Source organism: Brenneria roseae subsp. roseae (assembly GCF_003115845.1).
Lineage (GTDB): Bacteria > Pseudomonadota > Gammaproteobacteria > Enterobacterales > Enterobacteriaceae > Brenneria > Brenneria roseae.
Genome location: NZ_KZ819029.1, coordinates 173,014 through 230,684 on the forward strand (window position 1 = coordinate 173,014; position 57,671 = coordinate 230,684).

53 protein-coding genes, 8 tRNA genes and 2 pseudogenes (2 of these 63 only partly in view) are annotated in these 57,671 nt (G+C 50.8%); 22 read left to right on the forward strand and 41 right to left on the reverse strand.

What is annotated here, in order from left to right; all coding sequences use genetic code 11:
- Positions 1–1,061: the 5' portion of a quinolinate synthase NadA gene (gene nadA / locus DDT52_RS12685; protein WP_136156688.1), read on the reverse strand. 1 nt of this gene lie to the left of the window's left edge; only the first 1,061 of its 1,062 coding nucleotides appear in the window; the start codon lies at positions 1,059–1,061; the stop codon is cut by the window's left edge — 2 of its three bases fall inside, at positions 1–2.
- A 198-nt stretch (positions 1,062–1,259) separates the two neighbouring features.
- Between nadA and DDT52_RS12690 the strand changes: the two genes are divergently transcribed.
- The gene (locus DDT52_RS12690) at positions 1,260–1,658 is read left to right on the forward strand and encodes a YjaA family stress response protein (protein WP_136156689.1); all 399 of its coding nucleotides are present in this window, start codon (positions 1,260–1,262) and stop codon (positions 1,656–1,658) included.
- Between the two features lie 44 nt (positions 1,659–1,702).
- Here the strand turns inward: DDT52_RS12690 and DDT52_RS12695 are convergent, their stop codons facing one another.
- From DDT52_RS12695 to DDT52_RS12705, 3 genes are all read right to left on the reverse strand, one after another.
- Positions 1,703–2,419 carry a DUF554 domain-containing protein gene (locus DDT52_RS12695; protein ID WP_136156690.1) on the reverse strand — a complete coding sequence of 239 codons (717 nt, stop codon included), beginning with the start codon at positions 2,417–2,419 and terminating at the stop codon, positions 1,703–1,705.
- A gap of 270 nt (positions 2,420–2,689) precedes the next feature.
- Entirely contained in the window at positions 2,690–3,010 is a 321-nt protein-coding gene (locus tag DDT52_RS12700) for a CcdB family protein (protein ID WP_136156691.1), read from the reverse strand.
- A complete protein-coding gene (locus DDT52_RS12705; protein ID WP_136156739.1) occupies positions 3,010–3,258 on the reverse strand; it encodes a type II toxin-antitoxin system CcdA family antitoxin in 249 nt (82 codons plus the stop codon). Before DDT52_RS12705 ends, DDT52_RS12700 begins: the two co-directional genes overlap by 1 nt.
- Before the next feature lie 299 nt (positions 3,259–3,557).
- Here DDT52_RS12705 and DDT52_RS12710 point away from each other — a divergent pair.
- A pseudogene (locus DDT52_RS12710) lies at positions 3,558–3,741 on the forward strand (transposase); the annotation flags it as partial.
- 62 nt (positions 3,742–3,803) lie between these two features.
- Here DDT52_RS12710 and DDT52_RS12715 read toward each other — a convergent pair.
- The 23 genes and pseudogenes from DDT52_RS12715 to sdhC form a co-directional block, all read right to left on the reverse strand.
- The gene (locus tag DDT52_RS12715) at positions 3,804–4,340 is read right to left on the reverse strand and encodes a hypothetical protein (protein ID WP_136156692.1); all 537 of its coding nucleotides are present in this window, start codon (positions 4,338–4,340) and stop codon (positions 3,804–3,806) included.
- A gap of 328 nt (positions 4,341–4,668) precedes the next feature.
- Positions 4,669–5,150: pseudogene (locus DDT52_RS21185) on the reverse strand (tyrosine-type recombinase/integrase); the annotation flags it as partial.
- 79 nt (positions 5,151–5,229) lie between these two features.
- Positions 5,230–5,305, reverse strand: a tRNA-Lys gene (locus tag DDT52_RS12730).
- A gap of 36 nt (positions 5,306–5,341) precedes the next feature.
- Positions 5,342–5,417: transfer RNA gene (locus DDT52_RS12735), tRNA-Lys, on the reverse strand.
- Positions 5,418–5,680: 263 nt separating this feature from the next.
- Complete coding sequence (gene cpoB / locus DDT52_RS12740; protein WP_136156694.1) at positions 5,681–6,457, reverse strand: cell division protein CpoB; 777 nt, start codon at positions 6,455–6,457, stop codon at positions 5,681–5,683.
- Positions 6,458–6,466: 9 nt separating this feature from the next.
- Positions 6,467–6,973 carry a peptidoglycan-associated lipoprotein Pal gene (gene pal, locus DDT52_RS12745; RefSeq protein ID WP_136156695.1) on the reverse strand — a complete coding sequence of 169 codons (507 nt, stop codon included), beginning with the start codon at positions 6,971–6,973 and terminating at the stop codon, positions 6,467–6,469.
- Positions 6,974–7,014: 41 nt separating this feature from the next.
- Entirely contained in the window at positions 7,015–8,307 is a 1,293-nt protein-coding gene (tolB, locus tag DDT52_RS12750) for a Tol-Pal system beta propeller repeat protein TolB (protein WP_136156696.1), read from the reverse strand.
- A gap of 140 nt (positions 8,308–8,447) precedes the next feature.
- Positions 8,448–9,593 (reverse strand): cell envelope integrity protein TolA, encoded by a 1,146-nt coding sequence (tolA, locus tag DDT52_RS12755; RefSeq protein ID WP_136156697.1) that lies wholly within the window; start codon positions 9,591–9,593, stop codon positions 8,448–8,450.
- Between the two features lie 64 nt (positions 9,594–9,657).
- Positions 9,658–10,083, reverse strand: a complete 426-nt coding sequence (tolR, locus tag DDT52_RS12760; RefSeq protein WP_109053667.1) for a colicin uptake protein TolR — start codon at positions 10,081–10,083, stop codon at positions 9,658–9,660.
- Between the two features lie 12 nt (positions 10,084–10,095).
- Positions 10,096–10,782, reverse strand: a complete 687-nt coding sequence (tolQ, locus tag DDT52_RS12765) for a Tol-Pal system protein TolQ (RefSeq protein WP_109053668.1) — start codon at positions 10,780–10,782, stop codon at positions 10,096–10,098.
- Positions 10,779–11,183 carry a tol-pal system-associated acyl-CoA thioesterase gene (gene ybgC / locus DDT52_RS12770; protein WP_136156698.1) on the reverse strand — a complete coding sequence of 135 codons (405 nt, stop codon included), beginning with the start codon at positions 11,181–11,183 and terminating at the stop codon, positions 10,779–10,781. The genes tolQ and ybgC overlap by 4 nt, the downstream gene beginning before the upstream one ends.
- 133 nt (positions 11,184–11,316) lie before the next feature.
- Positions 11,317–11,610 (reverse strand): cyd operon protein YbgE, encoded by a 294-nt coding sequence (ybgE, locus tag DDT52_RS12775; RefSeq protein WP_136156699.1) that lies wholly within the window; start codon positions 11,608–11,610, stop codon positions 11,317–11,319.
- Entirely contained in the window at positions 11,607–11,723 is a 117-nt protein-coding gene (gene cydX, locus DDT52_RS12780; RefSeq protein WP_109053671.1) for a cytochrome bd-I oxidase subunit CydX, read from the reverse strand. Before cydX ends, ybgE begins: the two co-directional genes overlap by 4 nt.
- 16 nt (positions 11,724–11,739) lie before the next feature.
- Complete coding sequence (gene cydB / locus DDT52_RS12785) at positions 11,740–12,879, reverse strand: cytochrome d ubiquinol oxidase subunit II (RefSeq protein WP_109053672.1); 1,140 nt, start codon at positions 12,877–12,879, stop codon at positions 11,740–11,742.
- Between the two features lie 13 nt (positions 12,880–12,892).
- The gene (gene cydA, locus DDT52_RS12790) at positions 12,893–14,461 is read right to left on the reverse strand and encodes a cytochrome ubiquinol oxidase subunit I (protein WP_136156700.1); all 1,569 of its coding nucleotides are present in this window, start codon (positions 14,459–14,461) and stop codon (positions 12,893–12,895) included.
- A 736-nt stretch (positions 14,462–15,197) separates the two neighbouring features.
- Complete coding sequence (gene sucD / locus DDT52_RS12795) at positions 15,198–16,070, reverse strand: succinate--CoA ligase subunit alpha (RefSeq protein ID WP_109053674.1); 873 nt, start codon at positions 16,068–16,070, stop codon at positions 15,198–15,200.
- On the reverse strand, positions 16,070–17,236 hold the full coding sequence (gene sucC, locus DDT52_RS12800) for an ADP-forming succinate--CoA ligase subunit beta (RefSeq protein ID WP_136156701.1): 1,167 nt from the start codon (positions 17,234–17,236) through the stop codon (positions 16,070–16,072). Before sucC ends, sucD begins: the two co-directional genes overlap by 1 nt.
- A gap of 202 nt (positions 17,237–17,438) precedes the next feature.
- Complete coding sequence (gene odhB, locus DDT52_RS12805; RefSeq protein WP_136156702.1) at positions 17,439–18,662, reverse strand: 2-oxoglutarate dehydrogenase complex dihydrolipoyllysine-residue succinyltransferase; 1,224 nt, start codon at positions 18,660–18,662, stop codon at positions 17,439–17,441.
- A gap of 15 nt (positions 18,663–18,677) precedes the next feature.
- Complete coding sequence (gene sucA / locus DDT52_RS12810; RefSeq protein WP_136156740.1) at positions 18,678–21,485, reverse strand: 2-oxoglutarate dehydrogenase E1 component; 2,808 nt, start codon at positions 21,483–21,485, stop codon at positions 18,678–18,680.
- Positions 21,486–21,762: 277 nt separating this feature from the next.
- A complete protein-coding gene (locus tag DDT52_RS12815; RefSeq protein WP_109053678.1) occupies positions 21,763–22,479 on the reverse strand; it encodes a succinate dehydrogenase iron-sulfur subunit in 717 nt (238 codons plus the stop codon).
- Positions 22,480–22,495: 16 nt separating this feature from the next.
- Complete coding sequence (gene sdhA, locus DDT52_RS12820; protein ID WP_109053679.1) at positions 22,496–24,262, reverse strand: succinate dehydrogenase flavoprotein subunit; 1,767 nt, start codon at positions 24,260–24,262, stop codon at positions 22,496–22,498.
- Positions 24,262–24,609: a succinate dehydrogenase membrane anchor subunit gene (gene sdhD / locus DDT52_RS12825; protein ID WP_136156703.1), complete on the reverse strand. Its 348-nt coding sequence runs from the start codon at positions 24,607–24,609 to the stop codon at positions 24,262–24,264. Before sdhD ends, sdhA begins: the two co-directional genes overlap by 1 nt.
- Positions 24,603–24,992, reverse strand: a complete 390-nt coding sequence (gene sdhC / locus DDT52_RS12830) for a succinate dehydrogenase cytochrome b556 subunit (protein ID WP_136156704.1) — start codon at positions 24,990–24,992, stop codon at positions 24,603–24,605. Before sdhC ends, sdhD begins: the two co-directional genes overlap by 7 nt.
- 660 nt (positions 24,993–25,652) lie before the next feature.
- Here sdhC and DDT52_RS12835 point away from each other — a divergent pair.
- The gene (locus tag DDT52_RS12835; protein ID WP_109053682.1) at positions 25,653–26,939 is read left to right on the forward strand and encodes a citrate synthase; all 1,287 of its coding nucleotides are present in this window, start codon (positions 25,653–25,655) and stop codon (positions 26,937–26,939) included.
- 62 nt (positions 26,940–27,001) lie between these two features.
- Here DDT52_RS12835 and nei read toward each other — a convergent pair whose 3' ends face one another.
- The 8 genes from nei to DDT52_RS12875 all read right to left on the reverse strand — a co-directional run bounded on the left by nei (position 27,002) and on the right by DDT52_RS12875 (position 33,726).
- Positions 27,002–27,793, reverse strand: coding sequence for an endonuclease VIII (gene nei, locus DDT52_RS12840; RefSeq protein WP_136156705.1), 792 nt, complete (start codon positions 27,791–27,793; stop codon positions 27,002–27,004).
- Positions 27,794–27,866: 73 nt separating this feature from the next.
- Positions 27,867–28,514: a pyroglutamyl-peptidase I gene (gene pcp, locus DDT52_RS12845; RefSeq protein ID WP_136156706.1), complete on the reverse strand. Its 648-nt coding sequence runs from the start codon at positions 28,512–28,514 to the stop codon at positions 27,867–27,869.
- Positions 28,515–28,559: 45 nt separating this feature from the next.
- On the reverse strand, positions 28,560–29,297 hold the full coding sequence (gene pxpA, locus DDT52_RS12850; RefSeq protein ID WP_136156707.1) for a 5-oxoprolinase subunit PxpA: 738 nt from the start codon (positions 29,295–29,297) through the stop codon (positions 28,560–28,562).
- A complete protein-coding gene (gene pxpC, locus DDT52_RS12855) occupies positions 29,287–30,216 on the reverse strand; it encodes a 5-oxoprolinase subunit PxpC (protein ID WP_136156708.1) in 930 nt (309 codons plus the stop codon). The genes pxpA and pxpC overlap by 11 nt, the downstream gene beginning before the upstream one ends.
- Positions 30,210–30,866: a 5-oxoprolinase subunit PxpB gene (gene pxpB / locus DDT52_RS12860; protein ID WP_136156709.1), complete on the reverse strand. Its 657-nt coding sequence runs from the start codon at positions 30,864–30,866 to the stop codon at positions 30,210–30,212. The genes pxpC and pxpB overlap by 7 nt, the downstream gene beginning before the upstream one ends.
- 136 nt (positions 30,867–31,002) lie before the next feature.
- Complete coding sequence (locus DDT52_RS12865) at positions 31,003–31,746, reverse strand: type 2 GTP cyclohydrolase I (RefSeq protein WP_136156710.1); 744 nt, start codon at positions 31,744–31,746, stop codon at positions 31,003–31,005.
- Entirely contained in the window at positions 31,739–33,205 is a 1,467-nt protein-coding gene (phrB, locus tag DDT52_RS12870) for a deoxyribodipyrimidine photo-lyase (protein WP_136156711.1), read from the reverse strand. Before phrB ends, DDT52_RS12865 begins: the two co-directional genes overlap by 8 nt.
- Before the next feature lie 314 nt (positions 33,206–33,519).
- A complete protein-coding gene (locus tag DDT52_RS12875; RefSeq protein ID WP_136156712.1) occupies positions 33,520–33,726 on the reverse strand; it encodes a YbfA family protein in 207 nt (68 codons plus the stop codon).
- Positions 33,727–34,185: 459 nt separating this feature from the next.
- On the opposite strand from DDT52_RS12875, the gene DDT52_RS12880 reads away from it, so the two are divergent.
- Entirely contained in the window at positions 34,186–34,614 is a 429-nt protein-coding gene (locus DDT52_RS12880) for an EamA family transporter (protein WP_136156713.1), read from the forward strand.
- Positions 34,615–34,707: 93 nt separating this feature from the next.
- Here DDT52_RS12880 and pgm read toward each other — a convergent pair whose 3' ends face one another.
- Positions 34,708–36,351: a phosphoglucomutase (alpha-D-glucose-1,6-bisphosphate-dependent) gene (gene pgm / locus DDT52_RS12885; RefSeq protein WP_136156714.1), complete on the reverse strand. Its 1,644-nt coding sequence runs from the start codon at positions 36,349–36,351 to the stop codon at positions 34,708–34,710.
- A gap of 36 nt (positions 36,352–36,387) precedes the next feature.
- Positions 36,388–36,918, reverse strand: coding sequence for a replication initiation negative regulator SeqA (gene seqA, locus DDT52_RS12890; protein ID WP_136156715.1), 531 nt, complete (start codon positions 36,916–36,918; stop codon positions 36,388–36,390).
- Positions 36,919–37,300: 382 nt separating this feature from the next.
- Here seqA and ybfF point away from each other — a divergent pair, with 382 nt between their 5' ends.
- Positions 37,301–38,068, forward strand: coding sequence for an esterase (gene ybfF, locus DDT52_RS12895; protein ID WP_136156716.1), 768 nt, complete (start codon positions 37,301–37,303; stop codon positions 38,066–38,068).
- 240 nt (positions 38,069–38,308) lie between these two features.
- Positions 38,309–38,590 (forward strand): LexA regulated protein, encoded by a 282-nt coding sequence (gene ybfE / locus DDT52_RS12900; RefSeq protein ID WP_109053724.1) that lies wholly within the window; start codon positions 38,309–38,311, stop codon positions 38,588–38,590.
- 56 nt (positions 38,591–38,646) lie between these two features.
- On the opposite strand, the gene DDT52_RS12905 is transcribed toward ybfE, so the two are convergent.
- Complete coding sequence (locus DDT52_RS12905; RefSeq protein WP_136156717.1) at positions 38,647–40,323, reverse strand: methyl-accepting chemotaxis protein; 1,677 nt, start codon at positions 40,321–40,323, stop codon at positions 38,647–38,649.
- A gap of 1,045 nt (positions 40,324–41,368) precedes the next feature.
- Between DDT52_RS12905 and fldA the strand changes: the two genes are divergently transcribed.
- Both fldA and fur read left to right on the forward strand, forming a co-directional pair.
- Positions 41,369–41,896, forward strand: coding sequence for a flavodoxin FldA (gene fldA, locus DDT52_RS12910; RefSeq protein WP_109053698.1), 528 nt, complete (start codon positions 41,369–41,371; stop codon positions 41,894–41,896).
- Positions 41,897–42,221: 325 nt separating this feature from the next.
- On the forward strand, positions 42,222–42,671 hold the full coding sequence (fur, locus tag DDT52_RS12915; RefSeq protein WP_109053699.1) for a ferric iron uptake transcriptional regulator: 450 nt from the start codon (positions 42,222–42,224) through the stop codon (positions 42,669–42,671).
- 139 nt (positions 42,672–42,810) lie between these two features.
- Here the strand turns inward: fur and glnS are convergent, their stop codons facing one another.
- Both glnS and nagE read right to left on the reverse strand, forming a co-directional pair.
- On the reverse strand, positions 42,811–44,469 hold the full coding sequence (gene glnS, locus DDT52_RS12920) for a glutamine--tRNA ligase (RefSeq protein WP_136156718.1): 1,659 nt from the start codon (positions 44,467–44,469) through the stop codon (positions 42,811–42,813).
- Between the two features lie 162 nt (positions 44,470–44,631).
- On the reverse strand, positions 44,632–46,128 hold the full coding sequence (nagE, locus tag DDT52_RS12925) for an N-acetylglucosamine-specific PTS transporter subunit IIBC (protein ID WP_136156719.1): 1,497 nt from the start codon (positions 46,126–46,128) through the stop codon (positions 44,632–44,634).
- Between the two features lie 446 nt (positions 46,129–46,574).
- On the opposite strand from nagE, the gene nagB reads away from it, so the two are divergent.
- From nagB to DDT52_RS12975, 10 genes are all read left to right on the forward strand, one after another.
- Positions 46,575–47,375 carry a glucosamine-6-phosphate deaminase gene (gene nagB / locus DDT52_RS12930; RefSeq protein WP_136156720.1) on the forward strand — a complete coding sequence of 267 codons (801 nt, stop codon included), beginning with the start codon at positions 46,575–46,577 and terminating at the stop codon, positions 47,373–47,375.
- Between the two features lie 180 nt (positions 47,376–47,555).
- Complete coding sequence (gene nagA / locus DDT52_RS12935) at positions 47,556–48,713, forward strand: N-acetylglucosamine-6-phosphate deacetylase (protein WP_136156741.1); 1,158 nt, start codon at positions 47,556–47,558, stop codon at positions 48,711–48,713.
- 20 nt (positions 48,714–48,733) lie between these two features.
- The gene (nagC, locus tag DDT52_RS12940) at positions 48,734–49,957 is read left to right on the forward strand and encodes a DNA-binding transcriptional regulator NagC (RefSeq protein ID WP_136156721.1); all 1,224 of its coding nucleotides are present in this window, start codon (positions 48,734–48,736) and stop codon (positions 49,955–49,957) included.
- A gap of 302 nt (positions 49,958–50,259) precedes the next feature.
- On the forward strand, positions 50,260–51,927 hold the full coding sequence (gene asnB / locus DDT52_RS12945) for an asparagine synthase B (protein ID WP_136156722.1): 1,668 nt from the start codon (positions 50,260–50,262) through the stop codon (positions 51,925–51,927).
- Between the two features lie 218 nt (positions 51,928–52,145).
- Positions 52,146–52,222 (forward strand) — tRNA-Met (locus DDT52_RS12950).
- Positions 52,223–52,228: 6 nt separating this feature from the next.
- A tRNA-Leu gene (locus DDT52_RS12955) sits at positions 52,229–52,313 on the forward strand.
- A 53-nt stretch (positions 52,314–52,366) separates the two neighbouring features.
- Positions 52,367–52,441: transfer RNA gene (locus DDT52_RS12960), tRNA-Gln, on the forward strand.
- A 53-nt stretch (positions 52,442–52,494) separates the two neighbouring features.
- A tRNA-Gln gene (locus DDT52_RS12965) sits at positions 52,495–52,569 on the forward strand.
- Between the two features lie 55 nt (positions 52,570–52,624).
- Positions 52,625–52,701 (forward strand) — tRNA-Met (locus DDT52_RS12970).
- A 6-nt stretch (positions 52,702–52,707) separates the two neighbouring features.
- Positions 52,708–52,782 (forward strand) — tRNA-Gln (locus DDT52_RS12975).
- A gap of 122 nt (positions 52,783–52,904) precedes the next feature.
- Here the strand turns inward: DDT52_RS12975 and ubiF are convergent.
- Positions 52,905–54,071 (reverse strand): 3-demethoxyubiquinol 3-hydroxylase, encoded by a 1,167-nt coding sequence (gene ubiF / locus DDT52_RS12980; RefSeq protein WP_136156723.1) that lies wholly within the window; start codon positions 54,069–54,071, stop codon positions 52,905–52,907.
- A gap of 226 nt (positions 54,072–54,297) precedes the next feature.
- On the opposite strand from ubiF, the gene miaB reads away from it, so the two are divergent.
- The 4 genes from miaB to corC form a co-directional block, all read left to right on the forward strand.
- Entirely contained in the window at positions 54,298–55,722 is a 1,425-nt protein-coding gene (gene miaB / locus DDT52_RS12985) for a tRNA (N6-isopentenyl adenosine(37)-C2)-methylthiotransferase MiaB (RefSeq protein ID WP_109053707.1), read from the forward strand.
- A 182-nt stretch (positions 55,723–55,904) separates the two neighbouring features.
- Positions 55,905–57,020, forward strand: coding sequence for a PhoH family protein (locus DDT52_RS12990; RefSeq protein WP_210732710.1), 1,116 nt, complete (start codon positions 55,905–55,907; stop codon positions 57,018–57,020).
- Positions 57,017–57,496 (forward strand): rRNA maturation RNase YbeY, encoded by a 480-nt coding sequence (gene ybeY, locus DDT52_RS12995; RefSeq protein WP_109053045.1) that lies wholly within the window; start codon positions 57,017–57,019, stop codon positions 57,494–57,496. The genes DDT52_RS12990 and ybeY overlap by 4 nt, the downstream gene beginning before the upstream one ends.
- A 105-nt stretch (positions 57,497–57,601) precedes the next feature.
- Positions 57,602–57,671, forward strand: the 5' portion of a protein-coding gene (gene corC / locus DDT52_RS13000) for a CNNM family magnesium/cobalt transport protein CorC (RefSeq protein ID WP_136156725.1). 809 nt of this gene lie beyond the right edge of the window; only the first 70 of its 879 coding nucleotides appear in the window; its start codon is at positions 57,602–57,604; its stop codon lies off the right edge, out of view.

Consider the following 57,671-nt stretch of genomic DNA (forward strand, 5'->3'; position numbering starts at 1 on the left):
CAGGCATTCCCGCGGACGCGTAATTTCAATTCCGCCGCAAAATCAAGCATCCGATTCAGCGGGATCAGCGCCCCTTCACGTAGCGCCGCATCGACATGAATTTCATGCAGGCTGCCCCCCTGCTCCAGACCTTTGGCAATCGCTTCAAGACCATTCATCGCCATCCAGGGACAATGCGCACAACTGCGGCAGGTTGCCCCCTCTCCCGCGGTCGGCGCTTCTAATAATGTCTTATCCGGACACGCCTGCTGCATTTTGTAGAAAATACCGCGATCGGTTGCCACAATCAGCTCACGCTGGGGTAACGTTTTTGCCGCCTGAATCAATTGGCTGGTTGAACCTACCGCATCGGCCATCTCGACGACGCTTTGGGGTGATTCCGGGTGCACCAGAATCGCGGCGTCCGGATAAAGCACCTTCATACGCTTCAGCGCCTGAATTTTAAATTCATCATGTACGATACAGGCACCTTGCCAGCACAGCACATCGGCCCCGGTCTGCTTTTGTACGTAGCTCCCCAGATGACGATCGGGAGCCCAGATAATTTTTTCTCCCAGACTATCCAGATGCTCAATCAATTCGACAGCAATACTGGATGTCACGACCCAATCAGCGCGCGCCTTGACGGCAGCAGAGGTATTGGCATACACCACCACGGTACGATCGGGATGACTATCGCAAAACTGGCTGAACGTGTCGATCGGGCAGCCGAGATCAAGCGAGCATTCTGCTTCCAGCGTCGGCATCAGCACCGTTTTTTCCGGGTTGAGAATTTTTGCCGTTTCGCCCATGAAACGAACCCCGGCGACCAACAGCGTCGAGGCCGCATGCGTGCTGCCAAAACGGGCCATTTCCAGTGAGTCGGCCACACAACCGCCGGTTTCTTCCGCCAACGCCTGGATTTCCGGATCGGTATAGTAATGGGCAACGATTACCGCATTTCTCTGCTGCAGTAATGTTTTTATCCTGCTACGGTATTGCCGCTTTTCTTCGGCGGACAAGGGCTTGGGTTTCGCCGGAAAAGGATAAATGGTTTCATTGCTATCGAAAATGATGCTCATTATGGATTTCCATGATGACAACGTAGAGAACTAAACGATCTATGACGCTCAGTTTCAGACTTTGGTGTTTTTTATCCTAAACAAAATACCGAAAAAACCGGATAAAGTCGCCTTATTTTTAGCGAAAAATCGCCAGATTGTTTAATATGCATAAAACAACGATCAGGCAGTCAGTTATTGAGGAAACAGGGAGATTCAGTGGCTCATATTTATATCAAAATTTACCGCGACACGCTGATCGTCAGAAATGCGGGCACAGGCAAAGAAGTGACAGGCAAACCGGAAACCCCGTTTACCACCACACGTCTGCTACTCGGGCAAATGATCCCAGCCATGAAATTGCTGCAGCAACTGACACGCAAAGTCGCGCCAAAACGATTAGTCGATCTGTTTATTCCCCATAAAGTCATCATCCAGGCTATGGAAATGAATGAAGGGGGGCACAGTCAGGTCGAATTTGCCAGCTATATGGAACTGGCCAAAACCATTAGCCCACAGGGTAAGCAGGTTTACTTATGCACCAAATCTGTCCCGCTGACCGATCGGGAAATCATCCAGATATTTAGCGGCCAGCCGTCAGGTATTGTCAGCCGTTGAACGATTCACACTGCGTCAAAAAAATCGGTATTCTCTACCGCAGCTCAGCCGAAGATTCGGTGCCAGTAGAGGGATATCGGAACAATCAGTATCAGCGCCGGCAGGAAATTAACAACCGCAATGAGCTTAATTTGAGCAATCCGCAATCCGACTGCCACCATAATAATGCCGCCACAGGCGGAAAAATCCCCCATGGTGATAACCGTCATGAACGGCATAATCAGTTTGGCGGAGAAAAACAGTAACGTCTGGATAATAAACTGCGGAATAGCAATCGACATTACCGAGAATCCCAGAGTAATGGAGAAGATCAGCGCGGTAAAAACATCCAGAGCCGATTTGACAATCAGCAACTGATAGTCGCCGGTTAAACCTTCGGTTAACGCGCCAACCACCCCCGTTCCACTGGCGCAGAACAGCATGATTAATGCGGTGAAATTTTGCGTATACACATCCTGCGGCAGGCGATGTTCCATCGTCGGCAACAGACGATTCAGCGTTTTTTGGATAAATATCCCCACATTCTGAACGCCATATTCCATTCGTAACAACTCACCCACGGCAACGCCAATAATAATCGCTAGCGCGACCGCGGGCAGTTGCTGAACTTTGACGATCAGGGTTATCCCCATCGCGATGGACACCATGGCAAATGCCGGGGGCAATCCATCCTGCAAGCGCTGCGGAATAAAACGCCGCAATGCGATACCAATACCGCCACCGATCAGGATAGCGGCGCCATTAATCAACGGACCGACCATAAAATCTCCCTAACCACGGTGTCATACGCTTTTCCGTGGCAGCAACTCACATTGGCTATAGGTTCGAAATAAAATGAACTGACGGGCTTTACAGCCCCATAGTGAGGTATTGAAAAACGTAATATACCGCAAACCAGAGAGTTAGTGGGAAAGCAAATAGGCAGGAGTATCGGGTGCGGTAACGCTACATGGATTGACTGTTGTGAGATAGCACAGAGAAGGGCAGACTCAAACCCGTTCATGACTGGATAATCGTGCTTATCTCTTGGTTTATGCATTCGTAAGTATGGCATCAAAAGCAGAGATAATTTCGTCTCTGGACGCAATGGCATTACAGACGAAATCCATTTTATTCATTTTTTTTGATTCGAGAAATGTCATTGCTGGAGTGAAAATATAATACTCTTCGCCGTTAACATTAATGACCGGGGTTATTCTTTTCTTGTTCAGCGTGAGATCCTGCGTTGAAACAAGAGGAACGATCAGACGAGTCGATAAATCATCGAAATAATCGTGCTGGATGATCAAATAATACGGCCATAGCTGATTTGATTTGGCCGATGGGTTCCGGTAAACATCAAATTGCGACATTAAATACTCCCGAAAAAGTCATCGTCCGTGATCATCCCTGCTTTTTCCATGAACTTATTCATGGCCTGCATATCCTGTTTTTCCTTCTCACGCTCACTTTTTCTGGCCTCGATCGCCTGTGCCAGCAGTTCATCCAGTGTCGCCGACAGGTTCATATTCATGTTGCGAGCCGCCTCGACCAGTGAAGCGGTCAGATATACGTTAGTGCTTCTTTTAGCACCCTGACGGGAAGCGATTGCGGTTTTCATCATGCCGTGTCCTATGCGCAAGGGTATGCGCAAAGTATGGGCCGAAGGCGGTGTAAAAACAATCGTGGCGAAGCACTATCCGAGGGCGCTGGCGGAAAGGTAATGTACGAGGTAGTTTCTGTGCGTTTATCAGGTGGTGGGATTCGATGATTTCCGATGCCCGGACGAAGAACCGAAGAGAAAACAAAGCGTTTAATAAGAGGGGATTTTTACCTGGCCCACTACCTGACCCAATTTGCGGAAGGTAGCGTTTTGCTGGATTCGCGTTGCTCAAAATCGATCTCCCGATTTTGCCGACTCGTGCATCACTGGTTCAGGACTGGGCGCTCGTGATGAATATTGAACCGCATTACCTGCCGCCTTACAGCTCGAATCTGAATCCTCTAGAGAGGTTGTGGAAGATAATGGTGGAAGATAATGAATGAACACGCGAGGAATAATCGATATTTTGCAACTGCGAAAGCCTTCAGGGAGACAGTATACGAATCAAGAGCTTATAGAGATGCGAGCCATATTAATTCAGCCGCATCTCACTTTAACAAAAATCAACTCCAGTTAATCGCATCCAAATAAGATTGAGGCTGTGTATTCATGTAACTAACAATTTTGTCAAAAATATCTGCGGGATTGGTTCCTTTAGCTGTTTCTTCATTATAAATCGCCGTTCTTCCGGCTAATGCAGATGCACTAATTTCTTTAAAAGAAGCAGATGAAGTTGAGGTGACTAGTTGTCCCGTTGAATAGTAAGTTGTATAAAAGGAACCATCTGGACGATCATGAATTGAAATAAGTTCATAATCTGAAGTAGTGGCCAATGTTTTAACGATATTGGCTACCCCATCTTTATCGCTCTTATTATGTAAGTGCTCCGACATTGTGGCGCTATAGGATGAAGACTTTTCACTGGATGATTTGGTAGAAGAAGACGAAGTGACGGTGCTTTCATCGGCACTATCATTATCTGAAACGATCTCACTTAATACTGCTGCAAAAGAAACGTCGTCTTCTGTTTTTTTCGTGCAGACAGTCGATATCTGGTCAGCAATGCTGTAACTCGAAGTGCTTACTCCATTAATACTCATTTTCAGTATCCCTATATTGAATTGGTATTTATGCCGAAAAAAATCACCAATATATTTTTTCGTATAGCCCTAAAACGCTCTAAAAACGATTTTGAGACGTTTTCCATCTAATCTGAAATACACTTACCCATGCCCCCCTCAAAAAAGCCGTTTCCATTCTATGGTAGGCAAGTTGTCAAGGCAATAATGCAGCCATAAAAGCCTCTGGGCCGCGTTATGCGCTTTTCTTGCCGAATACCCGATGCCCACATTATCGCCTTTCTCAAGGCTGTCTATGTAGGCCGCATACCATTGAAGCATTTCTCGGCGACTATCAAGATACTGCGCATTGCTCTGAGAATGGCACAAGGTGAGGACGACGCATTTTCATACGTTCCACGGGGTCTGCCATATTTCCTTGTCAAAGTCGATTTCTGTCCATTCTGCCGCTCTCAGTTCGACTGTGCGCAATCCAGTTAGCATAAGCAGGCAAGTAGCTATCTGAGTAATCAGCCGCCGCTGTAGCCGCTTAGAGCGTTCAGGAATGAATTCAGCTCACCAGCAAAGCGATGCGGGAAACGCTGTTTTTTAGGCGCTATCAGGGCACCGGCCAAATCCGTCACCGGGTTAGTTTCGGCCCGGTCTGAAATAGTGGCATAGGTGAAAATTTGTCGGCAAACCTGACGGGTTTTCTTCAGCTTATCCAACACGCCGCGTTTTTCCATTTTTCGCAACACGTCCCACATTTCTTTGTGGCCTGATGTCCGCGATCGGTTTCTTGTCGGTATGGGAGAAGATGTCTTTTTTCAGGTATTCGAGCACATTATCGGCACAGTCTTATGTTCATGCTGATATCACACTGATTTTCAAGGGTTTTTAGACGTTACAGAACGTAACTAGCTGATTTATTTGGTGGGTCGTGCAGGATTCGAACCTGCGACCAATTGATTAAAAGTCAACTGCTCTACCAACTGAGCTAACGACCCGCAATGCGGAACTGCTTAAAAACTTACTGATGTAATTGGTGGGTCGTGCAGGATTCGAACCTGCGACCAATTGATTAAAAGTCAACTGCTCTACCAACTGAGCTAACGACCCGCAACGCGGAACTGCTTAAAACTTACTGCTGTAATTGGTGAGTGGTGTCGGCAAATTGATTAAAAATCAATTGCTCTCCGCGCCCCCAATTCATGCTGCTTTGGCGTTTCGTTCTTGCCTTGGCAACGGCGGCATATATTACTAATTTAAATTTTCAGCGCAACCTATTTTCTATAAAAATAGTTCGACTGCTTATTCTTAAGACGTTCAGGCACAAAAATTGCCCATAACGCGCAACTTTTGTGCCTGACGGACGAAAGCGATCACGATGCGGATAAGCGCTTTTGAGCCTGTTTCGCACTTTCCGTATTGGGATACATTTTTACGACTTGCTGGTAAACGGCTTTGGCTTTATCCGTCTGCCCTTTTTCCTGCATGATCACCCCAACCTTAAATAACGCTTCGGAGCTTTTCGGCGATTTGGGATAATTTTTCACAACATTGGCAAAATAGTAGGCAGCATCGTCTTTTTTACCCTTATTGTAATTCAACTGCCCAAGCCAGTAGTTGGCATTGGGTTGATAAGTCGAATCCGGGTATTTTTTGACGAAAGCCTGAAATGCGCTGATTGCCTGATCGTACTGTTTTTTCTCCAGTACCAGCGCAACCGCCGTATTGTAATCACTGTTCATATCACCGGAGGACGCGGTTGGCGCCGCATTATTTGCGGCTCCGCTATCCGTACTTGCAGCTGGCGAACCGTCTGTTGGCGTCGCTGCGGCTGATGACGATGAACTCAATCCATCAATCTGCTGATAGATCTGTTTTTGTCGTTCAACAACCTGATTCAGTTGATACTGACTTTCCTGAATCTGCCCACGCAGGTTGTCAATATCGCGCTGCGTATCAGAGAGCTGTTGCTGAAGTTGAGTTAAAAGCTGGCTGTGAGCGTTGGAAATACGCTCTAGTTGAGTGACTCGATCATCTACCGAGCCAGAGCCGACATTACTGATTGGCGCTTGGGCAGTAGCGGCCCAGGGGACCGCTACGCCAACCAGTAACGACAGACCCAACAAGTGACGTCTGAAGTTACTGTTCATGCGATACTCTTAATATACCAGAACGGCACGACGGTTTTTGGCATATGCCGCTTCGTCATGACCCAGAACGGCTGGTTTTTCTTTACCGTAAGATACGATAGAGATCTGATCAGAGGAAACGCCTTTACCCTGCAAATACATTTGTACCGCGTTGGCACGGCGTTCACCCAGAGCGATGTTGTATTCAGGCGTACCGCGTTCGTCCGCGTGACCTTCGATAGTCACTTTGTAAGACGGGTTGCTACGCAGGAATGCAGCATGGGCGTCCAGCATTTGTGCGAAATCAGAGCGAATATCGTATTTATCCAGATCGAAGTATACGATGTTGTTACGCTGTAATTCCTGCATCTGCAGACGAGCCTGCTCCGAAGAGGCGCTGCTATCAAACGCACCGTTACCACCAGCGGCACCGATTGAAGACTGATCATTGTCCGCATTTTTGTTTGAGCTACATGCGGCAACTGCCAGCACCGGCAGAGCCAACATCAGGCCTTTCAGCACTTTATTGAATTGCATCTCTTTATGTCCTTTGAATAGTTTATTGTACATATCTGCACTTATAGATACGGAGACCAGGCAGGGAATTTAACCTGTCCATCAGTCGCCGGAAGACGCGCTTTGAAACGCCCGTCAGTCGAAACCAGCTGTAGCACGGAACCCAAGCCCTGTTTAGAGCTATAGATAACCATGGTGCCATTCGGTGCGATACTCGGCGTTTCGTCCAGGAACGTGTCCGTTAGTACTTGTACGGCTCCCGTTACCAGATCCTGTTTGGCAATGTGCTGGACGCCACTATTGGAGCCCACCATTACCAGAAATTTACCATCGGCGCTCACTTCAGCGTCCTGATTCTGGGCACCTTCCCAGGTCAGGCGTTGCGGTGAACCGCCGTTAACATTCACTTTATATACTTGAGGACGTCCGGCCTGATCAGAAGTATAGGACAGCGTCTGGCTATCAGGGAACCAGGTTGGCTCGGTGTTATTGCTGCGACCATCGGTTACCTGACTGATTTGGCCAGACCCCAGGTTCATCACATACAGATTCAGACTACCGCTTTTAGACAATGCAAATGCCAGCTTACTGCCATCCGGCGAGAAAGCGGGCGCCCCGTTATGACGAGGGAATGACGCAACCTGTCGAATGGCACCGTTTGCCAGAGTCTGGATAACCAGCGCGGAACGACCGCTTTCAAAGGTTACGTAGGCAAGTTTGCTGCCATCCGGAGACCAGGCTGGAGACATCAGCGGTTCAGGGGAACGGTGTACGACAAACTGGTTAAAGCCATCGTAATCCGCAACGCGCAATTCGTAAGGGAACTGACCGCCGTTAGTCTGCACAACATAAGCGATACGGGTGCGGAACGCCCCCTTGATGCCGGTCAGCTTTTCAAACACTTCATCACTGGCGGTATGCGCAGCATAACGTAACCATTGTTTGGTCACCTTGAACTGATTCTGCGCCAATACGCTGCCGGGGTTACCGGAAGTATCCACCAGTTGGTAAGAAACAACATAGCTGCCGTCTGCGCCAGGCTGAACCTGTCCGACAACGACGGCATCAATGCCCAATGCCGTCCAGGCGGCGGGTGTGACTTCAGACGCTGTCGCCGGTTGCTGAGGCATACGGTTGGCATCGATCGGATTGAACTTGCCGCTGTTACGCAAGTCAGCCCCCACAATACCACCCACCTCTTCAGGCGCGGCACCCGCTCCCACCCATTTGAAAGGAACGACGCCGATCGGACGGGCGGAGTCTACCCCCTGGGTAATCTCTATACGTACTTCCGCTTGCGCCACTGCGGCAAACAGCATTAAAAAGCTTAATGCGACTTTAAGTACCTGCTTCATTTCATCTCCCTTATCCAGACGAAGCGTCTGCGATAAATTAGCAGAATTTTAACAAAAACAAACCAATGTCAACAAAACACCATAACCTGGTTTGCTTACCATAGTAATAATCTTAAACCTATATGGGTAAACAGCCCGGGTTACTGCGGTTTAAAATCTATCGGCGCATTTTTGAAAGCCTCATAAACATCTGAACTTGGCGGCCTCGGAATTCTCGCCTGTTTCGCCGCGGCAATCGCCGCCTGACACAAGGCAGGATCGCCACCTTCAGCATTCACATCGATCAACAAACCGTCAGGAGCCAGCCTGATGCGTAATGTACAGGTTCGGCCTTTATACAACTGCCAGTCGTAAAACTTGCTCTGGATTGCTGCACGAACCTGACTACCGTAACTGTCGAGCGCCGCGCCAGACGCGCCGCTCTTCGCGTTATTACCTGTACCGGCAGGCGCACCGCCGCCCGATTTAGGGGCGTTTTGGGATGATGCCAGGCCTCCCAGCAAATCATCGACCGCACTTTCCTGCCTGGCCGCCTCAGCGGCTGCTTTTTTCTTATCTTCTGCTGCTTTCCTGGCTGCGGCAGCCGCTTCCGCTTTCTTGGCGGCGTCAGCCTCGGCTTTTTTCTTAGCGGCTTCCGCTGCTGCTTTTTGCTTTGCCAGCTCCGCTTCTTTCGCTGCTTCGGCTTTGGCCGCTTCAGCGGCTTTTGCCCTGGCTTCGTCTTCCGCCTGTTTCTTCGCTGCCGCCGCAGCGGCAGCTTGTTGCCGGGCTTCTTCTTCCGCCTTCTTCTTCGCGTCCGCCGCCGCTTTCGCCTGTTGCTCCGCTTCGGCTTTTGCTTTCGCAGCCGCGGCTTCAGCCTGTTTTTGCTGTTCTTTCGCCAGTTGAGCCGCCTCTTCAGCCTGTTTACGCTGTTGAGCCTGTTCCTGCGCCTGCTTTTTGGCCTCTTCCTGGGCCTGCAAACGTTCTTTTTCCAGTTCCTTCAGCCGTTGTTGCTCCGCGGCCTGCTTCTGCTGCAATTCTTCAGCCTGTTGCTCAGCCTGTTTTTTGCGTAATTGCTCAGAGCGTTTTGCATCCGTTTGCTGCTGTTGCTGCCGGTTGTATTGTTCGGCGACGGCGCTGGGATCAACCATGACAGCATCAATTGACGAACCACCGCCGCCACCGCCGCTGGCATCCATCGTTTGAGTTAACGAACTCCAGATCAGCAAAGCAATCAGTATGACATGCAAAACAGCCGAAATAATAACGGCGCGTTTCAGCTTATCGTTTTGTTCGGTTGCCTTTAGCACAAGCGATTCCCAAAAACAGTGTTGCCAGAAATAGACCTAACGATCATTGCGGTGATTAGCTCATTTAAATCGGTTGCGTCATCAAACCAACGGATTTAACCCCGGCCTGATGCAGCAGGTTCAGCGCTTTGATGATCTCATCATAGGGAACATCCTTTGCACCGCCAATCAAAAAGACCGTCTTGGGATTGGCCGCCAACCGGGATTGCGCTTCTGCTATCACCTGTTCAGCCGGCAACTGTTCCATCCTATTCTGCTCTACCACCAGGCTGTACTGCCCGACGCCGGAAACTTCAACGATTACCGGAGGGTTATCATTGCTGGAGACCGTTTTCGAATCCGTCGCTTCAGGCAAATCAACTTCAACGCTCTGCGTGATAATCGGAGCCGTCGCCATAAAAATCAGCAGCAACACCAACAAGACGTCAAGCAATGGGACAATGTTGATTTCGGACTTCAGTTCACGACGTCCTCTGCGTACTCGTGCCATGCTTCCCCCTGATTATTTGCTGTTATCGCTGGAGAAAGCTTGACGATGCAGGATGGCGATGAACTCTTCCATAAAGTTGTCATAGTTCTGTTCCAGCTTGTTCACTCGCTGGTTAAGGCGGTTATATGCCATAACAGCGGGGATTGCCGCGAACAGACCAATCGCCGTTGCAATCAGGGCTTCGGCGATACCAGGCGCAACCATCTGCAAGGTTGCCTGCTTAACCGCCCCCAGAGCGATAAATGCATGCATAATCCCCCACACGGTACCAAACAACCCGATATACGGACTGATGGAGCCTACCGTACCTAAGAACGGGATATGTGTTTCCAGCGTTTCCAGCTCGCGGTTCATGGAGATACGCATCGCACGGGAAGCGCCTTCCACAACCGCTTCCGGCGCATGACTGTTTGCCCGATGCAAGCGTGCAAATTCTTTGAAACCTGAATAAAAGATTTGTTCCGTACCCGTCAGGCTATCGCGGCGAGTCTGGCTTTCCTGATACAAGCGTGAGAGTTCGATACCGGACCAGAACTTATCTTCAAACGCTTCTGCGTCACGCGTCGCCGCATTCAAAATACGGGTTCGCTGAATGATAATCGCCCAGGAAGCGATGGAAAAACAGATTAAAATCAGCATGATTAGTTTGACCAGAAGGCTTGCCTTCAGGAACAAATCAAGAATGTTCATGTCAGTCACTGCTTAAACTCCGCGACAATAGACTTAGGAAGCGCAATTGGCTTCATTTGATGTGGATCGATACATGCGATCAAAACTTCAGCATGGCTCAATAAAATACCATGTGAATTGAGAATGCGCTGCGCGAAAGTCAGAGAAGCGCCACGTATCAAAACGATCTCGCTTTGCACTTCCAACATATCGTCAAGGCGCGCCGGGGCAAGATACTCCACCGTCATCCGGCGAACAGCAAAAGCAACATGCTCACGCATTAAAGCATGCTGGTGAAAATTGCGCTCCCGCAGCATCTCTGTTCTCGCCCTTTCATAAAAGGCGATATAGCGCGCGTGGTAGACAACACCTCCAGCATCAGTGTCTTCAAAGTAGACCCTAACTGGCCAGCGGAATAACGTATTACTCACTCTACATCCCGGTAATGCAATAAACATCGCTACTATACGCAAGAGATATGAGGTTTGGAATGGATTGTGACTGCGGAAAGAAAATAATTATGGGTTGCAAGCAACCCATAACCAAATGGAATAGGCGGCCATTCTAGCTAAAGAAGTAATACAAACCTGCGCTCAGGATCACAAAGGCTGGAAGCGGGGAGAAAAACGCACGCCAGCACAGTCGCTGAGGACGAAAACCGACGCCATGGACCACGCCGGCGCACACCGCCCAAATCAGCAAAAACCCCTGCCATACGGATAGTTCACTGGTCCGGGCGGCAAAACGCGCCGGGTCCCAGAAAATACAACCGGCCGCCAGAAGGGCCATGATAAGGGAAAGAGCCCTTAGCGGGCTCTTATCCATCAGGCGATAGAGTTTATCGACCAAATCACTCATTGAGTTTTATCTTCGGTCGCTTTGTTTGCCTCGCTCTGCTCAAACGCCAGGGCAGTGATAATCCCTAGTGAACAAGCAAGAAGCGTTCCGAGTATCCAGGCAAAATACCACATAAATTAAGCTCCTTACTTAGTACATAGAGTGGGTGTTTTGCTCAATATGTTCTTTGGTAATCCGTCCGAACATTTTGTAGTAACACCAGGCCGTGTAAGACAGCACTATCGGGACGAAAATGATCGCCACCACCGTCATCACTTTCAGGGTCAGCAGGCTGGACGTCGCATCCCACATCGTGAGGCTGACATTCGGCGCCGTTACCGATGGCATGATGAACGGGAACATGGCAACGCCCGCCGTCAGGATCACACAAGCAATAGTCAGTGAGGAGAACAGGAAAGCCCACGCCCCTTTTTCCATTCTGGCGGTAGCGATGGTCAGCAGAGGTAATACCGCGCCTAACAAAGGAATCGCCCACAGAACCGGATGATTGTTGAAGTTAATCAACCAGGCACCCGCCTGATGCGCCACTTCTTTGTGTAACGGATTAGATTCCGCCGCTGTGTTCATCACGGATGTCACGACATAGCCGTCAATTCCGTAAACGACCCAGATACCCGCCAGCACGAACGTAACCATCATGACCAACGCGGAAATCTGTGCTGCCGATTTTGTACGCACATGCAAGTCGCCAGTCGTCCGCATCATCAGATAGGTCGCCCCCTGCGCCACAATCATGGTCAGGCTGACAATACCTGTCAGCAGGCCAAACGGATTGAGCAGCTGGAAGAAATTGCCGGTGTAGTACAGACGCAAGTATTCATCCACATGGAACGGCACCCCCTGCAACAGGTTGCCAAAGGCCACACCGATCACGACCGGCGGTACAAAACTACCGATGAAGATGCCCCAGTCCCACATATTGCGCCAGCGCGGATCTTCGATTTTTGAACGATAGTCAAAACCAACCGGGCGGAAGAACAATGATGCCAGCACCAGAATCATCGCGATGTAGAAGCCGGAAAACGCCGCGGCATAGACCATCGGCCAGGCGGCAAACAACGCGCCGCCCGCCGTGATCAGCCACACCTGGTTTCCGTCCCAATGCGGCGCAATACTGTTAATCATCACGCGACGCTCGGTATCTCCACGCCCCATCAGACGAACCAGTACCCCAACCCCCATGTCAAAACCATCGGTGACAGCAAAACCAATCAGCAGGATGCCGATCAACAGCCACCAGATAAAACGCAAGACTTCATATTCAAACATAGTGGACTCCTGTTTACCGTGCTTCCTGCGCAACCGCTAACGGTTGTTCAAAATGGTAGCGCCCTGTTTTCAGACTGCTTGGACCAAGGCGGGCGTATTTGAACATCAGGTACATTTCTGCGATCAGGAATAGCGTATACAGACCACAAATCAGCGCCATGGAGAACAGAATATCTCCAGCGGTCAATGATGAGGTTGCAACCGCAGTCGGCAGAATCTCACCGATGGCCCAGGGTTGACGGCCATATTCGGCAACAAACCAACCTGCTTCAACCGCAATCCACGGCAATGGAATACCGTACAGTGCTGCACGATGCAGCCATTTTCTCTGACCAATTTTTCCACGCAGCACGGTCCAGAAAGACAGGCCGATGATCAGCAACATCAGGATGCCGCAGGCCACCATGATGCGGAAAGAGAAGTACAACGGCGCGACACGTGGAATAGAGTCTTTGGTTGCCTGTTGAATTTGCGCTTCTGTCGCATCAGCCACTTTTGGCGTATAGCGTTTCAGCAACATGCCGTATCCCAGATCCTGTTTGGACTGGTTAAATGCTTCTTTAACGGCAGGATCGGCGTTACCCGCACGCAGTTCTTCAAGCAGTTGATAAGCTTTCATACCATTACGGATACGAACCTGATGCATTTCCATCAGTTCTTTCAGGCCAGTCACCTGCTTATCGGTAGAACGCGTAACAATCAGACCCAGAACATAAGGGATCCTGATCGCGTAGTTGTTTTCCATACTATCCTGATTCGGTAAACCAATCAGGGTAAAGGAAGCCGGCGCCGGCTGCGTTTCCCACTCAGCTTCAATAGCGGCAAGTTTGGTTTTCTGCACGTCGCCCATCTCATAACCGGATTCATCACCCAGTACGATAACGGATAACACGGAAGCAAGACCGAAACTGGCTGCAATAGCAAAAGAGCGTTTGGCGAAGGCGATATCGCGGCCTTTCAGCAGATAGTAAGAGCTGATACCCAAAATGAACATGGCGCCGGTACAATAGCCCGCGGCGACAGTGTGAACAAATTTCACCTGCGCTACCGGGTTCAATACCAGATCGGCAAAGCTCACCATTTCCATACGCATGGTTTCAAAATTGAAATCAGAGGCGACGGGGTTCTGCATCCAGCCGTTTGCGACCAGGATCCACAGCGCAGAAAAGTTTGAGCCCAATGCAACAAGCCAGGTAACCGCCATGTGTTGTACTTTTCCCAGACGGTCCCAGCCGAAGAAGAACAAGCCAACAAATGTGGATTCAAGGAAGAATGCCATCAACCCTTCAATGGCCAGCGGCGCCCCAAAAATATCCCCGACATAATGTGAGAAATATGACCAGTTGGTACCAAACTGAAACTCCATGGTCAGCCCGGTCGCAACGCCCAGAGCAAAGTTAATTGCAAATAACTTGCCCCAGAACTTGGTCATATCTTTATAGATTTGTTTACCAGACAGCACATATACCGTTTCCATAATCGCCAGCAAGAACGCCATCCCCAGCGTCAATGGTACGAATAGAAAATGGTACATCGCAGTTAAGGCAAACTGTAAGCGTGACAGTTCGACTATATCAAACATCTTGACTCCTTGCTCCTCGCAGGATGGTTTTAGCTTGCAGAAGCTGACAAGCCGCTAAAAACCCGGCAGTAAACACCCAAAAGAGAACACAACAAAAAATTGCTTTAGCACAGGCTTAACATAAGCCGACAAATAAATCGGCAAATCCAACAGCAAGCCAAAGAAAGATCACTAATATCCTACCCGAGAGTGGGTAGCGGTATATTACGCCTGTAATCCCCTACAATAAATAGGTTTTTACGTGACGCAGATTGGGTTTTTGGTTTCAAATCAACTTCCCTATCGGAGAGTACCTTTGGCAATAATTGATTTGCCGCAATTTAATCGTATTTCTAAAAATATATCCAGAGGTGAATTTTGATCTAGCGCAATTTAGCTCCCTTTTGTTAATTATGGGCTTGCATTAATTTCATGTTTGTTTGCATTGTTAAATTCATGTGATATTACGGTTGATATAAAAATTAATTCAGCAATATATTTTTTACTTTAAAATCGATTATTTGTCCTGAAATGACGAACTTACTAATTTTTGTTTTTTTTGTCTTTTTTCCGTATTGCCGATTATATTTACGTATCCATATTGTTATCACCTTGTTGCGTTTTATTAACAAGCCAATTTTTCTGTGAAAAACGATTGAATAGACTGTTTTTTCCTATAAAAAAGGCCACACAAGGTGGCCAAACATGTCGAACATTAATAGTGTAATACATTAACGCATCTTTGCTTATTGCCGTCTCAGCGGGAAAGAACCGCTTTGACCGCCTCACCAATGTCCGCCAGACTACGTACCGTTTTCACGCCTGCGGCTTCCAAAGCGGCAAATTTATCGTCGGCGGTTCCTTTCCCCCCGGCGATAATCGCGCCGGCATGGCCCATGCGCTTGCCTTTTGGCGCCGTCACACCCGCGATATAGCCTACTACCGGCTTGGTCACGTGATCTTTAATGTATGCTGCGGCTTCTTCTTCCGCCGTTCCCCCGATTTCACCGATCATGACGATAGCTTCGGTCTGCGGATCCTGTTCAAACAGCTTCAGGATATCAATGAAGTTGGAACCTGGAATCGGATCGCCGCCGATACCCACACAGCTGGACTGCCCCAAACCGGTATCCGTGGTCTGTTTTACCGCTTCATACGTCAGCGTTCCGGAACGGGAGACGATACCCACTTTGCCCGGCAGGTGAATGTGGCCCGGCATGATACCGATCTTACATTCACCTGGCGTAATCACGCCCGGACAGTTCGGACCAATCATCCTGACGCCGCTTTGTTCCAGCTTGACCTTCACCGTCAGCATATCCAACGTCGGGATACCTTCAGTAATACAAATGATCAGCTCGATGCCCGCATCAATCGCTTCCAGAATGGAGTCTTTACAGAACGGGGCGGGTACATAAATGACAGAGACGGTTGCGCCAGTCGCTTCAACCGCTTCGCGCACGGTATTGAAAACCGGCAACCCCAGATGCTCGCTACCACCTTTACCCGGCGTTACGCCACCGACCATCTGTGTACCGTAAGCAAGTGCTTGCTCTGAGTGGAAAGTCCCCTGACTACCGGTAAAGCCCTGACAGATAACTTTGGTATTTTTATTGATCAGAATGGACATTATTTACCCCCTACTGCCGCAACAACTTGCTGAGCCGCATCCGTCAGGCTGGTCGCAGCAATGATATTCAGGCCGCTGTCTGCTAATTTTTTGGCGCCCAGATCCGCATTGTTCCCTTCCAGACGGACAACCACAGGTACGTTAACGCCCACTTCGGCTACCGCGCCGATGATACCGTCAGCGATCAAATCGCAACGCACGATACCGCCAAAGATATTCACCAGTACGGCTTTCACTTTGTCATCGGACAGAATAATTTTGAACGCTTCAGTCACGCGCTCTTTGGTTGCACCGCCGCCCACATCAAGGAAATTGGCGGGCGCGCCGCCATGCAGTTTAACGATGTCCATGGTTCCCATTGCCAGACCGGCGCCGTTCACCATGCAACCAATGTTACCGTCCAGCGCCACATAGTTCAGTTCCCACTGCGCCGCATGCGCTTCACGGGAGTCTTCCTGGCTTGGATCGCGCATTTCACGCAGTTCAGGCTGACGAAACAGCGCATTGCCATCCGCACTCAGTTTGCCATCCAGACAAACCAGATCGCCTTCACTGGTGATAACCAGCGGATTGATTTCTACCAGCGCCAGATCGCGCTCCAGGAACATCGTTGCCAGACCCATGAAGATTTTGGTGAACTGGGCGACCTGTTTGCCGCTTAACCCTAATTTAAAGGCTAACTCACGCCCCTGATAAGGCTGTGGCCCCGTCAGAGGGTCCAGCGCCGCTTTATAAATCAGTTCGGGCGTTTCTTCCGCGACTTTTTCAATCTCGACGCCGCCTTCCGTTGATGCCATAAACACCACGCGACGGCTGCCGCGATCGACGACCGCGCCCAGATAAAGTTCTTTATCAATATCGGTAGCCGCTTCAACCAGAATCTGATGAACCGGTTGTCCATTTGCGTCTGTCTGATAGGTCACCAGGTTTTTACCCAACCAGTTTTCAGCAAACGCGCGAATATCTTCTTTGTTGCTAACGACTTTGACGCCGCCCGCTTTACCGCGGCCACCCGCGTGAACCTGACATTTAACCACCCACGGGCCGGCACCAATTTTCGATGCGGCCTCTTCCGCTTCACGCGGTGTGGTGCAGGCATAGCCGGTCGGAGCCGGTAAACCATATCGAGCAAAGAGCTGTTTTGCCTGATATTCATGTAAATTCATGATGTTCTATCCATTTAGGTTTGAAGATACGTCGTTGGACTTATTTTTTATCAGTCGACACTCATGCCGGAAATAACCCGGATGAAGTGATGACCATTCGTCTCTGGACGCTCTGATATTTTGGATAAAGCCGCTGACAAAAACGGCCTGCATAGCACACATTTTTGGGCGGTAAGCCTTTACTGACTACCGCCCGATTCGATTAGACATCCAGCAACAGACGAGCAGGATCTTCCAACATTTCTTTCACTGTCACCAGGAAGCCGACAGACTCCCGACCATCGACCAGGCGATGATCGTAGGACAGCGCCAAATACATCATCGGCAGGATAACAACCTGACCATCCACAGCCATCGGACGATCTTTAATCGCATGCATGCCAAGAATCGCACTTTGCGGCGGATTGATGATCGGCGTAGACATCAGAGAGCCAAACACGCCGCCGTTGGTAATCGTGAAGTTACCGCCCGTCAGTTCTTCAACGGTCAGTTTCCCATCACGGCCCTTAACAGCCAACTCTTTGATTTTTTTCTCGATATCAGCCATACCCAATGCATCGACATCATGCAATACCGGCGTAACCAGACCGCGCGGCGTTGATACGGCGATGCTGACATCGAAATAGTTGTGGTAAACCACATCTTCGCCATCAATGGAAGCGTTAACTTCCGGATAGCGTTTCAGCGCTTCGACCACCGCCTTGATGTAGAAAGACATGAAGCCCAGGCGCACGCCATGACGCTTCTCGAAAGCCTCGCCGTACTGCTTGCGCAGATCCATGATGGGCTTCATGCTGACTTCATTAAACGTCGTCAACATCGCGGTGCTGTTCTTCGCTTCCAACAACCGCTCGGCAACGCGTTTACGCAGACGCGTCATCGGTACGCGTTTTTCGCTGCGACCGCCAAGAGCCGGTTCCGGGGAAGAAGGCGCCGCTGGCTTCTCTTCTTTCCTGGTGCTTTTCTTCTGCTCAGCCAGATGTTTATCAACATCTTCGCGGGTAATACGTCCACCGACGCCGCTACCTTTAATCGCGGCAGCATCGAGATCGTGTTCCGCAATCAGACGGCGGATAGCCGGGCTGAGTGAATCATTGTTCTCTTCTTCCAACGCAGCGGTATGGCGCTGTGCCGGAGTAGATTCCTTACTCTGTGATTTCTCGCTGGTTTCTTTACCGGAGCTGTCTCCTGCACGAAGGCGGCCCAATACCTGACGAGACGTCACCGTGGCACCTTCATCTTCCAGTACAGCATCCAGGATACCGGCTTCAGAAGCAGGAACTTCCAGAATAACTTTGTCAGTTTCAATCTCGACCAGCACTTCGTCACGCTGGACGCTATCGCCTGGTTTTTTGTGCCAGGTCGCCACAGTGGCGTCGGCTACCGATTCAGGCAAGTCAGGAACGAGAATATCTACGCTACTCATTATCTATCCTTTTATTTAATCAACGTTCAGCGCGTCATTAACCAGAGCTTGTTGTTGTTTCTGATGTACGGACAAGTAACCAACGGCGGGTGAAGCCGATGCGGGGCGTCCGGCGTAACGTAAAGCGGCCCCAAATGGAACCACTTCACGGAAATGATGCTGACTGCAATACCAAGCCCCTTGATTCAGCGGTTCTTCCTGACACCACACGAAATCAAGCACATGCGCGAATGGCTCAAGTGCCGCCAGAACGGCCTGATGCGGGAACGGATAAAGCTGTTCGATACGCACAATGGCCACATCTTTCTGCTCGTTCTTACGACGCTGCTCCACTAAATCATAGTAAACCTTACCGGAACAGAGAACGACGCGTTTGACCGCCTTGGGATCCAGGTCGTCAACTTCGCCAATCGCCGGCTGGAAATGACCGTTAGCCAACTCATCCAGAGACGAGATTGCCAGCGGATGACGCAGCAGTGATTTTGGCGACATCACAATCAATGGACGACGCATACCGCGCAACGCCTGACGGCGCAGCATGTGATAAACCTGAGCTGGCGTTGATGGAATACAAACCTGCATATTCTGTTCAGCACACAACTGCAGATAACGCTCAAGTCTGGCTGAGGAGTGTTCCGGCCCCTGCCCTTCATACCCATGCGGCAGCAACATGACCAAACCGCACATCCGCCCCCATTTCTGTTCGCCAGAACTGATGAACTGATCGATCACCACCTGGGCGCCATTGGCGAAGTCGCCGAACTGCGCCTCCCAGATCGTCAACGTGCGAGGTTCCGCCGTGGCATAACCGTATTCGAACGCCAGTACCGCTTCTTCGGACAGTACGGAGTCCCAGACATTGAACACGCCTTGCGCATTATGCACATGACTCAACGGCGTATAGCTGGAACCATTTTTCTGATTGTGAACAACCGCGTGACGATGGAAAAACGTCCCACGCCCGGTGTCCTCACCTGACAGACGAATAGGAATACCATCGTCCACCAATGTGGCGTAAGCCAGAGTTTCCGCCCCCCCCCAGTCAAACGGTTTATTACCGAGCGCCATCTCGGCACGATCGTTATAAACCTTGGCAACGCGGGGATGAATGTCGATACCTTCCGGCACCTCACTGATACGTTTGGCGAGCTCCTGCAAACGTTTCATTTCAACTTTATTCGGATACGGCTCATCCCATTCGTGGTTCAGATATGGCGCCCAGGTAAAGGACTGCATATCCATCTCACGCCACTCTTCCACCACGCACTCGCCGGCATCCAGCGCATCCCGGTACAGATTAACCATTTCGGTCGCGTCTTCCAGCGTAATGACTTTTCCCTGTTCCAGACGATCGGCATACACCTTACGCGGCGTTGGATGTTTTTTGATCCTCTGATACATCATCGGCTGCGTAGCGCTTGGTTCATCCGCTTCGTTATGACCATGACGGCGATAACAAATCAGATCGACAAACACATCACGTTTGAAAGTATTACGGAAATCGAGAGCCAGACGGGTCACGAACGCAACCGCTTCCGGATCGTCGGCATTCACGTGGAAAATCGGCGCCTGAACCATCTTGCCGATATCGGTACAGTATTCTGTCGACCGGATATCCAATGGGTTAGAGGTGGTAAAACCGATACGGTTGTTGATAACAATACGCAGCGTGCCGCCGACTTCATAACCACGCACCGTCGACATGTTCAACAGTTCCTGAACCACGCCCTGACCGCTGATGGCCGCATCGCCATGAATGGTTATCGGCAGTACGCGCGGGCCGCTCTGGTTACCCAGACGATCGAGACGAGCACGCACCGACCCCGTCACCACCGGACTGACGATCTCCAGATGCGAAGGGTTGAACGCCAGCGCCAGGTGAACCAGCCCGCCGTCGGTTGCAATATCAGAAGAGAAACCCTGATGATATTTCACATCCCCCGTGCCGAGGTGTTCTTTATGTTTGCCGGAAAATTCGTCGAACAGATCCTGAGGCTTTTTGCCAATCACGTTGACCAGCACGTTCAGACGGCCGCGGTGCGCCATCCCCAACACGGCTTCATGGGTACCGTTATTGCCGGCATGACGAATCAGTTCTTTCAGCATCGGCACCAGCGCATCCCCGCCTTCCAGCGAGAAACGTTTGGCTCCGGGATATTTGGCCCCCAGATAACGTTCCAGCCCCTCGGCCGCGGTTAATTCTTTCAGGAAGCGACGCTTTTCTTCCGCCGTAAATGACGGCTGTCCCATCACCGATTCGATACGCTGCTGAATCCAGCGTTTCTCTTCCGTGCTGGTAATGTGCATATATTCAGCGCCGATGGAGCCACAGTAGGTGCGTTTCAGCGCTTCGTACAGATCCGCCAGCTTCATGGTGTCTTTGCCAATCGCAAAGGAGCCGACGTTGAAGGTTTCCTGTAGATCATCCGGCGTCAGGTTATGATAATCCAGATCCAGTTCAGCAACCGGTATCTGAGGACGCAGATTAATCGGATCCAGATTCGCCTGTTGATGCCCACGGAAGCGGAAAGCGTTGATCAGCTGCAACACCTTGACCTGTTTGGCATCCTTATCAGGATCGGTAACCGATGAGGCAAAGCGTGATGAATCTTTCGCCAAACGACGGAAATACTCACGCGTTTTGGAGTGGAGTTGATCTGGTTTGACCCCAGTAGTAGGCAGTTGCTGGAAGATCGAGCGCCAGCTGAGATCGATAGAATCCGGATCGGTTAAAAAATCTTCATAGAGCTGTTCTATGTAGGACTGGTTTGCGCCCGCCAGATAGGAGGAATCCAGCCAGGCCTTCATTGCGCCGTTCTGCATCATGATCCCTTAAGCTAATAAGCTTCAGTTTTCGCCGTGGTTAACATGTAATTAGTGCCGTATAAAATCGGTTGCCGTAAACGGTTCACTTGTCGTATTTCAGTACGCGCTATCAGGATATCCATTATCCGTTAAGGAACCTTTAAAAACCGGTTCTGGCGCGTAAGCCGGTTTTTAAAGATTTCCTGCGGCCCCCTGGCAATCACTACCGGGGGGCATACATGTCTTGACGACTTATTTATAACTACTTTCCATTACAATACCGGCATTAACGTCATCAGGCGCTGCGCTGTAACAGCATCGACTTGATATGGCCGATGGCGCGTGTCGGGTTCAGCCCTTTCGGACAAACGCTGACGCAGTTCATGATGCTGTGACAGCGGAAAACGCTGAAAGCATCGTCAAGCCCGTCCAGTCGCGGCTTGGTTTCCGTATCACGACTGTCGATCAGGAAACGGTACGCCGCCAGCAGCCCGGCAGGTCCAACAAACTTGTCCGGGTTCCACCAGAACGACGGACAAGACGTCGAGCAACAGGCGCACATGATACATTCATACAAACCATCCAGTTTTGCACGCTGCTCCGGTGATTGAAGATGCTCGCGCGCCGGTGGATTTTTCCCATTATTCAACAGGTAAGGTTTTATTTTCTCATATTGAGCATAGAACTGTCCCATGTCCACTACCAAATCACGCACAACTGGCAATCCCGGCAGAGGACGAATGACGATTTTACCGTTTCCGCGGCGCAATACCGAAATCGGCGTGATACAGGCCAGGCCATTTTTACCGTTCATGTTGACGCCGTCAGAACCACACACGCCTTCACGGCAGGAACGGCGGAACGACAGTGTCGGATCCTGTTCCTTGAGCAGAATCAGCGCATCCAGCAACATCATGTCCCGCCCTTCTTCTGCTTCCAGCGAGTAATCCTGCATCCGCGGCGCATCATCAACATCCGGGTTATAACGATAAATAGAAAATTCGAGTTTCATCGTCTGATCTCCGCTATTAATAAGTACGTATTTTCGGCGGGAACGCCGGACGTAATTTAGGCTGCATGTTCACCTCGCGGCGCGTCATGCTATCGGTATGCGGCAGATACAACGAATGACATAACCAATTTTCATCATCACGTTCAGGATAGTCGAAACGGCTGTGCGCGCCACGGCTTTCGGTACGGAAGTTGGCAGAAACCGCTGTTGCATAAGCGGTTTCCATCAGGTTATCCAATTCCAGGCATTCAATACGCTGGGTATTGAATTCGGTAGAGGTGTCATCCAGACGCGCATTTTTCAGACGCTCGCGGATTACTTTCAGCTCGGATAGCCCTTTCGCCATCGCATCCCCTTCCCGGAAGACCGAGAAATTGTTCTGCATACAGGATTGCAGCGCTTTGCGGATTTCAACCGGATCTTCACCAGAACGGGTGTTGTTCCAGCGATTCAGGCGGTCAAGCGACGCTTCAATGTCCGACTCGCTGGCGTCACGGCTTACGCCCTGCTCTTCCAGCGACTCTTGCAGATGCATACCCGCAGAGCGGCCGAAGACCACCAGATCGAGCAGCGAGTTACCGCCCAAACGGTTTGCGCCGTGTACCGATACACAAGCGATCTCGCCAACGGCAAACAGACCCGGGATCACGACATCCTCGCCCTTTTCGTTAAGCGTCAGCGCCTGACCGCTGACTCGGGTCGGAATACCGCCCATCATATAGTGGCAGGTGGGAATAACCGGGATCGGTTCTTTGACCGGATCGACGTGAGCAAAGGTGCGAGACAATTCCAGAATGCCCGGCAGACGAGATTCCAGCACCTCTTTGCCCAGATGATCCAGCTTCAGCTTGGCGTGAGGCCCCCACGGCCCTTCACAGCCGCGCCCCTCACGAATTTCAATCATGATGGAGCGGGCAACCACGTCGCGGCCGGCCAGATCTTTGGCATTCGGCGCATAGCGCTCCATAAAGCGCTCACCGTGCTTATTCAGCAGATAGCCCCCTTCGCCACGACAGCCTTCGGTCACCAGCACGCCGGCTCCCGCGATACCGGTCGGATGGAACTGCCACATTTCCATATCCTGCACGGGCACACCGGCGCGCAATGCCATGCCAACGCCGTCGCCGGTATTAATGTGCGCATTGGTCGTGGACTGGTAAATACGGCCTGCACCGCCCGTCGCCAGTACGGTTGCGCGAGCTTTGAAATAAACCACTTCGCCGGTTTCGATACAGATAGCGGTACAGCCAACCACCGCGCCATCCTGATTTTTCACCAAATCCAGCGCATACCACTCGGAGAAAATGGTGGTATGGTTTTTCAGGTTCTGCTGGTACAAGGTATGCAACAGCGCATGGCCGGTACGGTCAGCGGCGGCAGCCGTACGAGCGGCCTGCTCGCCGCCAAAATTTTTTGACTGCCCCCCAAACGGACGCTGATAAATGCGGCCATCATCAAGGCGTGAGAACGGCAAGCCCATATGCTCCAGTTCCAGAATCGCTTCCGGTCCGGTTTTACACATATATTCAATGGCATCCTGGTCGCCGATGTAGTCAGACCCTTTCACGGTGTCATACATGTGCCATTCCCAGTTGTCTTCATGGGTATTGCCCAGCGCAACAGTGATACCGCCTTGTGCAGACACAGTATGGGAACGGGTCGGGAAGACTTTGGATAACAGGGCGCAGGAAAGGCCCATCTGGGATATTTGCAGTGCGGCACGCATACCTGCGCCACCGGCACCGACAACCACTGCATCAAACTCTCTGACTGGCAAATTCATTACGCACCCCACACCACGATAGTTCCATAAATGACGTACACCAACAGCGCAACCACGATCGCCAACTGTAAAGTCAGGCGCAGGGCCAGCGGTTTAATGTAGTCGGTCAGCACTTGCCACATCCCTATCCATGCATGTACCAGGATGGAAAATAACGTTAACAGTGTGAATACTTTGGTGAGAGCCATAGCGAAAAAGCCACGCCAGGCTTCATAAGTGATTTCGTTGGCAGTGACAACAAAAGCAACGATATAAATCACATACAGCACGATGACGATGGCAGAAGCGCGAATCAGCAACCAATCGTGTACGCCATTGCGTCCTAACGCAGAAGCATTGCTTACCATACGAGGACTCCAGCCAGAAGTGAAAGCACGACAGTAATAATAAAGGAGATATTTGCAGAACGTTTACCCGCTGCCAGGTCTTCTTCGATATAGCCGAAATCCATCATCAGGTGACGTAAACCACCCACAATGTGATAGGCCAGCGCAGTGAGGATGCCCCAAACGATAAATTTAACCACGAAGCTATCCATAATCGCGGCAGTCTGTAAGAACCCCTCTTCAGAAGAAAGGGATAAACCTAACAGCCACAGTAAAATACCGACAGCGACAAAGGTAATAACGCCGGAGACGCGGTGAAGAATAGATGCTATCGCAGTAACGGGAAACTGGATCGTCTGCAAATCCAGATTGACAGGTCTTTGTTTTTTCACGAATTTGCCCACACAGCTTTTATTATTGTATCTTCCTCCGGACCTGAATGAGGTCAGACAGCATGAAAGTCGAAAACCGTGAAACCGGATTTACGGTACGCGCTCAAACATCGACATTCCGGTGTCCAAACAGCGCATGATCCTTTCATACTGGGTGCTCCTACTGCAGGGTATTCCGGAGACCTGGCGGCAGTATAGGTCCTTCACATTCCTATTACAATTCCCATACAAATTGTTTGGTAACATTTCCCTTGAACAGTGATTTAGATCACGAATTTCACAATTTATATAAAATTGATTATCTAATTTGACAAAACTTCAACATTTAAATTACAACTAGGGCACTAAATTTCTTATGATGTGTCAAAGCACTATGGTTACTCTTCCCCGCTGGCATAACTTATGTAACAGTGGATGGAGAGAACCCACGTAAAAGTCATAGGTAATGACTACAATTAATTCTGAGAATTTAATCCCGAGAATTGTTAATTACCTGGAGAACGATGTTTTCATCCTGAATGCGGCGGGCTTATTGCCATCGCCCAACTCTGTGCCCTCATCGACAAAACGTGTCGCAACAGAGTTTCACCGGCAGCGATTGATCCGGTGTACAGGCATGACGGTATTTCTTCAGTGAAAAAATTTAAAATTAAAGCGCTAAGGAGACTGTAAATGGCTGATAAAAAAGCAACGCTTACTCTAGATGGTAAAGATCCGATTGAACTAAAAGTCCTGTCCGGTACGTTGGGATATGATGAAATAGACATCCGTCCCCTTGGCTCTAAAGGCTTGTTCACCTTCGATCCGGGCTTTACCTCTACGGCGTCCTGCGAATCCAAAATTACCTATATCGACGGTGATGAGGGCATTTTGTTACATCGCGGTTACCCGATCGCTCAGTTGGCGGAAAAATCCAACTATCTGGAAGTGTGTTACATTCTGCTGTTCGGCGAAGCGCCGACACCAGAGCAATACGACACATTTAAAACCACGGTAACCCGTCACACCATGATCCACGAGCAGATTACCCGTCTGTTCCACGGTTTCCGCCGTGACTCGCATCCCATGGCCGTATTATGTGGTGTAACCGGCGCATTGGCGGCGTTCTACCACGATTCGCTGGATATCAGCATTGAGCGTCATCGCGAAATTGCCGCCTATCGTCTGCTGTCAAAAATGCCGACCGTCGCAGCCATGTGTTACAAGTATTCCCTTGGCCAACCCTTTGTTTATCCAAGGAATAACCTGTCCTATGCCGGTAACTTCCTGCACATGATGTTCTCCACGCCTTGTGAAGAATACGTGGTGAACCCGGTGCTGGAACGCGCCATGGATCGCATTCTGATCCTGCACGCCGACCACGAACAGAATGCGTCAACCTCTACCGTACGTACCGCCGGCTCTTCCGGCGCCAACCCATTCGCCTGTATCGCCGCGGGGATCGCCTCGCTGTGGGGACCGGCGCACGGTGGCGCGAACGAAGCCTGTCTGCGCATGCTGGAAGAAATCAGCTCCGTTGAACACATTCCTGCGTTCATTGAGCGCGCGAAGGACAAGAATGACTCCTTCCGTTTGATGGGCTTCGGCCACCGTGTTTATAAAAACCACGATCCGCGTGCAACCGTCATGCGTGAAACCTGCCATGAAGTGCTGAAAGAGCTGGGCCGTAAAGACGACCTGCTGGAAGTGGCGATGGAGCTGGAAAATATCGCGCTGAACGACCCGTACTTCATTGAGAAGAAACTGTATCCAAACGTCGATTTCTATTCAGGCATCATCCTGAAAGCGATGGGGATCCCGTCCTCCATGTTCACCGTTATCTTCGCCATGGCGCGGACGGTTGGCTGGATTGCTCACTGGAACGAAATGCACGACGACGGCATCAAGATTGCTCGTCCGCGCCAGTTGTATACGGGCTACGACAAGCGAGATTTCCAATCCAAGCTGAAAAACGATTAATCCGTTCAGTCAAACGAAATAAAGGCCGGCGAAAATGCCGGCCTTTATTATTCCCGAATGCGTTATCTCTGGCAGTGGGGACACCAGTAGAACGGACGTGAAGCCAGAACGGTCCTCTCAATCATACCGCCGCAGCGTACACACGCCTCGCCTTCCCGATGAAAAACCTTAAAAGTGAAAATCGCACCATGGTGGCGGTTGTCATCCACCTCGCCACGCGTGTTGTAGGACAGGCGAGGAATATCGATCAATGCCTGGCTCAACCTCAGCAGTTGATCCGCACTTAACTGCTGCGCGGTATGTTGTGGCGCCAGCTGAGCATGCCAGAGAATTTCAACCCTAAGGTAATTCCCCAATCCGGCCAGAAATGCCTGATCGAGCAATAAACCGCTGAACTGCCGCCGTCGGAAACGCGGAGACAGTAATCGCTCACGCACCGCTTCCATCGTCAGCGATAAATCGAGCACATCGGGGCCGATACGTTGCAGGAAAGGGTGTGCCGAGAGAGTCTCAGTGGTCAACATTTCAATATCGGAAGCGCTATAAAGCAGAATAGCGGCATCCCGCGTTTCCAGCCGGATGCGCAGATCGCGCTTGGTTTGCGGCGTCTCTCCGGCCCTGACCACGCGCCATATGCCGTAGAGCTGGTTGTGACTGTAAAGAACCAGTCCATTACTGAAGCAGGTTAACAGCGCTTTGCCGCGCGTTACGATCTGTTCAATGCGCTGCCCTGTCAGCACCGGCTCATACGGTTTCAATTCAGGGAAAGCGAACCAAACGTGGCTCAGCGTTTTACCGACCACCGCAGCGGCCAGGCTGTCGGCCGCACGGCGGATTTCTGGTCCTTCCGGCATGTCTTCTCCATAATAAACAGCGCGACGATGAGGCCGCCCATCGCTTTATCATTCAGATGTGAAAAACGACCCGCTAATGTAATGCGCCGCCGGTCTGTGCAACATCATCCCGTACCAGCAGGGATTGCCTGATAATAATTTCCAGCGCATTTGTTACCATGCCGGTTGGCATACTTGGCGCGCCCGGATGGCGCGTAGCCTGTTCTGGCGAATACGGGACATGGATAAACCCGCCCCGCATCACATCGCCCTGCTGATGCAGAAAATGCAACAAACCATACATCACATGATTACAGACGAATGTCCCCGCCGTGTGCGACACGGAGGCAGGCACGCCGGCCTCATGCAGTGCCTGTACCAGCGATTTTACCGACAACGTTGAGAAATAGGCCGCCGGGCCTTTTTCAATAACCGACGTATCGATGGGTTGATTGCCGCGATTATCTGCAATACGCGCATCGTTAATATTCACCGCCACACGCTCAACGGAGATATCGGCCCGCCCTCCAGCCTGACCGACGGCAATCACAACGTCAGGCTGCCACTGCGCAATCTCCCGATAGAGTTGCTCCAGAGACAATCCAAATACACAAGGCAACTGGCTGGTTACCACTCTGGCCCCGGCGATTTCACGCTGATGAAACACTTTTACCGCTTCCCATGATGGGTTAACCGCCTCACCATCGAAAGATTCAAACGCCGTTATCAGTACGGTTTTCATCAGTCCTCACTTAGACCATCATTAAAATACGCAGAGGGCGGATGATTACGCGGCCACCACTTGTATCTGATGTTGAGTGAAACAGTTGCGCAATTTGCGTGCAAACGTCAGCGCGTGCAGGCCATCACCATGCACACACACGGTATCCGCCTGTACATGCACCCAGGAACCGTCGCTGGCCCGCACCCGTTGCCGCTGAATCATTTCCAGCGTTTGCGCCAACGCCAGTTCATCGCTGTTGATCAACGCGCCCGACTGCTTGCGGGGAACCAGTGAGCCATCAGGCTGATAACACCGATCGGCAAACACTTCCTGACGCGTCGTCAACCCAAGGCGCTGCCCTGCACGAATCAGTTCACCGCCCGCCAGTCCAACCAGACGCAGCGCCGGATTAATCATCTTGACCGCCCGTGCGATAGCATCCGCCAGTGCAGGTTCACGCGCCGCCTGGTTGTAAAGCATGCCATGCGGCTTTACGTGCGCCAGTTTACCGCCTTCCGCCGCCACGATCGCATTCAGCGCGCCAATCTGATAAAGCACCTGCGCAAAGACCGTCTCCGCAGGCAAATTCATCTCTCTGCGCCCAAAGTTTTCACGATCGGGAAACCCCGGATGTGCGCCCAATGCTACGCCATAGTCAATTCCCCAACGCACCGACTGTCGCATGGTTTGCGCATCCCCTGCATGAAACCCACAGGCTATGTTTGCCGAACTGACCAACTTCAGCAACGCTTCATCGTTTTCGCCACCTTCACCCAGATCGGCATTCAGATCAATAATCATGCAGCCTCCACGCCAGTTGTTCCAGATAACGCTGCTGTTCTTGTGCCGCCTGCTGAGCGTCGGTCAGCGTACAACGGATAAAATGGATCGGTTCGCCAAGACGAATTTGAGCCAAATGATAAAGATCGGCTTCAATCACACAGGCGATGCGCGGATAGCCTCCCGTCGTTTGGGCATCGGCCAACAACACGATCGGATGACCGTTATGCGGCACCTGCACCACGCCCGGCAGTAACCCATGCGACGACATTTCACGCTGCGTCGTTCGTCTCAGTTCGGGTCCTTGCAGCCGATATCCCATCCGATTGCTCTGCGGACTCAGGTGCCAGGGGGTTCGCCAGAATGTTTCTTGCGCCTCCTCACTGAATTCCTGATATTCCGGTCCAGGCAGCGCCCGCACGCGGTTTCCAAACAGCAACTGTTTAACCCCTGTTTCCCTGGTCGGCAATCGGGTGGAGGTTCCCAGCAAAAGCTCGTCGCCATCCGCCAGCAAACGCCCGGCAAAACCACCAAACCCCGCTTTCAAATCGGTACTGCGCGATCCCAACGCTTCCGGCACGTCGATGCCGCCGGAGAGCGCCAGATAACTACGCATACCATGTCGCGGTAAATGCATTTTCAATGTTTGTCCGGCTTTTACGGCAAAACGCCAGCCGGTCCATAACGGTTTGCCATCCAGATCGGCATGGCAGTCAGCCCCGGTCAGCGCGACCCAACAGGGCGACGTAAACGTGGCGACAAATTTTCCCAGCGTAATTTCCAGTGCCGCGGCATCTTCCGCGTTCCCCACCAGCAAATTAGCCAGTTTCAATGCGGGAACATCCAGCGCGCCGGATTGACTGATTCCCAGACGGCGGAACCCCTGTCGGCCGGTATCCTGTACCGAGGCATACAGTCCGGCATGAATAATTTTCAGCATACGCCCCCCTTCTGAGGCACAAAGCGAACATTATCGCCGGGCCGCAGCAGAGTAGGAGGCATGGTTTGTGGGTTGAATAACGTTAACGATGTATGGCCGATCAACTGCCACCCGCCCGGTGTCGCCAACGGATAAATACCCGTTTGCGCGCCACCGATACCTACCGAGCCCGCAGCGACCCGCAAACGCGGTTCCGCTCGTCGCGGCATATGCAGCCGTTCGTCCAGCCCGCCCAGATAGGCAAAGCCCGGTTGAAACCCCAGGAAATACACGACATAGCTGGCGGCGGCATGGGCTTCCACCACCTGACGTTCGGTCAGACTGCAATGGTGAGCGACAACGTCCAGATCCGGCCCGGCGTCGCCGCCATAAACGACCGGGATCTCAATATCACGAGGATCAAACACCAACGATTCGCTGTCTTCCCACCAGCGTTGCAGGCGTTCGATGGCATCAAGCGCAACCTGCTGCGGATGCTCCAGCAGCACGGTCAGGTTATTCATGCCGGGAATCGCTTCCTGTACTTCGGCATGATGATTCAAGCGCTCGGCGAGGCCCCAGATACGTTGCTGACTTTGCAACGTCATCGGCGGTTCCAGTTCCAGAACGACCGTTTTCTCACCCAGCAGGTAACAACGTGCTCTTTGCAATCTTTTCTCCTGAATGACGCTATCATTGCCTCTTCCTGTTATTTGATAGGAAGCAATAAAGATACCAACATGACTTTCCATGCCGTTTTTTGTTTTATCGCCTTCCTATCTCCTTAAATAGCATGGTATTTAATGCTTAAGCCGGATTAGGAATATCAATAAATGTCACGTCAAAATTATGTTGTTCAGCCAGCCATTCCCCCAAAGCTCTGATACCGCCCCGCTCGGTGGCGTGATGTCCGGCCGCAAAAAAATGCAGCCCCATTTCGCGGGCGATATGAATCGTCTGCTCGGATACTTCACCGGTAATAAACGCATCGACACCGAATCTGGCCGCCGGTTCAATAAAGCCCTGACCACCACCGGTACACCACGCAACACGTTGTATCTGTTGCGGTGCATTATCCCCACAATGCAGCACTGAACGCCCCAAACGGTTTTCCAGACGGCGGCAAAACGCATCACTATTCATTGGCTGCGCGAGTTCACCATGAGGCACCAGCGGTTCAATCATACCCAGCACCTTGAGCTCCAGCAGTTCCGCCAGTTGGGCGTTATTACCCAACTGCGGATGTGCATCCAACGGTAAATGGTAGCCGTACAGGTTGATATCGTTGACCAGCAGCGTCTTCAGACGGTGACGTTTCATACCGCTGACAACCGGGGATTCGTTTTTCCAGAAATAACCATGGTGAACCAGAATGGCATCCGCCTCATGTTCAACCGCCGCATCCAGTAACGCCTGCGACGCCGTCACGCCGGTAACAATACGCTGAACGTTATCGCGCCCTTCCACCTGCAAACCATTCGGCGCATAGTCCTGAAACGTCTCGACGTTCAGTAACTGGTTCATCAGTTTTTCCAAATCACGATTATGCATACTTGTTCTTCTCTTTCTGTTCATTATTTACCGCACTCGCGCTTTTGGCGGCGTCAAAAGCTGCCAGCGTCTGCTGTCTGGCATATTTATGGTCGACGATCGGTCGCGGGTAATTCAAGGTACAATGCTGTTTCTCGGCCCACTGATGAGGTTGATGAATCGCCTTATCCGGCACGATCGCCAACTCTGGCAGAAACCGGCGGATAAATCTGCCCTGTGGGTCAAAACGCTCGCCCTGCGTGGTCGGGTTGAAAATACGGAAATACGGTGCGGCATCGGTTCCCGTCGACGCAGCCCATTGCCAGCCACCGTTGTTAGCCGCCAAATCACCGTCCAGCAGTTGCTGCATAAAATAGCGCTCACCCTCACGCCAATCGATAAGTAAATCTTTTACTAAAAAACTGGCACAAATCATACGTAAACGATTATGCATCCACCCGGTTTGATTCAGTTGCCGCATGGCGGCATCAACGATCGGATAGCCGGTTTGTCCCTGTTGCCATGCCGACAAATCTTCCGGCGAGTGACGCCACTGGACACCCTGCGTCCAGGCACTAAACGGTCTGTGTTTACATAATAACGGCCATGCAACCAGTAAGTGGCGGTAAAACTCACGCCAAATCAGCTCATTAAGCCAGATAAACGCCCCGCCTTCCCGCCGTTCCAGTAGCTCAGGACATTCGGCACGCAGGCGATTAAAACACTGGCGTGGCGAAACGACACCCAGCGCCAAATAAGGAGAGAGTTTGCTGGTGCCAGCTAACGCCGGTAAATCGCGCTGTTGGTGGTAATCCTGCACCTGCTCGCGGCAAAAGCGCCTGAGCCGTCGCAGGGCAGCCGGTTCACCTACCGGAAAATCACTGTCAATATCCTGCTGCGGGTAGCTGAATGGGGTTAAAGTCTGGGCGATATCGATTGCACCACCGTTTCGTACCGCAGGAGCGGGAACAGAGCGGGGGTCCGCTTCCAGCAGGCGTTTAATAAACGCGCGGCGAAAAGGGGTAAAAACCTTAAACATGTCGCCGTTTCCAGTCAATACACTCCCCGGAGGTAGCAGCAAACTGTCATCAAACCCGTAACACACCACCCGTTCCGCTAACAACCGCTCTACCCGTTGGTCACGCTGGCGCTCGTTAATTTCATATTGCCGGTTATAGAACAGATGCGATACCTGCTGCTGTTGGCAGAATGCCGCCAGCCAGTTCACCGACTCCGCAAAATCGGAACATTCGTGGTAATAAAGCGTAATCCCTTTTTCGGCCAGCGCCTGTTGCACCGCCTTGAGATTTTCCAGCAAAAATGCCGCCTGACGTGAAGACATATCATGTTGCCGCCATTGCTGCGGGGTCGCAATGAATACCGCCAGCACCCGCGCCTGCGGATCGTTACATGCAGCCGAAAACGCCAGATTATCGGTAATGCGTAGATCGTTTCGCAGCCAGACCAGGTGGGTGTTCATGAATCGTCCTCAATCTGTCCGTTAACGACCATAACGCAGCCTCAGCGCTCTCGGATAGGGCGCGAAAAGCAGGCAGGCACTGACGCCCGCCGGGATATGTTCAAACATCATGATTTGCCCTTACAAAAAGTCTATCTCTCTGTTCAGCATAGCGGATTTTCTCCCTTTTCTATGCAGACGATGGCGAGAATAAGGTCATAAATCATGATATTGATGGAGGCAATAGATAGGAAAAACCCCCGCCGAAGCGAGGGTCAAACAAGAATGGGCTATAGAGAGAACCAATATCGCAACAATATTAAAAATGCGCGCTATTAGTAAAAATCGCATGCCGCCGCTTCGGACTGTTCCATCCATACTGGTTTATCGCTGGTTTTCAGCCACACACGGTGTAGATAGCTGTAAAAACGTGCGCGATCGTGGCGGAATAACATGACAGGCAAAGTCACTATGCCGACGAAGACAACAGCAATACGACGCAGGAGAATGCGGTGTAAAGAATAAGCAGTATAGAGTGACATAACGATCCTCCCTTGGGGATGCGTGAGCGGCTTCACTCACATAAACGATAAAATTAAAGCTGAGATATTGATTAAAATTTTATCGTCTTTAGTGAAAATTTACTACTCATCCGACCAGAAAAAGATGAAATAATCGCCAGTTTTTCCCAATTACGTCATTAAGTTACAAAATGGTTAAAAACAAACATATCACCAGTTAAATTATGGTTTTAAATCATAAGATCCACGTAACAATAAATTGGGCGTTCAGTGAACGGCTTGGTATGTGATGAAGATTGACGGCGAAAATTATCGCCCATCTCATCCGGCTGCACGTCAGGACATCGCCACCAGTTAGCGTTTTTGCCATAAACGCTTCACGATTTTACGCCGCTACTCTGGCGATTGGCCGCCACTGGGCGTAACATTTCCGTTTTGTGCTTCACAACGTTTTTTGTCTATTTTCAGGGATATGAGCTCATGAGCAGTTGGTTAATCTATGCGTTGCTTTCTGCGCTGTGCGCCGCACTGGTCGCGCTGTTTGGGAAAATCGGTCTGCAAAACCTTGACGCCAATACCGCCACGGCAATCCGTTCCGTCGTCATGGCGCTCTTCCTGGTTGGCGTCGTGGTTGCACAGGGAAAGATCGCGATAGTCAGCGACATTCTTGCCAATAAAAAAGCGCTGTTGTTTATCCTGCTGAGCGGCGTGGCGGGCGCGATGTCGTGGTTATTCTATTTTGTTGCCTTGAAAAACGGGAATGTCGCTCAGGTTGCCCCTATCGATAAACTTAGCGTGGTGTTTGCCGTGGTACTGGCGGTACTGCTACTCGGGGAAAAGATTTCGCTGGTGGCCGGAGTCGGTGTGGCACTGATCTCGGTAGGTGCATTAATGGTAGCGCTGGGATAAAAACGCCGGGAGCATTTTTCAATGTTGCCTGGAAAGGGCGGCAGGCGTCCTGCCTGCCATAAAAAAGGCGCTGCAAGCAGCGCCTGAGGTGACTTATTTGGCATTCGCCAGCACAGCGCTGACGATTTCTACCGCTTCTTTCTCGATACGCGCCCGATGCTCTGCACCGAGGAAACTTTCACAGTAGATTTTGTAGGCTTCTTCCGTACCGGAAGGACGCGCGGCAAACCAGCCGTTATCGGTTATCACTTTCAAACCACCGATAGACGCGCCATTGCCCGGCGCTGCCGTCAGGCGAGCGGTAATCGCATCTCCCGCCAGCGTATTCGCCGAAACCTGTTCAGGCGATAACCGGGACAACGCCGCTTTCTGGGCATGAGTCGCCGGCGCCTGAATACGGTTATAGCTCGGCGCCCCAAAGCGCTGCGCCAGATCGTCGTAATGCTGCTGCGGATTTTTCCCCGTCACGGCGGTAATTTCCGCCGCTAACAGACACATGATGATCCCGTCTTTATCGGTTGACCACGGCGTACCATCAAAACGCAGGAATGACGCTCCCGCACTTTCTTCACCACCGAAGCCAAAGCTGCCGTCAAACAGACCATCAACAAACCATTTGAAACCGACCGGCACTTCCACCAGCTTACGGCCCAGATCGGCGACCACCCGGTCGATCATGGCGCTGGAAACCAGCGTCTTACCGACAGCAACGGATTCGCCCCACTGCGGACGATGCTGGAACAGATAGTTGATAGATACTGCCAGGTAGTGATTCGGGTTCATCAGCCCGGCAGGCGTTACGATGCCATGACGGTCATAGTCAGGATCGTTGGCAAACGCCAGGTCAAACTTATCGCGCAGCGCCAGCAGTCCGGCCATCGCCGATACCGACGAGCAATCCATGCGGATGACTCCGTCGTGATCCAGCGTCATAAAACGGAACGTCTGATCAATCGCATCGTTTACCAGCGTCAAATCCAGCTTATATTGCTCGGCAATACGCTGCCAGTAAGCGATACCGGAACCGCCCAGCGGATCAACGCCCAGTTTCAGTCCGGCACGTTGAATGGCGGCCATGTCCACTACGCTGGTTAACCCTTCCACATACGGTTGAACCAAATCCTGTTCATGCAGGTAGCCACTTTTCCACGCTTGATCCAGCGTAATGCGTTTCACATCCCGCAGCTCATCAGCCAGCAGGGCATTGGCACGTGTTTCAATCACGCTGGTAAGATTGGTATCCGCGGGTCCGCCGTTCGGCGGGTTGTATTTAATGCCGCCATCTTCCGGCGGGTTGTGAGACGGGGTAATCACGATACCATCAGCCAGCGCGCCGCCTTGACGGTTGTGCACCAGAATAGCGTTGGAAACCGCAGGCGTTGGCGTAAAACCGTTGTCCTGCTGAACAATCACATCCACACCGTTGGCAGCCAGCACTTCCAGTACCGAAATGAAAGCGGGTTCAGACAAAGCATGCGTATCTTTACCAACATAGCACGGGCCGCTAATACCCTGCTTTTTACGCTCTTCCGCAATCGCCTGCGCAATTGCCAGAATATGCATTTCATTAAAACTGTGACGCCCTGCACTACCACGGTGGCCGGAAGTACCAAACTTCACCGCATGCGCTGCATTCCCAACTTCCGGACGCAAAACATAATATTGCGACGTCAGTTGCGCCACATTAATTAAATCGCTCTGCTGGGTGGGTTTCCCTGCTCTTGGGTGATTAGCCATCGGCATTTCTCCCTGACGCTGTTGTCAAATAAAGAGTTAAATAGTTCCGCAAACTTTCTCTGTCAGTTCAGCAGGGAACTGCATCGTCAGCATGATATGTTCAACCATGCTGCGTTTACGACCGGTATTCGTGTTGGTAATGACCCAGTATGGCGTGCCCGGTATATGCTTGGGTTTCGTGTGTGTACCATTCTGAAGTAAAGTTTGCTGATCGCCAGCAAAATACACGCGCGTGCGGCCATGAAGTGATTCCGTCGCCACGGCAAACTCCGGCGGGGACAAGGTATACAGCGTGGACAGTACCAGCATAAAGCGATTGATTGCTTTATTCTGTTCAGCGTATTCGTCCGATAACAGCAGCTCACGCAGCGTGCGGATCCGATCGCGTGGCCCCGGCATCGACGCCGCTTGAGCCGGGGCCGCCGATTCCTGTACTTGCGGTACGGCAACCTGACCAGCGGTAAATTTCAACATACGCCGTAAAATATCCGATGCGCTCTCACCAATATGCTGTGTGTGGCTGGCGATATAACGATAAAGCTCTTCGTCGACCTCAATAGTTTTCATCTTTATCCAGTACTGTTTTATTACCCAATAGATTTCAACATACAGAAGTCGGCAACTGAACAACGCCCCCGGAACTTAGCTAAAATCTGCCTGGAGCAGATTTGAACGCTGCTTGCTGCGCCACCGGGAAGCCCAGGTAATTCAGGAAGCCGACACGCCTGCATTTGAAAGATGACGGGTATATTACTTAAATCAATCGTCAAGGAGTATACAAGCGATCAAACATTCTCGAACAGCGCCATAGCACAGACAATGCAAAAAGTCGGATTATGCCCCAATGTCTCTGCTTCTGCTCAAGCGGCCGTCCCTGTTCCTTCAACGACAGCATAATGTCGTAAAGTCATGATACCCTAAGCGCCTGTCTCTCTGAATGAACTTCACCATGAAATTGAATTATCGTTGGCAAAATGCTCATCAGCCGCAGGACAAACGACCCGTTATCCTTATTCATGGCCTGTTCGGCAATCTGGATAATCTTGGGGTATTAGCTCGGGAGCTGCAAAATCAACACGATATCCTACAAGTTGATTTACGCAATCACGGCTTGTCACCACGCTCATCACAGATGACCTATCCGGCCATGGCGCAGGATATTCTGGCGTTAATGGATGACTTAAACATTGAACGAGCCATCGTCATCGGCCATTCAATGGGCGGGAAAGTTGCGATGTCGCTTACTGCGCTGATTCCGGATCGGCTGGAAAAACTGGTAGTGATTGATATTGCGCCGGTGGATTATCAGCTACGCCGACACGATGTTATTTTTACCGCGCTCAGGGCCGTCACCGAAGCAGGCATTACATCGCGTTCGGACGCTGCCGGATTGATGCGTCAGTTCATTAAAGAAGAAGGCGTGATTCAGTTTCTGCTGAAATCATTCCAGCAAGGAGAATGGCGCTTTAACGTGCCGGTATTGTGGGAGCAGTACGAGAATATCGTCGGTTGGCAGGTTGTTCCCCCGTGGCAGGGGCCGATTTTGTTTATTCGCGGTGAAAACTCACCCTACCTGGATGATATCTATCGTGATGCCTTGTTAAGCCAATTCCCGGCAGCCCGCGCATATGTGATCAGCGGCGCCGGTCACTGGGTGCATTCTGAAAAACCGGAAGCGGTTTTACGCGCCATTCATCGTTTCCTGGATGCCGGTTAACCAGACAGGCCGTCAACGACAGTTAACCGTTGTCGCCGCCAGTGCGGCTAAGGTATGATGGCGCTCGCAGTAGAGGGACGGCTGATTCAGCCACAGGCATTGTAACCACATCATCAAAATGCACGCGTTATATACCTCATAGATTTCATCATGCCGGCAAACCAGATCGCCGGTTTCATGAAAGATAAAGGACGTAGAATGTGCGCGTTTTGGTCCGAATACCTTGCAGTATCATTACCTATGGCAAAAGAACAAACGGATCGCACCACGTTGGATCTGTTCGCAGATGAACGTCGCCCGGGCCGCCCGAAGACCAATCCGCTTTCACGTGATGAACAGCTAAGAATCAATAAGCGTAACCAGCTGCGACGCGATAAAGTTCGCGGATTGCGGCGTATTGAATTAAAAATCAATAGTGAGGCAGTGGATATACTGAATAGTCTGGCGGAACAACGGAATATCAGCCGTAGCGAACTTATTGAGCAAATACTGTTGGCGCAGTTGGCCGACCAATCATCCTGAAATATCAAGTTATGAGATTGGTACAGTGTCATCCCTGACACTGAGGAAAACCAGACTCAGAATTTTTCCCAATTATCCTGGCTGGGCGGCAGCGCTTTTCTGACAGCCGTAGCGGCTACCGCTTTTGGCGCCGGCGCTGAATTTGCCACTGCCTGCGATTGTTGATGTTGATGTTGATCGGACAGCTGGAATAAAGAAACCGTCTGGTTCAGCAGCGCCGCCTGTTCTTCAAGGGATTGCGCCGCGGTCGAGGCCTGTTCCACCAGCGCCGCATTCTGCTGAGTCACGCTATCCATCTCCGCGATCGCCTGACCGACCTGCGCAATGCCTTTGCTTTGCTCTTCCGAAGCGGACGCAATTTCTCCCATGATGTCTGTTACATTCGTCACCGCCCGCACAATTTCATGCATGGTGCTACCGGCATCTTCAACCAGATTCGATCCGGTATCCACACAGCGTACCGATTCGGAAATCAGCCCTTCAATTTCCTTCGCGGCTTGTGCACTGCGCTGCGCCAGACTGCGGACTTCCCCTGCCACCACGGCAAAACCACGGCCCTGCTCACCGGCTCGTGCGGCTTCTACCGCGGCGTTAAGCGCAAGAATGTTCGTCTGGAAGGCAATGCCGTTAATCACGGTGGTAATCTCGGCAATCTTCCTCGAACTGCCGGAGATTTCCGACATGGTTTTCACCACATTTTCAACGATGTCGCCACCTTTTTTCGCGGTTGTTGACGCTTGCAACGCCAATTGGCTGGCATGGTTGGCATTTTCCGCATTCTGCTTCACCGTTGCCGTCAATTGCTCCATGCTGGCAGCGGTTTCTTCCAGCGCGGAAGCCTGCTGTTCCGTACGTGATGACAAATCGTTATTGCCGGCCGCAATCTCTGATGCGCCCTGATAAATAGAGTCTGTACTGTTGCGGATTGTGCTGACGGTATTCGCCAGACTGGTTTGCATTTCCCGCAGCAGCGGAAACAGTTTACCAACGCAGTTGTGGCCAAAATCGATAATCGGCTTGCCTAGCTGGCCGGAAGCAATGACGCTGAAATGGTCGCGCAGCTCGTTCAATGGACGAGTCAGACAGATCACCAGATAGCGGTCGGTCAGGAACAGCATCATCAAACCGACCACCAAACCGGTCAACAAGATATTCTGGCCGATCGAAGTAATCTGTTCGAATCGAACCCCCGCCGCATCAAACTTGTCAGCGCTGGCTTTACTGAAAGCGGTCAGCGATGCGCCGAACTGCCGGCTCAGCGGCGGCACCACGTTTTTAGCCTGATCCTGATAATCATCCAACGCATTGGCGGCCGCCTTTTGGTATAGCGGATCAACGCCCTGTGAAATCAGATTACCCCAGTCACGGCTGACCGCTTGTACCAGCGCATCATCCAGACCGGCATGATCGATGGCATTAAACGCGATCAAATCAGATTTTAAAGTATTCAGCGCGTTCAAAGCGGATGCCTGCTCTTTATCCGCTGAATCATTATCGCCATTGCGGCGATAATCAACCGCTCGCGCCAAACGCGTGACCATACGAAAATACTGATCGTTGCCTTGATTGACAAAGTTCATGTTCTGCACCAGCAAACTGCTGGTCTTGGATGTCGCAGTCATCTCTTTAAAAGAGAACATGGTATAGATAGAGACACCGCCCCATAATACGCAAAAGGTGCCTAACACCCACAGCATCGCCGTTCTAATGGCAATATCTTTTAATAGTCTCATAGCTTGCTCCAGACCTAAGCATTAAAATAACAAGAATGGCTTTTTATCGTTAATCAACAGACAGTTTTCAGAAAAACCATGTCATGAAATATGTTACATCTCCCCCAATGTTCAATTTCACTGTGTTGAAAACAAAAGGGACCACGCTGACTAATCGACAAAATTCAGAGAATATTTAGCGTTGGAGATATCTTTCTTCAATTTATTGTTCTATTTCGCGAACAATTTCATAAATTTTCAGATATATAAGAATATTAAGTACCTTAAATGCCGCTGAAGAAGGTTAGCGGCACTAACCGCAGCATATGGAAAAATCCGGTCACAGGCAGTATGACGATACAATGAGCGACAACCATGGCGAACTACAGCACAGATCACCGATGTCAGGTTGATTTTAAGGTGTCTGCCATATCCCGGAAGATAATATTACGATTGCCGATAAAATTTAAACTTTTCAATTTCATACGGTCCTACTACCTATAGCTTATCATCTTCGCCATGATGATATTTGTTTAAAAATCCAACATACATCTCATGATTTGCCGAAAATTGTCCGGCTAGTAACCTGATAACGTGACGAAATTAGCGTAAAAGACGAAAAGATAAAATCAAAATGGCATTTCATTATTCTTTAAGCAAAAAATATAACATTTTATTTTTAAGCATCCCGATTTTAATATTTAATTCGCACGCTAACATTCTAATATGATAAAGAATAAGCGGATATGGGAAATAACGGCCTGATATTGCGCCTTCCCTCCTTCAACAATTCCGCATGCCTGTGACAACCTTATCACGCGGTGTGTTATCAACCATCAACCTCGTTTAAAGGCGATGGCAGCATGATTGACATTGCCACTCGCATACCAGATTGCCTTGAATAGGTGTGTGTTAACCAACGCCAAACCGATGCGGATAAAACCCCACCCAATTTACGTATCCTTACCGATACGAGTTTCTCATGCAGGTTGTGTCTGTTATTATGAGCCGATAAGTGGGTGAGACATGGCACCATACCATTAAGAATCAAGAGGTTATTTAATTCATGGCACTGATAGGCATTTTCTTTGGCAGTGATACTGGCAATACTGAAAACATTGCCAAGACGATCCAACAGCAGCTGGGCACCGACGTTGCTGAAGTTCATGACATCGCCAAAAGCAGTAAAGAAGATCTCGAAGCTTTCGATATTCTGCTGTTGGGTATTCCGACCTGGTATTATGGTGAAGCCCAATGCGACTGGGATGACTTTTTCCCGACGCTGGAAGAGATCGATTTCACCGGTAAACTGGTTGCCCTGTTTGGCTGTGGCGATCAGGAAGATTATGCAGAATACTTCTGCGATGCCATGGGCACCATTCGTGACATCATCGAGCCACGCGGTGCGACCATTGTCGGGCACTGGCCGACGGAAGGTTATTACTTTGAAGCATCGAAAGGTCTGGCGGATGACAACCATTTCATCGGTCTGGCCATTGACGAAGATCGTCAACCTGAACTGACCAGCGAACGCGTAACGACCTGGGTTAAACAGATCAGCGAAGAGTTGAACCTGAAAGAGCTGGTTGGTTAATATTGTTTCTGGCCCTGATAGCACGATCAGGGCCAGATCAATAGGAAAAACCTTTCATAATAATTGACACATTTTTTTAACTTCCCGCCATAAACCTGTACAATAAACCCATCGGTTTTGTACGTGCATGAATGTTTCTTCATTTATCAACAACACATTGCGTCAATACCTATAATAGGTGTGGGGACAACATTGTTAACATTCCATGGTTTCCATTTTGCATGCACGGTTCTATAATTGGGACGCTATTACATTTTTTGAGCCGACCGATGTCATAGGCTAGATAGCCTCCATTGATATAAGTAAGCAACAGGACTAAATCCGCATGACTGACAATAACACCGCATTAAAGAAGGCCGGCCTGAAAGTCACTCTTCCAAGACTGAAAATTCTGGAAGTATTACAGGACCCAGAGTGCCATCACGTCAGTGCGGAAGATTTATACAAAAAACTGATTGATATGGGCGAAGAGATTGGTCTGGCGACCGTTTATCGCGTACTTAATCAGTTTGATGATGCTGGTATTGTCACCCGCCATAATTTTGAAGGTGGTAAATCAGTTTTTGAATTGACTCAACAACATCATCATGACCATCTGATTTGCCTGGATTGTGGCAAAGTCATTGAATTCCGCGATGAATATATTGAAGCGCGTCAGCGCGAAATCGCAGAAAGACATGGTATCAAACTGACAAACCACAGTTTGTATCTGTATGGCCATTGCAGCGCAGGGGATTGCCGTGAAGACGAAACCCTGCACGATGCAAGAAGATAAATCGACCGCATAAAAAATCGCCGAAGCGATTTTTAACATCGCTTGCGACGGCCCGCAGGGTGACGGGCAGGATAGCTCGTCACAAAATAAAACCGCCGAGGCGGTTTTATTTTTATATTACCGGGTACTCTGTCCGGCGTTAGCCAACCCAGGTATCCCGCAAGCCGGCAGTACGGTTAAACACCAGATGCTCTGCACTGGAGTAAACACGGTCTGCGCAGAAATAACCTTCTCGTTCAAACTGATAGGCCTTCTCTGCTTCAGCCTGCGCCAGGCTGGCTTCGACAAATCCATAAGTAATCTTCAGTGAATCCGGGTTAATGGTGGACAGAAAATCTTCCGCCGCGGCCGGGTTCGCAACGCTGAACAAACGATCGTACAGACGGAATTCTGCCGGCAACGCATGGGCTGCTGACACCCAATGAATCACCCCTTTCACTTTGCGACCGTCTGCCGGGTCTTTACTTAACGTTTCAGGATCGTAGCTGCAATAAATAGCGGTGATCGTGCCCTGCTCGTCTTTCTCGATACGCTCGGCTCTGACCACGTAAGCATTACGCAGGCGGACTTCCTTACCCAGCACCAAACGTTTGTATTGCTTGTTGGCTTCTTCACGGAAGTCGGCGCGATCGATATAAATCTCACGGCTGAACGCCACCTGGCGAGTCCCCATCTCCGGCTTGTTCGGATGATTTGGCATGGTAACCCGCTCTTCATGGTCTGAAGGCAGACTTTCAATAATCAGCTTCACTGGATCCAGAACCGCCATGGCACGCGGCGCATTTTCGTTCAGATCGTCGCGGATACAGGATTCCAACGCCGCCATTTCGACATTATTATCCTGCTTGGTAATCCCGATGCGAACACAAAACTCACGGATAGACGCCGCACTATAACCGCGACGACGCAAACCAGAAATGGTTGGCATACGCGGATCGTCCCATCCCTCGACAACCTTTTCCTCGACCAGCAGATTCAACTTGCGCTTGGACATGATGGCATATTCAAGATTCAGGCGAGAAAACTCATACTGACGTGGATGGCAAGGAACCGTAATGTTGTCCAGTACCCAGTCATACAACCGACGGTTATCCTGGAATTCCAACGTACACAGGGAGTGCGTCACGCCTTCCAGCGCATCGGAAATACAGTGGGTAAAGTCATACATCGGATAGATGCACCACTTGTTGCCGGTCTGATGATGCTCAGCGAACTTGATACGATAGAGAACCGGGTCGCGCATAACGATAAATGACGATGCCATATCAATCTTGGCACGCAGACAAGCGCTTCCTTCAGCAAAACCGCCGTTACGCATTTTCTCAAACAGCGCGAGGTTTTCCGGTACGGTACGATCGCGATAAGGGCTGTTTTTCCCTGGCGACGTCAGCGTACCGCGGTATTCCCGGATCTGTTCCGGCGTCAGTTCATCAACGTATGCCAGTCCTTTACTAATCAACTCAACCGCATACAGGTGCAACTGATCGAAATAGTCGGAAGAATAGCGAACCTCGCCGCTCCATGAGAACCCCAGCCACTCTACGTCACGTTTGATCGACTCAACGTATTCAATATCTTCTTTTACCGGGTTGGTATCGTCAAAGCGCAGATTGCACTGCCCATTGTAATCGCGTGCAATGCCAAAATTCAGACAGATAGACTTCGCATGCCCAATATGCAGATAGCCGTTAGGCTCTGGCGGAAAACGCGTCTGGATATGATCATGCTTACCGGATGCCAAATCTTCATCAATAATCTGACGGATAAAGTTAGTTGGGCGGGCTTCAGCCTCACTCATGCTTGATTCCTCAAATGCTAAAACGACATATAACCGCTAATGATCCAACAAGCTACGTCGGGAAACAACTGTTAGTTTCATTTAATTATTAATGATGAAAAAAATGGGGTGAGACTGTGATCTCACCCCATAAATTTATAGCAAACCATCACTGTGTGACGTTTATTGCTCTTTGCTGACGCTCTTCAGCGCAGAAGCAATGGATTCCGCCTGCGTCCCCACCACTATCTGAACGCTCTGCTTATTCAGGCGGATAACACCCGCTGCACCGAGTCGTTTGGCCTGGGCTTCGTCAACCAGACCGGAATCCACAACATTCAGACGCAAGCGCGTAATACAGGAATCAATCCCAACCAGGTTATCTTTACCGCCAAGCGCCGCCAGATAGCCTCGAGCCAGTTGGTTGGCATCCTGAGCGGTGGATGTTGCAGGCGTTGTGTTGACGTTATATCCATCGGCTTCGCTGCCACTGACGGACAGTTCACGCCCGGGCGTCAGCAGGTTGAAACGAGTGATGGTAAAACGGAACACCAGATAGTAAACGCTAAAGAACACCAGTCCCTGTGGTATCAACATATACCAGTGCGTCGCCAATGGGTTACGCGACGACAGCATCATATCCACCAGACCGGCACTGAACCCGAAACCGGCTATCCAATGCATACTGGCCGCAATGAACACGGAAATCCCGGTGAGCAACGCATGCAGGAAGTACAGCACCGGCGCGACAAACATAAAGGAGAATTCGAGCGGTTCGGTGATCCCGGTGAAGAAGGAAGCAAATGCGGCCGCGATCATAATCCCGGCAACCTTGCTCTTATTCTCAGGACGCGCGCAGTGATAAATCGCCAATGCGGCACCAGGCAGACCAAACATCATAATGGGGAAGAAGCCTGCCTGATAACGTCCGGTGATCCCCACAACCGCTTTACCCGCATCGATGGACTGCTGCCCGGCAAGGAAATTCGGGATATCGTTAATCCCGGCGACATCGAACCAGAACACTGAATTCAAGGCATGATGCAAACCAACAGGGATCAACAAACGGTTAAAGAACGCATAGATCCCGGCGCCAGCCGAGCCCAATTGCTGAATGTGTTCACCAAAAGCCACCAGCGCATTGTAAATGGCTGGCCACACGTACATCAAAATGAATGCCACCAGAATCATCAGGAACGATGTCAGGATGGGAACCAGACGGCGTCCGCTGAAAAATGACAGCGCTTTCGGTAATTCAACCTGACTAAAGCGGTTATACAGTTCCGCTGAAATAATACCGACCAGAATACCAATAAACTGATTTTCAATTTTCCCGAAAGCCGCAGGCACCTGATCGACCGGGATGTTCTGAATCATGGAAACTGCCGCTGGCGAACAGAGCGTGGTCAATACCAGATAGCCGACAAAACCGGTGAGTGCGGCTGCACCGTCTTTATCTTTCGACATGCCATACGCAATACCCACAGCGAACAGCACCGCCATGTGATCAATAATGGCCGCACCTGATTTGATAAACAGCGCCGCCAGCGCATTTTCACTTCCCCAGCCCACCGGATCTATCCAGTAGCCGACACCCATCAGGATGGCGGCGGCAGGCAACGTCGCGACTGGTACCATCAACGCCCGCCCAACCTTTTGTAAATAGCCTAGAATACTCACCTTTTCCTCTCTTCCCCTAGGGGTAAACAAAACTGCCGGTTAGATTTGCTCACTGCCGGGTCAAACCATCGTGTATGGCTTTGGCATGGAGTGTAAGAAAAATATTTCGCTACGCAAATTAAACCCTAGCATTATGTGATAACAATCACTAAAAAATCGCATACAAAAAGTTTATACCTGAATAAAACGCCAACTTATTTCAAGACAAAAAAAAACAAGGTACACTGATACCCAGTTTTAATCCCGGCATTGAAACGCGCCAATGGCGCGATTTAGCCTAATACTTATTTTATTCCCTATCGTTCTCAAGGTGCGGTAAGGCGGCAATGGAACCCGTTCCCGGAAATCTGGATAGCCGGAGGAACGGGAAAACGCAAGAAGACGCTATATCGGCCACTTGAAGAAAGATGACGGGATCACCCATTGAGTAAACCAGGAGAGCACTGATGAGACTCATTCCCTTAAATACCACGGCGGGAGTCGGCAAATGGGCCGCACGTTATATCGTCCAGCGAATCAACGACTTTAACCCCAGCGCCAGCCGACCTTTTATTCTCGGGCTCCCTACTGGCAGTTCACCACTGGAAGCCTATAAGGCGCTGATTGCGATGCATCAAGCCGGTTTGGTGAGTTTCAAACACGTTGTGACTTTCAATATGGATGAGTATGTCGGCCTGCCCAGCGACCACCCTGAAAGTTACCGTACCTTCATGTACCAGAATTTTTTCAATCACATTGATATTGCGCAGGAAAATATTAACCTGTTGAATGGTAATGCAGAGAACATCGAAGAGGAGTGTCTCCGTTACGAAGAAAAAATCAAATCCTACGGCAAGATCCATCTGTTTATGGGCGGCGTGGGCAACGATGGACACATTGCCTTCAATGAGCCCGCATCGTCTTTAGCCTCCAGAACGCGCATAAAAACCTTGACCGAAGAAACGCGTATCGCCAACTCCCGTTTCTTTGGCGGTGAGGCGAGCCTGGTGCCCAAATATGCGCTGACCGTTGGTGTGGGTACGCTGCTGGATGCCGAAGAAGTGATGATTCTGGTTACCGGACGCAACAAGGCACAGGCCTTGCAGGCAGCGGTAGAAGGAAACGTAAACCACATGTGGACAATCAGCTGTCTACAGCTTCATGCTAAAGCAATCATGGTTTGCGATGAATCGTCCACTATGGAGCTGAAGGTAAAAACGGTTAAATACTTCCGTGAGTTAGAAGCGGAAAACATGAAAAATCTTTAATCTATATCCCCAATAGATTTCAGAATACAGGACAAAACGTTGTCGTTTTGTACAACGCAAAGCGTTGGCCTTTAGGGCGAGGTTCATTCATGCGCCTCGTAACGCGGTAACCGAAGGACGAATTTGTCCAGCCAACGCGCCTGTAGCCTGGAAGATAGCGGGGTAATCTGGGAGTTGATGATGTTCGCTTTAACAAATGGCCGGATTTTTACCGGTCACCAGGTGCTTGATAATCATGCAGTCGTGATTTCTAATGGTCTGATAGAGCGTGTCTGCCACGTTGACACGCTCCCCGTCGAGTTGAAAAAGCATGACCTTGGCGGCGCATTGATCGCTCCCGGATTTATCGATCTGCAACTCAACGGCTGCGGCGGCGTTCAGTTTAATGACTCGCTGGAATCCATTTCGGTCAAAACGCTGGAAATCATGCAGCAGGCCAATCAGCGATCGGGCTGCACCAACTTTTTACCCACGCTGATTACCTCCAGCGATGCGTTTATGAAACATGCGGTGGACGTCATGCGCGCCTATCTGGCACAAAACCGTCATCAGGCTCTGGGTTTACACCTCGAAGGCCCCTGGTTGAATATTATTAAAAAAGGCACGCACAATCCCGCGTTTATCCGCCAACCGGAGAAAGGACTGGTTGATTTTCTGTGTCAAAACTCAGATGTCATCACGAAAATCACGCTGGCGCCTGAAAAAGTCGAATCATCGGTCATCCGTCAACTTATCGAAGCGGGTATTGTGGTCTCAGCAGGGCATTCCAACGCGACCTGGGAGCAGGCTAAACAAGGTTTTGCCGCCGGTATCCGTTTTGCCACGCATCTGTTTAACGCCATGCCTTATTTGACCGGTCGCGAACCGGGTCTGGTCGGCGCCGTCTACGATGCGCCGGAAGTCTATTGCGGTATTATCGCCGATGGTTTACATGTTAACTGGGCAAACCTTCGTAACAGTAAACGAATCAAAGGTGACAAACTGGTGCTGGTCACCGATGCTACGGCACCGGCAGGCTCGGATATTGACCAGTTCAGTTTTGCTGGTAAAACCATATACTACCGCGACGGGCTATGTGTGGATGATAACGGCACCCTGAGCGGTTCTGCCCTCACGATGATCGAAGCCGTACGCAACAGTGTAGAACAGGCCGGCATTGCGCTGGATGAAGCCATCCGCATGGCTACGCTCTACCCTGCTCGCGCCATCGGCGTAGACAAGCAGTTAGGCAGTATCGAGAGCGGTAAAGTTGCCAACCTGACGGTCTTCAACCGCGATTACCATATTCTTAATACCTTTGTTAACGGTGACGATGTGTTGGCGGCAACAAAGCACTGATTACAGCGAGTAACTTTTTCATGACCACAGGCGGACAAGCGCAGATAGGGAACGTTGATCTGGTTAAGCAATTGAACAGCGCGGTCGTGTATCGCCTGATTGATCAGCATGGCCCCATCTCACGGATACAGATTGCAGAACAAAGCCAGCTTGCCCCCGCCAGCGTCACGAAAATTACTCGTCAGCTTCTGGAACGCGGGCTGATAAAAGAAGTGGAGCAACAGGCATCCACTGGCGGCAGACGCGCCATCTCTATTGTCACGGAGACCCGGCCTTTTCATGCTATTGCCGTTCGGCTTGGCCGCCACGACGCCACCATTGCGCTGTATGACATGCAGGGAAAGTCGCTGGAGGAAGAACATTATAAGCTGCCGGAAAAAACGCAGGAAACGCTGGAAAGCGCTTTATTCAAAGCGATCGACCACTTTATCGATAGCCGCCAGCGCCGTATCCGCGAGCTGATCGCCATTTCCGTCGTGCTGCCTGGACTGGTCGATCCGAACGTGGGCGTTATCCGCTACATGCCGCATATCAACGTCAACAGCTGGCCGCTGGTCGAAAACCTGCAACGTCATTTCCACGTCACCAGTTTTGTCGGACATGATATTCGCAGCCTGGCGCTGGCGGAACATTATTTCGGCGTCACACATGACTCATTGGACTCCATTCTGGTGCGCGTCCATCGTGGAACCGGGGCCGGCATTCTGGTCAACGGACAGATTTTTCTCGGCAATAACAGTAACGTCGGAGAGATCGGCCACATCCAGATTGACCCACTGGGAGAACGATGTCACTGCGGTAATTTTGGCTGTCTGGAAACGGTTGTCGCCAATGTCGCCATTGAGCAGCGGGTACAGCATTTATTGCAGCAGGGTTATCCAAGCAAAATCACGCCCGACAACTGCACCATTACAACCATCTGTAAAGCCGCCAACCGTGGTGACCCCCTGGCCAGAGAAGTCATCGAGCACGCCGGGCAATATCTGGGCAAAGCAGTTTCCATTGCCATTAACCTGTTTAATCCGCAAAAAGTGGTGATTGCCGGCGAAATCACGGAAGCCGAAAAAATCCTGTTGCCGGCAATACAGCGCTGCGTCAATGCTCAGGTATTGAAAGATTTCCGTATCAACCTGCCTATCGAAGTTTCCAGCCTGAACCACCTCTCAGCAATCGGCGCCTTTGCGTTGGTAAAACGAGCCATGTTGAATGGCGTTTTGCTGCAACATCTGCTTGAAAATCACTGATTATCGCGTTTGTCACCTTATGCCGGATTATGTAATCCCTAAAAATCCGGCGATTCTATTGAATTAATTTACCGATCCATCACCAATTGATGATAATAATTATTGAAACAACATCAAGATGGCTTTTTTCATTAGATAATATTGAATTATGGTAGCGTTTTGATGCTAAATCATTGGTACTGACACAGCATCTGTAATCATAATGCGGAAACACGGAATGCCCTGCTCGCCCCGTGAATCGCATCTGGTTAATCTGAAACAAGGCTTCGCTTGGCACTACAAGTGAATTGAGGGAGTGATTTATGTGTTCTATTTTCGGTGTGCTCGATATTAAAACCGATCCTGTTGAATTGCGTAAAAAAGCGCTGGAATTATCACGTTTAATGCGTCACCGCGGACCTGACTGGTCCGGCGTTTATGCCAGCGACAAAGCGATCCTGGCTCATGAACGTCTGTCTATCGTCGATGTGAATACCGGCGCTCAACCGCTGTACAACGCCGCGCGCACCCACGTTTTGGCTGTTAACGGTGAAATCTATAACCATCAGGCATTGCGTCAGCAATACGGTGACCGTTACGCGTTCCAGACGGGCTCCGACTGTGAAGTTATTCTGGCGCTGTATCAGGAAAAAGGACCTGAATTCCTGGACGATCTGCGTGGTATGTTCGCTTTCGCCCTGTATGACAGCGAAAAAGACGCTTACCTGATTGGCCGTGACCACCTGGGCATCATCCCGCTGTACATGGGCTATGACGAACACGGCAACTTCTATGTCGCCTCGGAAATGAAAGCGCTGGTTCCGGTATGCCGCACGATTAAGGAATTCCCGGCAGGCAGCTATCTGTGGAGTAAGGACGGAGAAATCCGTGAATACTATCGCCGTGACTGGTTCGATTACGAAAACGTAAAAGATAACGAAACCGACGCCGTCGCGCTGCGCGATGCGCTGGAAGAATCCGTGAAAAGCCATCTGATGTCTGATGTTCCTTACGGTGTGTTGCTGTCTGGCGGTTTGGACTCTTCCGTTATCTCCGCCATTACGAAAAAATACGCCGCGCGCCGTGTAGAAGACGATGAGCGTAGCGAAGCCTGGTGGCCGCAGTTGCACTCTTTCGCGGTAGGTCTGGAAGGTTCCCCGGACTTGAAGGCCGCTCAGGAAGTTGCCGAACATCTGGGCACGGTTCACCACGAAATCCACTTCACCGTACAAGAAGGTCTGGATGCCATTCGTGACGTGATCTATCACATCGAAACTTATGATGTGACCACAATCCGCGCCTCAACGCCGATGTACCTGATGTCCCGCAAGATCAAAGCTATGGGCATTAAAATGGTATTGTCGGGTGAAGGTGCGGATGAAGTGTTCGGCGGTTACCTGTATTTCCACAAGGCACCGAACGCCAAAGAGTTCCACGAAGAAACCGTGCGTAAATTGCTGGCGCTGCACCAGTACGACTGCGCCCGCGCCAACAAGGCAATGTCCGCCTGGGGTGTGGAAGCGCGCGTACCGTTCCTGGATAAAAAATTCCTGGACGTGGCCATGCGTATCAACCCGCGTGACAAAATGTGCGGCAGCAACGGTAAAATGGAAAAACATATTGTACGCGAGTGCTTTGAGTCATACCTGCCGTCCAGCGTGGCATGGCGTCAAAAAGAGCAGTTCTCCGACGGCGTGGGTTACAGCTGGATTGACACACTGAAGGAAGTTGCCGCGCAGCAGGTTACCGATCAGCAACTGGAAACCGCACACTTCCGTTTCCCGTACAACACGCCGAACTCTAAAGAAGGCTATCTGTACCGCGAGATCTTTGAAGAGCTGTTCCCGGTTCCAAGCGCCGCGGAATGTGTCCCTGGCGGCCCGTCAGTAGCGTGCTCTTCCGCCAAGGCGATTGAGTGGGATGAGTCCTTCAAAAAGATGGATGATCCGTCAGGCCGCGCCGTTGGCGTACACCAGTCCGCCTACCAATAATCTGGTTTATTCGCTCTGTGAAACGGGTCATCAATGACCCGTTTTTTCTATTTAATTTATCGGAAAAGCCAGCTTTTTGGCGCTTTTCTCACCATACTGTTCACAACCCAGACAAACGGTACAAGGTATGCGCTTTTCGGGAAAAAATTTGTTGACGCAATTAGGCCAACTACGCATAATGCGCCCCGCAACGCCGATGAAGGTGACGCGGAAAAGATGGCTACGTAGCTCAGCTGGTTAGAGCACAGCACTCATAATGCTGGGGTCACAGGTTCGATTCCCGTCGTAGCCACCATCTTTTGCGGGAGTGGCGAAATTGGTAGACGCACCAGATTTAGGTTCTGGCGCCGCAAGGTGTGCGAGTTCAAGTCTCGCCTCCCGCACCATAACCTTCACGGCTTGAAATAGCTTTTTGAAGCTTGATAATGGTTTTATCTATTGGGGTATCGCCAAGCGGTAAGGCACTGGTTTTTGATACCAGCATTCCCAGGTTCGAATCCTGGTACCCCAGCCATATTTAAGCGGCGATACTGGAAAGCATTCGTTGTACAAGTATTGTTGCCCAGTTGGGGTATCGCCAAGCGGTAAGGCACTGGTTTTTGATACCAGCATTCCCTGGTTCGAATCCAGGTACCCCAGCCATCTAATTGATGTTAAAGATTTTTATTGAAGTATAGTAAGAATAGCAGTAACATTTGGCTACGTAGCTCAGCTGGTTAGAGCACAGCACTCATAATGCTGGGGTCACAGGTTCGATTCCCGTCGTAGCCACCACATTTTTGGGGTATCGCCAAGCGGTAAGGCACCGGATTCTGATTCCGGCATTCCCAGGTTCGAATCCTGGTACCCCAGCCAAATAGAGAAGCCCGCTTAGCGGGCTTTTTTATGTCTGAAGATCCCATCATCATACGATTACGCCGCCATATCGGCGGCGTAGAGCCATGTTTTAAATAAACCTGTTTTAAACCAGCGATGTGTTAAACGCCAATGGCGTACTTCAGGGCTTGTTGTTTTAGTTTTCCTGCACGCTGGGCCACCATCAGCGCCAGATTACGAGCCAGACTGAGCGGCGGTAGCGAGTTGCTGAACGCGTTGTAAAACAGATCCATGCCACTTTGCATCAGCAGGTTGTCTGGCTTGCGACGATGCTGGTAACGACGCAACACCCGTTCGGAATACCACGCTTCGCCGGCATCACGGGCGCTGATCAACACATCCAGCAATGTCTCCACATCCCGATAGCCCAGATTCACCCCCTGTCCCGCCAGAGGATTGATGGTGTGCGCCGCATCGCCCAACAGCGCCAATCCCGGCTTAACATAGGTTTGCGCATGCCGGCGAACCAGCGGAAATGAACCCGTAGCCAGTGATTTGACCGCTCCCAGACGCTCAGGAAAAATCGCCGCAATCTCTTTATCCAACTGCGCCAACGGCATTGCCTGGAGTTGTCGAATGCGCTTCGGACTGTCATACCATACCAGCGATCCCCAGTGGTCAAACAGCGGCAGAAACGCACGTGGCCCGGCAGGCGTAAACTGCTGCCAGGTTACATCCTGTTGCGGATATGGCATTTCGACACTGATTAACATGCAGGATTGACGGTATTGCCAACCGCTGATGCCAATGCCAGCCCACTGACGTACCTGCGAATTTGCACCATCGGCCCCGATCACCAGTGACGTGGTCAGCGTCTGCCCGTCGCCGAGTTGCAGGCTCCAGCCCTGTTCGGTTTGTTGCAAACGCTCAGGCGTTGCAGGGCAATAGCGCTGGCAGTGAGCCTCTTCCCCCAAACATTCCCAAAGCGCCAGCTGCAAGACCCGGTTTTCCACCATGAATCCCAACTCCGGTAAATGGATGTCCGCCGCATCAAACACCACGCGTGCATTTTCCCACTCCCAGGTTTCAAGGCGTCGATATGGCGCACTACGCATCCGCTCGACTCGTTGCCAGGCCCCGAGCGATTTCAGCAACGCAACAGAGGCATAGCCTACCGCTGAAACGCGGAGATCGGGGGGGCTTTCAATATCGAAAGAGACTGGCGCCTGCTGCTCGACAACCGCAACCTGAAAACCATTCCGGGCCAGCCCCAATGCAGCGGCGGCACCGACCATTCCGCCCCCGACAACGATCGCATCATAATGCATACTGGTTTTATCCCTCTCTGGCTATCGTCGTTAACATCGGTGAAAATAGATAACCACAGTGTACTGGATTTCGGCTTAACTTTTCAGAAAAGCGGTTATTTTATAAAAGTGAATACGTTATAAAATCGACCGTTTTCAGGCACTGGTCACAACGTCAGCGAACGATTACAATACCCGGCCCGAATCAAGGGAATCTTTCTTACCCGCACTGAGTAATGGCAAGTCGATGACAAAAAAACTGCATATTAAAACCTGGGGCTGTCAGATGAACGAGTACGATTCATCCAAGATGGCTGATTTACTGGGAAGTACGCACGGTTATGAATTAACCGAGGTCGCGGAAGAGGCCGATGTTCTGTTGCTCAACACCTGTTCAATCCGTGAAAAAGCGCAGGAAAAGGTCTTCCATCAACTTGGCCGCTGGAAGGCGCTGAAAGATATCAATCCCAATCTGATTATTGGCGTTGGTGGTTGCGTGGCTTCACAGGAAGGCGCGCATATCCGCGAACGTGCGCACTATGTTGATGTGATTTTCGGTCCGCAGACGTTACACCGACTGCCGGAAATGATTAATCATGTTCAGGGAACCCGTAGCCCGGTCGTGGATATCAGCTTCCCTGAAATCGAGAAATTTGACCGTCTGCCGGAGCCGAAAGCTGAAGGCCCGACGGCATTCGTTTCCATCATGGAAGGCTGCAATAAATACTGTACGTTCTGTGTCGTCCCTTATACGCGCGGCGAAGAAGTCAGCCGCCCCTGTGATGACGTCCTGTTTGAAATTGCACAGCTGGCGGAACAGGGTGTGCGTGAAGTTAACCTGCTTGGGCAAAACGTGAATGCCTACCGTGGCGCAACCTACAACGGTGATATCTGTTCCTTTGCCGAACTGCTGCGGCTGGTTGCGACCATTGACGGTATCGATCGCATTCGTTTCACCACCAGTCATCCGATAGAGTTTACCGACGACATTATCAGCGTGTATGAAGACACGCCCGAGCTGGTGAGTTTCCTTCATTTACCAGTACAAAGCGGTTCCGACCGCGTACTGACGATGATGAAACGCCGCCATACCGCGCTCGAATACAAATCGATTATCCGTAAACTACATAATGCCCGCCCCGGCATTCAGATCAGCTCCGATTTTATCGTCGGTTTCCCCGGCGAGACGCAGGCTGATTTCGAGCAGACCATGAAGCTGATTGCGGATGTTAACTTCGATATGAGCTACAGCTTTATCTACTCTGCCCGCCCGGGAACGCCTGCGGCGGACATGGTAGATGACGTACCGGAAGAAGAGAAAAAACAGCGTCTGTATATTTTGCAGGAGCGCATCAGCCAGCAGGCGATGCAATATAGCCGCCGTATGCAAGGCACCGTCCAGCGTATTCTGGTTGAAGGCACGTCTCGCAAAAGCGTGATGGAGCTGTCCGGACGCACCGAAAACAACCGCGTCGTCAACTTCGAAGGAACGCCGGATATGATTGGTAAATTTGTCGATGTGGAAATCGTAGACGTTTACCCGAACTCACTGCGCGGTATCGTGGTGCGCACGGAGGATCAGATGGATTTACGCGTTCACGAATCACCTTCGCAGGTTATCGCCCGTACCCGTAAAGAAAACGAAATTGGTGTCGGCATCTACCAGCCTTAATTTCATCGTCTTCCTGTCATCAACATCATGGGTGGCGCTGCCACCCATTTTTATGGCGGGCAATTATCACAATTACATTTGGTTTTGCGAAACCGCGTCCCAATATCATGATTGTGACTTGCACCGTTGGGCATTCGCGATAAATAATCCCCGATATGACGTATCATAAATGGTGCGATCTGATGATATCCCCCCTGAGCCAGCCGACTAAAGGCCGGGTCAACAACCCCAAGAGGAATAATTTGAACGTAACGACAAAAGAGATGGCCCTTGAACCCGCAGATAACCAACGCTTGCTCAGCCTTTGCGGCCCGTTTGACGACAACATCAAGCAGCTTGAGCGTCGTTTGGGTATCGAAATTAACCGTCGGGACAATAAATTCAAACTGGTAGGCAAAGATCTGTGTATTCAGGCCGCCGCCGACATTCTTCAGCGTCTGTATGTCGATACCGCGCCTGTTCGCGGCACCATCGGTGATATCGAACCAGAGCAAATTCATCTGGCTATCAAAGAATCACGCGTGCTGGAACAATCAGATGAAAGCATCCCCGATTACGGCAAAGCCATCAATATTCGGACTAAACGCGGCGTTATCAAGCCACGCACGCCGAATCAGGCTCAATACATTGCCAATGTGCTCGATCATGATATTACCTTCGGCATCGGCCCGGCTGGGACCGGGAAAACCTATCTGGCCGTCGCCGCCGCTGTTGATGCGCTGGAACGCCAGGAAATCCGCCGTATTTTGCTGACGCGTCCCGCGGTTGAAGCCGGTGAAAAGCTGGGTTTTCTGCCCGGCGATCTGAGCCAGAAAGTTGACCCTTATCTGCGTCCGTTATACGACGCTTTGTTTGAAATGCTGGGTTTCGAGCGCGTCGAGAAATTGATTGAGCGCAACGTCATCGAAGTCGCACCGCTGGCCTATATGCGCGGTCGTACCCTGAATGACGCCTTTATCATTCTTGATGAAGGCCAGAATACCAGCATCGAACAGATGAAAATGTTTCTGACCCGTATCGGTTTTAATTCAAAAGCGGTGATCACCGGCGACGTTACGCAGATCGATTTACCACGCAACCAGAAATCCGGTTTGCGTCATGCCATCGAAGTCCTGTCGGATGTCGAAGAGATCAGCTTCAACTTCTTCCACAGCGAAGATGTCGTGCGGCACCCGGTTGTCGCCCGCATTGTCAATGCTTATGAAGCCTGGGAAACCGCAGAGCAGAAACGCAAAGATGAACTGGCGGAACAGCGTAAACGTGAAGCGCAGGCCGCGTCTGCGCAGGAGCATAAATGAGTCAGGTCATTCTCGATTTGCAAATCGCCAGCGAACAGACGCAGGGCTTACCTGATGAGCGGGATTTTCAACGCTGGCTGGAAGGCGTGTTGCCCCAGTTTCAGGAAGTGTCAGAGGTGACTATCCGCATCGTCGATGAAGCCGAGAGCCATAATCTGAATTACACCTACCGGGGTAAAGACAAACCGACCAACGTACTTTCATTTCCCTTTGAGGCGCCGCCGGAGATCGAATTGCCTCTGCTGGGGGATTTGATCATCTGCCGTCAGGTTGTCGAACAGGAAGCCGCCGAACAGCAGAAGACGCTGGAAGAGCACTGGGCACATATGGTTGTCCATGGTAGCCTGCATCTGCTAGGGTATGACCATATCGAAGACGGCGAAGCTGAAGAAATGGAAGCGCTGGAAACGGAGATTATGCAGAATATGGGTTATGCTGATCCCTATCTTGCAGAAAAAGACGGTCTAACCGAATAATTAGAAATTCTGTTGTTTTATAATTTTATACGTCAGAAGGCCTTGCGCGGTGCTCAGGCCTTCTGATTATTATCCATTAATATGAGTGATTTTAATTAAAACGCCATGAGCGACGACCATTCTCAAAACAGCGATAGCCCCAGTCCCAAAAAGGGTTTCTTTTCCCTTATTCTCA

Excerpts from the sequence above, each read along its gene's own strand:
- DDT52_RS12990 (WP_210732710.1), top strand. The coding sequence starts at position 55,905 with ATGATATCCCCCCTGAGCCAGCCGACTAAAGGCCGGGTCAACAACCCC.
- pgm (WP_136156714.1), bottom strand. The coding sequence starts at position 36,351 with ATGGCTAATCACCCAAGAGCAGGGAAACCCACCCAGCAGAGCGATTTA.
- tolB (WP_136156696.1), bottom strand. The coding sequence starts at position 8,307 with ATGAAGCAGGTACTTAAAGTCGCATTAAGCTTTTTAATGCTGTTTGCC.
- sdhA (WP_109053679.1), bottom strand. The coding sequence starts at position 24,262 with ATGAATTTGCCAGTCAGAGAGTTTGATGCAGTGGTTGTCGGTGCCGGT.
- DDT52_RS12705 (WP_136156739.1), bottom strand. The coding sequence starts at position 3,258 with ATGAAAACCGCAATCGCTTCCCGTCAGGGTGCTAAAAGAAGCACTAAC.
- phrB (WP_136156711.1), bottom strand. The coding sequence starts at position 33,205 with ATGAACACCCACCTGGTCTGGCTGCGAAACGATCTACGCATTACCGAT.
- DDT52_RS12880 (WP_136156713.1), top strand. The coding sequence starts at position 34,186 with ATGAGCAGTTGGTTAATCTATGCGTTGCTTTCTGCGCTGTGCGCCGCA.
- pxpA (WP_136156707.1), bottom strand. The coding sequence starts at position 29,297 with ATGATTATTGATCTGAATGCCGATCTGGGTGAAGGTGGCGAAAACGAT.
- DDT52_RS12875 (WP_136156712.1), bottom strand. The coding sequence starts at position 33,726 with ATGTCACTCTATACTGCTTATTCTTTACACCGCATTCTCCTGCGTCGT.
- DDT52_RS12695 (WP_136156690.1), bottom strand. The coding sequence starts at position 2,419 with ATGGTCGGTCCGTTGATTAATGGCGCCGCTATCCTGATCGGTGGCGGT.
- ybfE (WP_109053724.1), top strand. The coding sequence starts at position 38,309 with ATGGCAAAAGAACAAACGGATCGCACCACGTTGGATCTGTTCGCAGAT.
- DDT52_RS12715 (WP_136156692.1), bottom strand. The coding sequence starts at position 4,340 with ATGAGTATTAATGGAGTAAGCACTTCGAGTTACAGCATTGCTGACCAG.
- DDT52_RS12905 (WP_136156717.1), bottom strand. The coding sequence starts at position 40,323 with ATGAGACTATTAAAAGATATTGCCATTAGAACGGCGATGCTGTGGGTG.
- DDT52_RS12815 (WP_109053678.1), bottom strand. The coding sequence starts at position 22,479 with ATGAAACTCGAATTTTCTATTTATCGTTATAACCCGGATGTTGATGAT.
- ybgE (WP_136156699.1), bottom strand. The coding sequence starts at position 11,610 with ATGAGTGATTTGGTCGATAAACTCTATCGCCTGATGGATAAGAGCCCG.
- asnB (WP_136156722.1), top strand. The coding sequence starts at position 50,260 with ATGTGTTCTATTTTCGGTGTGCTCGATATTAAAACCGATCCTGTTGAA.
- sucA (WP_136156740.1), bottom strand. The coding sequence starts at position 21,485 with ATGCAGAACGGCGCAATGAAGGCCTGGCTGGATTCCTCCTATCTGGCG.
- nagB (WP_136156720.1), top strand. The coding sequence starts at position 46,575 with ATGAGACTCATTCCCTTAAATACCACGGCGGGAGTCGGCAAATGGGCC.
- pcp (WP_136156706.1), bottom strand. The coding sequence starts at position 28,514 with ATGAAAACCGTACTGATAACGGCGTTTGAATCTTTCGATGGTGAGGCG.
- fur (WP_109053699.1), top strand. The coding sequence starts at position 42,222 with ATGACTGACAATAACACCGCATTAAAGAAGGCCGGCCTGAAAGTCACT.
- DDT52_RS12835 (WP_109053682.1), top strand. The coding sequence starts at position 25,653 with ATGGCTGATAAAAAAGCAACGCTTACTCTAGATGGTAAAGATCCGATT.
- nagA (WP_136156741.1), top strand. The coding sequence starts at position 47,556 with ATGTTCGCTTTAACAAATGGCCGGATTTTTACCGGTCACCAGGTGCTT.
- ybfF (WP_136156716.1), top strand. The coding sequence starts at position 37,301 with ATGAAATTGAATTATCGTTGGCAAAATGCTCATCAGCCGCAGGACAAA.
- pal (WP_136156695.1), bottom strand. The coding sequence starts at position 6,973 with ATGCAATTCAATAAAGTGCTGAAAGGCCTGATGTTGGCTCTGCCGGTG.
- DDT52_RS12865 (WP_136156710.1), bottom strand. The coding sequence starts at position 31,746 with ATGCATAATCGTGATTTGGAAAAACTGATGAACCAGTTACTGAACGTC.
- nei (WP_136156705.1), bottom strand. The coding sequence starts at position 27,793 with ATGCCGGAAGGACCAGAAATCCGCCGTGCGGCCGACAGCCTGGCCGCT.
- DDT52_RS12700 (WP_136156691.1), bottom strand. The coding sequence starts at position 3,010 with ATGTCGCAATTTGATGTTTACCGGAACCCATCGGCCAAATCAAATCAG.
- nagC (WP_136156721.1), top strand. The coding sequence starts at position 48,734 with ATGACCACAGGCGGACAAGCGCAGATAGGGAACGTTGATCTGGTTAAG.
- seqA (WP_136156715.1), bottom strand. The coding sequence starts at position 36,918 with ATGAAAACTATTGAGGTCGACGAAGAGCTTTATCGTTATATCGCCAGC.
- pxpC (WP_136156708.1), bottom strand. The coding sequence starts at position 30,216 with ATGCTGAAAATTATTCATGCCGGACTGTATGCCTCGGTACAGGATACC.
- fldA (WP_109053698.1), top strand. The coding sequence starts at position 41,369 with ATGGCACTGATAGGCATTTTCTTTGGCAGTGATACTGGCAATACTGAA.
- odhB (WP_136156702.1), bottom strand. The coding sequence starts at position 18,662 with ATGAGTAGCGTAGATATTCTCGTTCCTGACTTGCCTGAATCGGTAGCC.
- ybeY (WP_109053045.1), top strand. The coding sequence starts at position 57,017 with ATGAGTCAGGTCATTCTCGATTTGCAAATCGCCAGCGAACAGACGCAG.
- tolR (WP_109053667.1), bottom strand. The coding sequence starts at position 10,083 with ATGGCACGAGTACGCAGAGGACGTCGTGAACTGAAGTCCGAAATCAAC.
- cydB (WP_109053672.1), bottom strand. The coding sequence starts at position 12,879 with ATGTTTGAATATGAAGTCTTGCGTTTTATCTGGTGGCTGTTGATCGGC.
- sucD (WP_109053674.1), bottom strand. The coding sequence starts at position 16,070 with ATGTCCATTCTGATCAATAAAAATACCAAAGTTATCTGTCAGGGCTTT.
- ubiF (WP_136156723.1), bottom strand. The coding sequence starts at position 54,071 with ATGCATTATGATGCGATCGTTGTCGGGGGCGGAATGGTCGGTGCCGCC.
- cydA (WP_136156700.1), bottom strand. The coding sequence starts at position 14,461 with ATGTTTGATATAGTCGAACTGTCACGCTTACAGTTTGCCTTAACTGCG.
- miaB (WP_109053707.1), top strand. The coding sequence starts at position 54,298 with ATGACAAAAAAACTGCATATTAAAACCTGGGGCTGTCAGATGAACGAG.
- sdhD (WP_136156703.1), bottom strand. The coding sequence starts at position 24,609 with ATGGTAAGCAATGCTTCTGCGTTAGGACGCAATGGCGTACACGATTGG.
- cpoB (WP_136156694.1), bottom strand. The coding sequence starts at position 6,457 with ATGAACAGTAACTTCAGACGTCACTTGTTGGGTCTGTCGTTACTGGTT.
- cydX (WP_109053671.1), bottom strand. The coding sequence starts at position 11,723 with ATGTGGTATTTTGCCTGGATACTCGGAACGCTTCTTGCTTGTTCACTA.
- glnS (WP_136156718.1), bottom strand. The coding sequence starts at position 44,469 with ATGAGTGAGGCTGAAGCCCGCCCAACTAACTTTATCCGTCAGATTATT.
- sucC (WP_136156701.1), bottom strand. The coding sequence starts at position 17,236 with ATGAATTTACATGAATATCAGGCAAAACAGCTCTTTGCTCGATATGGT.